This window comes from Mycobacterium sp. TKK-01-0059, assembly GCF_000709305.1.
Taxonomy (GTDB): Bacteria; Actinomycetota; Actinomycetes; order Mycobacteriales; family Mycobacteriaceae; genus Mycobacterium; species Mycobacterium intracellulare.
In genome coordinates, this window is record NZ_KL446993.1 from 2,863,524 (window position 1) to 2,921,194 (window position 57,671).

The following is a 57,671-nucleotide window of genomic DNA, read 5'->3' on the forward strand; positions in this document are numbered from 1 at the left end:
CCGATGAGCGACGGCGTCGAACTGCGCGCCGACATCCACTACCCGACGGTGCCCGAGACGGGGCAGGCCGCCGAAGGCCAGTTTCCCGTCTTGCTGTCGATCACGCCCTACGGCAAGAAAGCCCCGCCGCCGGCCGCACAAATCGGCGGCGGCGCGGCGCCCTACCTCATCAAGCGCGGCTACATCGAGGTGATGGTCGACGTCCGCGGCACCGGTTCGTCGGGCGGTTCGTTCGAGATGTGCGGCGACCGGCAGACGCAGGACGGCGTGGAGTTGGTGCAGTGGGCGACCACGCTGCCCAACGCCAACGGCCGCGTCGGCATGGTGGGGCTGTCCTACCTGGCGATCAACCAACTTTTCACCGCGGCCGCCGTCGGCCCGGACTCGCCCCTGAAGGCGATCTTCCCGGTGATGGCGGCCCGCGATTTCTATCGCGACGCCGCCACCATGGGCGGCGTGCCGCACCTGCACGCGGTCCGCGGATACGGGTCGGTCTACACGCTGCTCAACGTGGTCAATCCGACGCTGGAGTGGCTCGCCCGCGGCGGTCACGAGCGGCCGCGCTCGGGCGGTCTCGCCGCGGTTCGCCAGCGCGGACGCGATCAGCGGCGCTACTTCCGGCCACTGATCGCCGAGGTTGTCGCCGGCGGCGAGACCGCCTATGACGGCCCGTTTTGGGACGCGATGAGTCCGGGGCTGGTCCTGTCCAAGATCGCCGCCAACGGCGTCGCGACCTTCCTCGTCGGCGGATGGCACGACGCGTTTCAGCGCGGGGCGCCCCTGAACTACGCCGCGCTGCAGAACGCGGCCGCCGGCCGGCCCGACGACGCACCGATGGAACCCGGCCAACCCGTCTCGGACCGGATCCGATTGATGATGGGCCCGTGGTATCACGTGTCGGACCACGGCGGGCTGCACCTTCAGGCGCTGCAGTTGCGCTGGTTCGAGCACTGGCTCAAAGACGATGCGCGCGCGGCGATTGCGGGGAAGCCGCTGACGTTCCAGGCGATCGGAAGCTCGAACTGGTATCGCGCCGACGACTATCCGCTCGCCGAGGCGACGCCCACTCGTTTTTACCTGTCCGACGCGGGCCGGCTGAGTTCGGATGCCTCGCCCCACACCACTGTTGCGCCGCTGACCTATGTCCCGCGCGGACCCCTGTCGGGCCGCAGCCTGGAGCAGTGGTCGCTGGGGCTGAGCAGCTTTCTGTTCTCCCAACGCGGCCGCACCATCCGCTACGACCAGGACAACCGGCGCCTGCAGCGCGGCGCGCTGTCCTACACCACCGAGCCATTCGGGCAGGCGAAGCTGGTGGCCGGACCGATCGCGCTGACCATCCACGCGACGGCCACCACCACCGAGACGGTGTGGGTCGCCCACCTTGATGCCGTCGCCCCCGACGGTGCCAGCCGTCCGCTGACCCAGGGCGCGCTACTCGGTTCGCACCGGAAGCTGGATCCCGACCGCACCTGGTACCTGCCCGACGGCACCGTTCTGCGCCCGCAGCACCTCAGCACCCGAGCGGCCGCGCAGCCCGTCGTGCCCGGCGAGCTCACCCGCTACGACATCGAAATCTTTCCGACGGCCGCGCTGATCGCCGCGGGCCACCGGCTGCGCCTGACGATCACCACCTATGACTTTCCGCATCTGGTGCCCAGCAAGCCGGCTCGCCGAGCCTTGGCCGGCGGGCGCTACCAACTGCATCAGGGCGGGCCGACGCCGTCGCACCTCCTTGTTTCGTTGGCAGACCCGGACGCCGTGAGCTGAACCAGGCATCGAAACCCCTGACGGCGTTGGCGTAGCCGCAGGACATCGCGGGTACTGGTCCTCTGAACCCGATGACGGAAGAGGATCCCATGGCGCACCCCGACCGCGATGCCACCGACCACCTGCTGCAAGAACTCCTGTGGACCTATGGGCCGTGCGGACAGGAGGACGAGGTCCGCGCCGTCATCGCCCGCGAACTGCAACCCCTCGTCGACGACATGTGGACCGACGACGCCGGAAACCTGATCGGCTACGTCGCCGCCAACGCGTCGGCCAATAACACCGGGGCGCCCGACCACCGCCAGCGCACACGGGCCATCCCCGGCACCGCGACCCGGGTGATGGCACACATGGACGAGCTGTCGATGATCGTCAAACGCGTGGAATCCGACGGCACGCTGCATTTGACGCAGCTGGGAACGATGTACCCGGGCGACTTCGGACTCGGCCCGGTCGCGGTGCTCGGCGACAACGAAACCCTCACCGCCGTACTGGCTCTCGGCTCCGAGCACACCACCCAGGAAAGCTCGCGGATCTGGGAGACCAAGCCCGACAAGGGCGACCGCGCACTGGACTGGCATCACGTGTACGTCTTCACCGGCCGCAGCACCGAGGAGCTGGCCGCGGCGGGCGTGCACGCCGGCACCCGGGTGTGCGTCGACCGCAGCAAGCGATCCGTGGTCGAGATCGGAGACTACGTCGGCGCCTACTTCCTCGACGACCGCGCCGCGGTGACCGCGCTGCTGAACGCCGCCCGCCTGTTGCGCGAGCGCGACCAACGCCCGGCCGACGACGTCTACCTGGTCTTCACCACCAACGAGGAGATCGGCGGGGTGGGGGGCACCTACGCCAGCGCGACCCTGCCCGGCCACCTCACGCTCGCCCTGGAAGTCGGCCCCACCGAAGTCGAATACAACACCACGGTCAGCGGCGGGCCGATCATCGGCTACAGCGACGCGTTGTGCATTTACGACAAGGAGGTCGCCGACCGGCTGCTGAAAATCGCCACCGACCAGGGGTTGTCCCCACAGCCGGCCGCGCTGGGCGCATTCGAATCCGACGCGTCGCACGCCAAGGCCACCGGGCAGACTGCGCGCGCCGGCCTGCTGTGCCTGCCCACGCTGAGCACCCACGGCTATGAGGTCATCCCGCGCCGCGCCATCGACGATATGGCCGCCATCATCGTCGATTTCGTGCTGCAGCCAAGCCAGCAGATCGCCTGAGCCGGGCTTAGAGCAGTCGGGCGAAAACCCGACAATCGTGCTGGTCAGCCTGTTAGTCTGGCGGCGCTTCCGGACGCAGAACGATGGGGTTGGCACGTGGCACGCGTGGTCTCGCAGCTGGGCGATCCGCTCGACAGAGAATCCCCATGACGCGTCCACGAATCCGCGCGCGAGCGCCGTTGCGGATCTCGTTCGCCGGCGGCGGCACCGACGTGCCCCCGTTCCCGACGACCGAAGGCGGCTGCGTCCTGTCGGCGACCATCGACCGCTACGCCCAGGGATCCCTTACCCCGCGCACCGACCGCCGGGTCAGCATCGAGTCGGTGGACTTCAAGACCACGCACGAGATGACGCTCGACAGCGAGATTCTCTACGACGGCAGCCTCGATCTGATCAAGGCCGCGGTGCGCCGGTTCGGCCGCGACGGCACGGACGGCTATGACCTGGTACTGCGCTCCAGCGCCCCGCCGGGATCGGGGCTGGGCTCATCGTCGACGATGATGGTCACGCTCACCGGCCTGCTCGCCGAGCACTACCGGGTGCCCATGGGCGAATACGAGACGGCCCAACTGGCGTGTGCCATCGAACGCGACGACCTGGGCATCGCGGGCGGCATGCAGGACATGTACGCCGCGACGTTCGGCGGCTTCAACTTCATCGAGTTCACCGACCGCGTGATCGTCAATCCGCTGCGAATCCGCGACGAGACCGCCTTCGAGCTCGAGCTCAGCCTGCTGCTGTGCTACACGGGCATCACCCGCGACTCGGCGCGGGTGATCGAGGACCAAACTCGCCGCGCCACAACAGGTTCGGATGACACGCTGGAGGGCCTGCGGGCCCAGAAGGACTTGGCGGTCGCGATGAAAGCGGCGTTGCTGACAGGCAAGCTGAACGACTTCGGTGCACTGCTGGGCGAGGCGTGGACCCAGAAGAAGCGCATGTCGCCCTACATCACCAACGAGCGTATCGACGACCTCTACGAGCTGGCCCTGAAGAACGGGGCGCTGGGCGGCAAGCTCACCGGGGCCGGCGGTGGGGGATACATCCTGTTGTTCTGTGACTTCGCCAAGAAGCACCGGCTCATCGAAGCGCTCGAGGGCGCGGAGGCCAACGTCACCGAATTCGCGTTCGAGAGCAAGGGATTGACGACATGGCTGGCATGACCAGCTCGGACGCGGTCTCGCCGAGCGTGAGGCTGGTTCAGCAGCGCTTGGCCGACACGATCGCGGTCAAGCAACAGATGCAGCAGGGCGATGTCGCCGCGCAGACCGTCGAGGTCGCGCGCGCGATCATCGACTCGCTGCGCGCCGGGGGGAAGGTGATCTTCTTCGGCAACGGGGGATCGGCGCAAGACGCCGGGCACCTGGCGGCAGAACTCATGGGGCGCTACGCCTTTGACCGTCCCGGTCTGGCGGCGATCAGCCTGCCCGACGCGACGGCCGCGATCACGGCGATCTCCAACGACTACTCCTACGACGAGGTGTTCGCCCGCCAGGTTCTCGCCACCGGGCGCCCCGGGGACGTGGTGATCGGGCTGACCACGTCGGGCAACTCTCCCAACGTCGTTCGCGCGCTCGAGGTCGCCGGCCAGGCGGGAATGACGACCGTCACGCTCACGGGCGCACTCGGCGGCAAGGTGGCCGATGTGGCGAAAATCTGCATCCGGGTTCCCAGCGAGGACACGGCCCGGGTTCAGGAGGCATGCCTGCACCTGGGCCATTCCATTTGCGAAATGGTCGAGGCGGCACTGTTTCCCGGGCCGTCCTGACGTCGACGATGGCGGTAGCCGATCTGCGCAATGTGCGCACCGTCTTTCTGGACCGAGACGGCACCATCAACGTCAAGGCGGCCGAGGGTGAGTACATCCGGTCACCCGGGGACCTGGTGCTGCTGCCGGGCGCCGCCGCGGCGCTGGCCGCCCTGAACGCCGCGGGGCTGCGGACCGTGCTGGTGACCAACCAGCGGTGGCTCTCCGAACCCGCTTCCGTTCCAATACATTTCACTGCCGTCCAGAACCGTCTGCAACAACTGCTCGCGGACGAAGGCGCCCGGATCGACGCCGCCTATCATTGCCCGCACGCGGCGAACAGTTGCGACTGCCGCAAACCCGGCACCGGCATGTTGTTGCGCGCCGCGGCCGAACACGGCATCGATCTGACCGCATCGGTGATGATCGGCGACAGCGACATCGACATGAGGGCGGGCCGGGCGGCGGGAGCGGCGACCATCCTGCTTTGCTCCGGCGGCGTGGCGTCCCCTGACGCCGACATCGTGGTGGACGACCTCGCCGCCGCGGTCGAGCTCATCCTGGCCGCCCGGGCCGCGCACTAGTTTCGGCTCATAAGACGCCGGCATCCTTGCCGCGGCCGCAACCTGCTCATAACCTGGGCAACATCCGACCGCGTCCAGGAGGCTCGGGCCTGGCGCACCAGACGACGGCAAGCAGGCGGGGCAGGTCATGGCACCATCGCGACGCGCACAGCGGTGTCGCGATGCTGCGGGCGGCGGTCGGTAGCGGTGGCCGGACTGACCGGCGCCCGGGTGGACGAGCTGGCGACGATGGACATCTTCAAGGGATGTCCCCCCGAAGACCTTGCGCCGTTGGCGGGCCGCCTGCAGCCCCTGCGCGCCACGGCCGGCGAGGTGCTGATGCGCCAGGGGGAGCAAGCCGTGTCGTTCCTGCTGATCTCCTCGGGTACCGCCGAGATCAAACACGTCGGTGACGACGGCGTGGTGATCGTCGAGCATGCGTCCCCCGGCATGATCGTCGGCGAGATCGCCCTGCTGCGCGACATTCCCCGGACCGCGACGGTCAGCGCCGCCGAACCGCTGACCGGATGGGTCGGTGACACCAGATCCTTCGCCAGCATGGTGCACATCCCGGGCATCACGCCGCGGCTGTTGCGCACCGCGCGCCAGCGGCTCGCCGCATTCATCACGCCGATCCCGATTCGCGTGCGCGACGGCACGCTCCTGTTGCTGCGCCCGGTGCTGCCCGGCGACAGCGAGCGCACCGTGCACGGACACATCTACTTCTCCGGCGACACGCTGTATCGGCGCTTCATGACCCCGCGTCTTCCCACGCCTGCGTTGATGCACTACCTGTCGGAGGTCGACTACGTCGACCACTTCGTGTGGGTGGTCACCGACGGCAGCGACCCGGTGGCCGACGCGCGGTTCGTCCGCGACGAAAACGACCCGACGGTCGCCGAGATCGCGTTCACCGTCGCCGACGCCTATCAGGGCCGGGGCATCGGCACCTATTTGATCAGCGCACTGTCCATCGCCGCCGATGTCGACGGTGTCGAAAGGTTTTCCGCGCGAATGCTTTCCGACAATGGGCCGATGCGCGCGATCATGGACCGCTACGGCGCCGTGTGGCAGCGTGAAGACATCGGTGTGATCACCACCGTGATCGACGTGCCGCACCCGCGTCACCTGCCGTTCGGCCCCGACGAGGCCGAGCAGATCAGGCGCGTGGCCCGGCAGGTGATCGAGGCGGTCGGCTGAGACCGGCGCTGGCGTGGGGGCGCCGCTACGGCGGCGTCCTGTGCTATCAACGCCTCATGCGGCCGTTCGGGATTGGCCCGGCGCTGACTACCGCGCTCACGCTGGCCGTCGCCGGGTGCGCTCATCAACCCGCGCCCAAACCGCCGGCGGTTCCGGCGAAATCGCCGCCGAGCAACACCGCCGCCGTCAACCCCGCCAACATCAAACGGATCATTCGCGACATGCCGCCCGGTTACGAGGTGAGCACCGCAATCCCCAGCGCCGCCTCGCCGAGGGTGATCTGGGGCCTGGGCGACGACCCACACTCCAAGCCCGCCAAATGCGGGACGCTCGCCGACCCCGGTAACGGGCGCGACCAATCGGCGCAGGGCGTGTCGGGCTCGGGGAGCGGTGGCATCGTCAACGCGGTGGTGGTGGCTTTGCCGGGACCGGTGGAATTCCCGGAGGACCTGCTCACCGCGTGTGCCCACTGGTCGGAGACCGCCGGGAACACCGTGGCACACGTCCACCTCACCGATGCGCCGCACGTCGATGGTGTCCAGACCATCGGCATGGTCGCCGACGTCAGGTCATCGGTCGAGTCGGGCACCGAAATAGATTCCCGCGTCTACACATTCACCGCGTATCTGGGCGACTTTTACGCGTTCACCACGCTGACCACCGATCCAGGTTCAGCGCTTCCGGTCCTGCCACCGCGATTCGCCGCGGATCTGCTCGCCAAAACGGTGTCCACGTTGCGCAGCTGAACGATCCGCTTGGGTAGATTGGCCACGATGTCCAAGATGTTGCTCGCGCTCGCGGCCGCCTGCGTCCTGGCCGGGTGCTCATCGGCCACTCCCGTGGCGAAGGTCGACATCAACAAGGTCGCCGACGTCAAGTCCAGCTTCGGACCCGATTTCAAGGTCAGCGACATCAGCGAACGGGGAATCGATCCCAAGCTGCTCGCCGGCCGAAAACTGCCCGATGGATTGACGTTCGACCCGGCGACCTGCGCGAAAGTGGCGGCCGGGCCGGACATGCCGGCGGACCTGCAGGGCAACATGTCCGCGGTCACCGCCGAGGGCCGCGGCAACCGGTTCGTGGTGATCGCGCTGGAGACCTCAAAAGCGTTGCCCCTCAACGATCCCGGGAAAGACTGCCAAAAGGTGACCTTCGCCGGCCCGCAGCTGCGCGGGGGCGTCCAGGTGGTCGAGGCGCCGCAGATCGACAGCACCCGCACGCTGGGCGTGCATCGCGTCATGCAGGCGCTGACCCCGGGCGGGCCACGCACCGGCGAGTTGTTCGACTATTCGGCCTCATTCGGCGACTACCAGGTGATCGTCATCGCCAACCCGCTGGTGATTCCCGATCAGCCCGTCGCGCCGGTCGACACCCAACGCGCGCGCGACCTGCTCGTCAAAGCGGTGGCGTCGGTGCGTGCCTAACCTTCAACGCACGCCGCGCGGCCGGAACTGGATGCTGACCCGAGGACCGACCGGTGCCGCCGTCTTGGGCACGGCGTGCTCCCACGTCCGCTGGCATGACCCGCCCATCACCAGCAGATCCCCGTGCGCCTGCGGCAGCCGCAGCGACGGGCCCCCGCCGCGGCGCCGCATCGCGAACGCGCGGGTGGCGCCCAGGCTGACGATCGCCACCATGGTGTCCTCGGAACTGCTCCGGCCGATCGTGTCGCCGTGCCAGGCCACGCTGTCGGAGCCGTCGCGGTAGCAGCACAGCCCCACCGTGGTGAACGGCTCACCGAGCTCGCCGGCGTAGATGTCGTTGAGCCGCCGCCGCAGCCGCGTCAGCATCGGGTGCGGCGGATCGTCGACCGTGAGGTCGTGGAAGCTGACCAGCCGAGGGACGTCGACCACCCGGTCGTACATCTGGCGGCGTTCCTCGCGCCACGGCACCGTCGACAACAAGGCGTCCAGCAGGTCGTCCGCGTCGGTCAGCCAGCCGGCGCGGATTTCGATGAACGCGCCGTCACCGAGCTGTCGGCGCTCGGTGTGCTGGAACAGGGAGCCTTGAACCGCAACCTCCACGCGACCCAGTTTATCGCACATCCGTTCGATGGCGGGTGGGCCGCGCGACGGGCGTGTGACGCGCCCGTCCGGCTCCCGCCGCCGCTACGGTTGAGTCGTGGGTGAGGTTGAGCTGGGCACCAAGTCCGAGGTCGGCGCGCTGCGCACGGTCATCGTGCACCGCCCGGGCGCCGAGTTGCTCCGCCTCAACCCGCGCAACGTCGACCAGCTGCTGTTCGACGGCCTCCCGTGGGTCGCTCGCGCGCAGGACGAGCACGACCAGTTCGCCGAGGTGCTGCGTTCCCGCGGGGTCGAAGTGCTGTTGCTGTCGGACCTGCTCACCGAGGCGCTGACGCACAGCGGGGCCGCGCGGATGCAGGGCGTGGCGGCCGCCGTGGACGCGCGGAGGCTCGGAGTGCCACTGGCGCAAGAGCTTTCGGCGTACCTGCGGGGACTGGAGCCCGCCCGGCTGGCGCAGGTCCTGATGGCGGGCATGACGTTCAACGAGTTGCCCGCGGACACCCGCACCGACGTGTCGTTGGTGCTGCGCATGCACCACGGCGGCGATTTCGTCATCGAACCGCTGCCCAACCTGGTGTTCACCCGGGACTCGTCGATCTGGATCGGCCCGCGGGTGGTGATCCCGACGCTGGCGCTGCGGGCCCGGGTCCGCGAGGCGTCGTTGACCGATCTCATCTACGCCCATCACCCGCGGTTCACCGGGGTGCGGCGCGCCTACGAGTCGCGTACCGCGCCCGTCGAGGGTGGTGACGTGCTGCTGCTCGCGCCCGGCGTGGTCGCGGTCGGCGTGGGGGAGCGCACCACCCCCGCCGGCGCGGAAGCGTTGGCCCGCAGCCTGTTTGACGACGATCTCGCGCAGACGGTGCTCGCGGTGCCGATTGCGCAGCGGCGCGCGCAGATGCATCTGGACACGGTGTGCACGATGGTCGACACGGACACGGTGGTGATGTACGCCAACATCGTCGACACGTTGTCGGCGTTCACCATCCAGCGCACCCCCGACGGGGTCGCCATCAGCGACGAGGTCCCCTTCCTGGAAGGCGCGGCCAAGGCGATGGAGATCGACAAGCTGCGGGTGATCGACACCGGGCTCGACCCCGTCATCGCCGAACGCGAGCAGTGGGACGACGGCAACAACACGCTGGCGCTGGCACCCGGCGTCGTCGTCGCCTATGAACGCAACGCGCAGACCAACATTCGCCTGCAGGAGGCCGGCATCGAAGTGCTGACCATCGCGGGATCCGAATTGGGCACCGGCCGCGGCGGCCCCCGCTGCATGTCGTGCCCCGTCAGCCGCGACGCGGTCTGAAGCGCAACACCGCGAGCAGACACAAAAGCACCCGACACGCCAGAATTTTAGGTGCTTTTGCGTCTGCTCGCGGTACTAGCGCCAGCTGGGCAGCCAGATCTCCATGTTCCACGTCTGCTGCGAAATCGGCAGACCGGTGAGCACCGGGAACAGCCAGGCGAAATTGGTCACCACCAACGCCACATAGGCGCAGACGGCGATCAACCCCAGCGTGCGTCGCTCCGAGTTCACCCCGGGCCCCCGGGCGGGCGCCCCCGGGGTGTAGAGGATGTCGCCGCAAATCAGCGCGATGGCCATCACCAAAAACGGCGCCATCGTCGCCGCGTAGAAGAAGTACATCTGCCGATCGATGTTGGCGAACCACGGCAGCCAGCCCGCGCAATAGCCCACCAGCACAGCGGCGTAACGCCAATCGCGGCGTACCAGCATGCGCCACAGCGCGAAAATCAACACCGGCACCGCCACCCACCACAGCGCCGGCGTACCCACCAGCATCTCGGCCTTGACGCAGGACTGCGCGCCGCAGCCCGGCACGTTCTGCTCGTCGATCGCATAGAGCACCGGCCGCAACGACATTGGCCAGCTCCACGGTTTCGATTCCCACGGGTGATAGTTGCCCGCCGCATTCGTCAGGCTCGCGTGGAATTGAAAAGCCTTGGCCGAGTAGTGCCACAGCGACCGAATCGCATCGGGTAGCGGGATCAACGAATGCGGGCCGATCGTCTGGCCCACCTCGTGCCGATCGATGGCCGTCTCGGAGGCGAACCACGGGGCGTAGCTGGCCAGGTACACCAGCACCGGAATCAGGCCCAGCGCATAGCCGGTGGGGACGAGGTCGCGTCGCAGCGTCCCCATCCAGGGCCGGTCGACCTGATACTGGCGGCGCGCGGCCACGTCGAACGCCAGCGACATCACGCCGAAAAACACCACGAAGTACAGGCCCGACCACTTTGTGCCGCATGCCAATCCGAGCAGCACCCCGGCGCCGAAGCGCCACCACCGCACACCCAGGCGTGGGCCCCACACCGTGTCGGCATTGCGGCCCTGCAGCAGCGCGACGTGCATTCGTTGCCGCACCTCGTCGCGGTCGACGATCAACGCGCCGAACGCGGCGACCACGAAAAACGTCAGGATGCCGTCGAGCAGCGCGGTCCGCGAGGCGACGAAGCTGACGCCGTCGCAGATGACCAGCACCCCGGCGATCGCGCCGACCAGCGTCGACCGGCTGATCCGCCGGACGATCCGCATCACCAGCGCCACCATGACCACGCCGAGCAATGCGCCGGTGAACCGCCAGCCGACGCCGCTGTAGCCGAAGATCGCCTCGCCGATCGCGATGAGCTGCTTGCCCACCGGCGGGTGGACAACCAGACCGAACCCCGGATTGTCCTCCACCCCGTGGTTGTGCAGCGCCTGCCAAGCCTGCGGGGCGTAGTGCTTCTCGTCGAAGACCGGCGTGCCGGCATCGGTGGGCGAGCCCAGGTTCAGGAAGCGGGTCACCGCGGCCGCCACGGTGATCACGCCGGTCACCACCCAGCCGCGGACGTGATCGGTCGGACCGAAATCGGCCACCGGAACCCGCGGGCCCGGGCTGACGACCGGGACCACGCGCTCCTTTTCGACACCCTGGGTGTTCAAGGGGGATTCGCGGGGCGGGGCAGTCATCGGTGTCGATCGTAGGCTGTCGACCATGACCACCGGCCGCCTGTTGCTGGGCGCGACCCCCTTGGGCCAGCCCTCGGACGCCTCGCCCCGCCTCCTGGACGCGCTGGCCACGGCCGACGTGGTGGCCGCCGAGGACACCCGCAGGGTCCGGACGTTGGCCACCGCCCTCGAGGTGAAGATCACCGGCCGGGTGATCAGCATGTTCGACCGGGTCGAGGCCACCCGGGTGGACCCGGTGCTCGATGCGATCAGGGCCGGCGCGACCGTGCTGGTGGTCAGCGACGCCGGGATGCCGCTGATCAACGACCCCGGCTTCCGGCTGGTGACGGCGTGCGTGGAAGCCGGCCTGCCGGTGGGATGCCTGCCGGGACCCTCGGCGGTGACCACCGCGCTGGCCGTGTCCGGCCTGCCGGCGGACAAATTCTGCTTCGAGGGGTTCGCGCCGCGCAAGAAGGCGGCCCGACGCACCTGGCTGGATTCGCTGGCCGACGAGCGACGCACCTGCGTGTTCTTCGAGTCGCCGCGCCGGTTACCCGCCTGTTTGCAGGACGCGGTAGAGCGGCTCGGCGGCGCGCGGCGGGCCGCGGTCTGCCGGGAACTGACCAAAGTGCACGAAGAGGTGGTGCGCGGATCGCTCGACGAGCTGGCGCAGTGGGCGGCCGACGGTGTGCTCGGCGAGATCACCGTGGTGCTGGCCGGCGCGACGCCGCGCGCCGACCTGCCTTCGCTGGTCGTCGAGGTCGAGGAGCTGGTCGCGGGCGGTGCTCGCGTCAAGGACGCCTGCGGCGAGGTGGCGGCCGCGTATCCCGAGGTGCGGTCCCGCCAGCTCTACGACGCGGTGCTGCGGTCTCGCCGCGGGTCGCCACAATCGACATAGGCCGGGCGCAGCGGGCCGCCGCCGTCAGGACAAGCCGGCGGGGCTGGCGGCCGTGATCGACGGCAGGCCGACGATGGGCGAGGCCTTGTGCAGGCATTCGGCCCACTCGGCGTCGGGGTCGGAATCGGCGGTGATCCCGCCGCCCACACCCAGCACGGCCCCGCCCGCGGCGTCGAATTCGACGGTGCGGATCGCGACGTTGAGTTCGCAGCCGGCGACGGGGGAGGCCAACCCGATTGTCCCGCAATAGATTCCGCGGCGGTGCGGTTCCCATTGCGAGAGCAGTTGGCGGGCACGCTGTTTGGGTGTCCCGGTGACCGAGGCCGGTGGGAAGGTGGCGTCCAGCAGCGCCGACGTCGGCAACTCGACCGGAACCTGGGCGGCCACCGTGGACACCAGGTGCCACACGCCCGGCGCGCGGCGCACCACCAACAGCTCCGGCACCGTCACCGATCCGACGACCGCCACGCGGCCGAGATCGTTGCGGACCAGGTCGACGATCATGATGTTTTCGGCCACCTCCTTCGCCGAGGCGCGCAGCGCCGACGGCCAGGCGTCCAGCGGCAAGGTGCCCTTGATCGGGCTGGACATGACGGCCGTCCCGCGCCGGCGCAGGAAGAGCTCCGGCGACAGCGACGCCACCGCGCCCCACGCACCCGCGACGTAGGCCGCCCGGGCCGGGGAGGTGCGGGCGACGCCATCGACGAAGAAGTCCAGCGGGAAACCGGCGACCGTGCCGGTGAATTGGGTGCACACGCACGCCTGGTAGACCTCGCCGGCGCGGATGGCTTCCAGGCAGGCGAGCACCCCGTCGCGGTGCGCGGACCGGTCGGCGATGCCCCAGTCGATCCGGCTCTCGCGCGGCGGTGGCGCAGGTGCGGCCAGCGCGGCGGCGAGCCAGCCCGGCATCGGCGTGCCGGAGAGGCTTTCGTACCACCAGTGCCCGTCGCGGTCGCGGCGCAGCACGCAGTCCGTCCAACCACCCGCGGCCTCGGGGATCCGGTTCGGATGCGCGTCGGCGCCGGGGTCGGGGTACGACAAGTACCCGATCCACCCGCCGCCCACCGCGTGCGGCTCGGGAGTCCGCGGGGCCTCGACGGCGAACACGCCGTCGACAGCCACCGGCCCCACCGACACGCTCGGCGCGATCACCGCCAGGGCCCCGAACCACTCGCCGGTCAGCGCGGCCGGGGGCGGGAGACCCAACCGGGTCGTGGCGTCACCGAGGGCGCGCAGCACCTGGGGTGCGGCGCCGAGATCGCCGAGCCGGTCGATGCGCACCGACCCAGTGTGCCGCTCAGCCGCGGCTGATGTCGCGAGCGGTGGCCAGCGCCGCCAGTTTGCGCGGGTTGCGCATGACGTAGAAGTTGGTGATCTTGTCGTCGGCGATCTCCACCGTGATCACCCCTTCGAGCTGATCGCCCAGGTAGAGCAGCAGCGCCGGCGCGCCGTTGCAGGTCACCGTCTCCACCCGCAGCGCGGCCATCTCCGCGGCCCTGCGCATCAGGCCGGCTATCGCCCGGGCCACCTTGTCGGCGCCGACCACCGGCCGACGAGCGGCGCTCACCACGCCGCCGCTGTCGGCCGTCCAGGTGGCGTCCGGGGCCAGCATGGTCATCAGCGCTTCCACGTCGCCCCCCGCCGCCGCGGCCAGGAACTGCGCGGTGATCTCCGCGGTGCGCTCCGGGTCGGCCGCCTCGAACCGCTTGCGCCGGGCCCGCACGTGTTCACGGGCCCGGTGCGCCACCTGTCGCACCGTGGGCGCCGGCTTGCCCACCGCCTGGGCGATCTCGCCGTAGTCGAAGCCGAACACCTCGCGCAGCACGAACACGGCCCGCTCGTCGGGACTCAGCGTCTCCAACAGGACCAGCATCGCCATCGAAATCGACTCTGCGAGAACGACATCCGTGGACGGATCCTGGTCTTCGAGGAGCAGCGGCTCGGGCAGCCACGGGCCCACGTACTCCTCGCGCCGGCGGGCGTCGGCCCGCAGCGCGTTGAGCGCCTGCCGGGTGACCAGCTGGGCCAGGTAGGACTTGGTGTCGCGCACCGTGGCCAGGTCGACGGCCGACCACCGCAGATAACTGTCCTGCAGCACGTCGTCGGCCTCGGTCGCCGAGCCCAGCATCTCGTAGGCGATGGTGAACAGCAGCGGCCGCAGCAGGGTGAAGCGTTCGGCGTGCTCGCTGCCGGTCGGTGCGCGTGTCATCGCAGCGCGACCCGTTCGCCGGTCGGTGACTGCGCGGGCCGCTTGCCGCCCTTGAGCCAGAAATACGAACCGGGTTTGGCGGCCTCGCGGCGGATCGCCCACAGCGTGGCCTTGCAGATCGTCTCCTTGAGCGAAGCCGCGGCCCGGCCACCGAGGTACAGGTTCACCGGGGTGTCGTCGGTGCGCGCCAGCTGGAAGGTGGCGTGCGCGCGACCGAGGCTGATGCACTGTCCGACGAACGCCTGGTTCAGCGCCGCGGGCGCGTCCCCGGCGATGCGCCTGAGCACGGTGTTGGCGGCCTGGGCGCCCATGGGTCCGGCGGCCTGGCAACTCATCCGCAACGGCTGACCGGACGGCGCGGCTGCGTCACCGGCGGCGACGATGCGGTCGTCGTCGATGCTGGTCAGCGTTTCGTCGGTGAGCAGCCGGCCCATCGGGTCGGTGCGCAGCCCGCTGCGCGCGGCCAGATCGGGCACGGTGAATCCGGCCGTCCACACGGTGGCCGCGCTGGGCAACACGGTGCCGTCGTTGAGCACCACCTCATCCCAGCGCACCTCGGCCACGGCGACGGATTCCAGCACGGTGACACCGAGGCGGCGCAGCCGCTTGGCCACCGAGCGCCGGCCCCGCTTGCTCAGCGACGGGCCGAGAACGGGGTCGCAGACCAGGGTGACCGGGCGTCGTCGCTCGGCGAGCTCGGAGGCCATCTCGATGCCCGTGAGCCCACCGCCGACCACGGTGACGGGTGCGGGCAGCGGCAGGTCGGTGAGCGCGTAGTGCAGTCGCTGCGCGCTTTCCAGGTCGGCGACCGAGTGGGCGAACTCGGCGAAGCCCGGCACCGTCGAAGGCGTCGCGCCGGTGCTGCCGACGGCGTAGATCAGGTAGTCGTAGTCCAGCTCGAATCCCGAGCCCAGCAGCAGGCGCCGGCCCGGGGCGTCGATGCCGTCGACCGTGTCGACGATCAGCTCTATCCCGTCGCCGAGCAGCGTCGCGTAATCGGCGGTCGCGGCGCCGGTGTCGGCGACCAGCTGATGCAACCGGATGCGCTCCACGAAGACCGGCCGGGGGTTCACCAGCGTGATGTCGATGTCTGGGCGCTGCCGCAAATGGTTGGCCGCGAGCGTCCCGGCGTATCCGCCGCCGACGACGACGACATGAGTTCTCTGAGGCGCCACCTCGGTCATGGCAATCTCCTACCTGTTCGTGAGGACCTGTGCCCTTGAGACACCGCAGACCGGCCGAGCGTGACATCGACACCGCCATTGTGACCCGTCTCACTGCGCGCCGGCGGGCGGAAGGGCGCCGTCAACGGACCGCACCCCCGCTGAGCTGCGGCGGAGCGTCGCCGGAACGCGCGTGATACGCTGCGCTACGCCAATTCGTGGCCCGCCCCGGTCGGATACACGCACCAGACAAACCGCGAAATATGGGGCCACTTGCACGCGCCATCGGTGTGTATTGGGAGAAGCAACCTTGACGACGACCATCTGCGCGAGCGGCCGCGGGCCCTCGCCGTCGGACGTGTCGTCGGGTGCGATCTGACGCGGTGACGATGTTGTACTCATGGAGGACGCGCGCGCTTGCCGCTGTCGTGTGCGCGGCGCTGGTGTTGAGCGCGTGCGGCGGTAAAAGCGACCCCGGGCCGCTGTCCGCGATGGTCAGCCCGGCCATCCCACCCAGCGCGCAGGAGATCCCGAACCCGCTGCGCGGCCAGTACGAGGAAATGCTGAATCCGCTTTTCCCGCAAGGCAATTCGGCGCAGCAGCGGTACTCCTCCTGGCCCGCGTCGTACGACGCCAGCCTGCGTGTCTCGTGGCGGCAGTTGCAGCCGGTCGATCCGCGCACACTGCCCCCCGACGCGCCCGACGACCGCAAGTTCGATTTCAGCGCGATCGACGACGCGCTGAACAAGCTCGGGGCGCGGAACATGCGCCTGACCCTTGGCGTATTCGTCTACAAATCCTGTTGCAACGACACCTCTTCCGACAACACGAACATCGCGATCCCGGACTGGGTGCGGCCGTACGCCGCCAGTTATCCCGCGCCGGCGAAGAGTTCGGCCGCGGGGGTCACCCAGGTGGTGCCGAATTTCAACGACCCCGATTACCTCAACGGGATCAGTCAACTGCTGGCCGCCCTCGGCCGTCGCTATGACGGCGACGAGCGACTCAGCGTGTTCGAATTCTCCGGTTACGGCGACTTCGGCGAGAACCACGTCGCGTATCTGCGCGATTCGCTGAGCGCGCCTGGGCCCGCGCCGGACGACAGCGTGGCAAAGCTGGGCTATTACAGCCAGTTCCGCGACCAGAGCATCACCAAGGCCTCCATCGCGCAGTTGGTCGCGGCGAACACGAATGCCTTCCCGCACACGCAATTGGTGGTGGCCCCCCAGAATCCGGAGATCGTCCGCGAGTTGTTCGCCGACGATGTGACGAAGAGACTGGTCGCGCCCGTCGGCATCCGCGCGGACTGCCTAGGGGTGCAGGCGCCGTTGCCGGAATGGGCCGACGCCAGCGACTCGCACTACGTGCGCTCCAACGACGCCGTCGTCAACGCGATCAAGCAGCGGCTCACCTCGGCCCTGGTGATCAGCCAGTGGTGCCGGTTGCCCAGCGGCGCCGACCCCCGGTCGTACTACGAGAAGGGGCTGCACGACGTCATCAGGTACCACGTGTCGATGACCTCGAGTGCCGACTTCCCCGACCGGGATGCTGCCTCGGCTATGGATCCCAAGCTGTTTTTGCTGTGGGGCAAGGCCAATACCTCCGCGGGATACCGGTACTCGGTCGAGGCGCAGCCGGGATCGCAGTCGATCCAGGGCAAGGTGGCGACGATCTCGGTGGCCTGGACCAACTACGGTTCGGCGGCGGCCACCGAGCACTGGGAGCCCGGTTACAAGCTGGTCGACTTCTCGGGGGCGGTGGTTCGCAGCCTGCCGGCGACGGTGAACCTGGCGAAGCTGGTCCACGACGAGACCAGCCAATCGCGCGAGGAGCCGGTTCCCGAATCGTCGAGCGAGTCGGTCCGCGTCGACGTGACGGGCCTGGCGCCCGGCCACTACACGCTGCGGGCGTCCGTCGAATGGCGGCAACACAAGCCGGGCGCCTCGCACGTCGTCAATTACGCACCCATGGCTTTGGCCCGGGACGGCCGCGACGGCTCGGGGCTGTACCCGATTGCCACGCTTGACATCCCGAGCGACTCGGCCTCGGCAAACGGCCAGTGACATCGTCCGGCCGCGGCGCTGCTTCGTTGGCTGCGAGCTTTTCGTAACCCGGGATGGGCGGGGCCGTGCGTGATACCGTTCTCGGACATATTTTGACTTCGGGACCCAGACGGGATAGTGCCCCGTATCGGAGGATTCCGTGCCGCGCAGCCTGAACCTGGTGGTCACCTCCGTCGCCACCGCGCTGATGGAGGCCACGGCGCCCACCGCGACCTCGGTCAGCGAAAAGGTACTCGCGCGGCTCGTCGAGCAGTTCGATGTGGACGCCAGCTTCCTGCGCCACCACGACAACGATGCCGCGGCGTCGACGTTGGTCGCCGAATGGCCGCGACGAACCGACAGCCCGGATCCGGATCTGGTGGCGGCGTTGCAGTTGGACGGCGTCGAGTCGGTGCTCGCCCAGTGTGAGCGCGACCGCAAGCCGGTGGTGACCGGTCCGGATCGGTCCGCCGGGTGGGTCCGCCGCGCGCTGAGGCCGGGCAAGGCGACGGCGTCGCCATCGGTGGCGGCCGCGCCGCTGATGTCCAGCGACGCGTGCACCGGCGTGCTCGGCTTCGTGAAGTTCGGCGCCCGCAGGTGGAAGCAGGAGGAGATCAACACCCTGGAGGCGGTCGCCGCGCTGTTTGCCCAGCTTCAAGCGCGCATCGCCGCCGAAGAGCGGCTCCGCTACCTCGCCGAGCACGACGACCTGACCGGTGTGTACAACCGGCGGGCGCTGGTCGCGCACCTGTCCGGACGCCTCGCGCCCGGCAGCCCCGGACCCGTCGCGGTGTTCTACCTCGATCTCGACCGGCTCAAGCCGATCAACGACTACCTCGGCCACAGCGCGGGCGACTGGTTCATCCGGGTCTTCGCGCAGCGCATCGAGGAGTGCGCGGGAACGCCGAGCATGATCGCCCGGCTCGGCGGCGACGAGTTCGTCGTCATCCCGGACGAGCCGATGTCGCCGGAGGTCGCCGAGGCGTTCGCGCGTCGCCTGTCGACGATGCTGTGCGATCGCCTGACCATCGGTGGCCACGTGATCAGCAGGACCGTCAGCATCGGGTTGGCGGTGGGCACGCCCGGGGCGGACAACTGCGCAGATCTGCTCCGCCGGGCGGACGAGGCGGTGCTGACGGCCAAGCGTGCCGGCGGCAATCAGACGGCGGTGTCCACCGACGACATGTCGCTCAAGCGGGCGTTCCGCAACGACATCGAGTTGCACCTGCAGGGCGACATCGACAGCGAAGGTCTGCTCCTGCATTACCTGCCCGAGGTCGACTTGTGGACCGGGGCCATCGTGGGCGCGGAGGCGCTGGTGCGCTGGCGGCACCCGGTCTGGGGGCTGTTGCTGCCCGACTCGTTCATCGGGGTGGCCGAATCCACCAACCTCGCCGCGGAGCTGGGCGGGTGGGTGATGCGCAGCGCCTGCGCCGAGTTCAGCCAGTGGCGCGCCAATGGGGTCGGGCACGGCGCCATGCTGCGCATCAACGTGTCGCCCATCCAGCTGATCAGTCGTGGCTTCGTCGAAAGCGTCGCCGACACGATCGACGAGTTCCGAATCGATGCCGCATCGGTGTGCCTCGAGATCACCGAACGCGCCGTGGTGCACGACATCGACACCACGCGAAAAACCTTGTCGGAGCTCAAGGAAGTCGGCGTGCAGGTCGCCATCGACGACTTCGGCACCGGCTATGCCGTTCTGTCCCACCTGAAATCCCTGCCGGTCGACATGCTCAAGATCGACGCCGGGTTCGTGCGCGATGTCGGCACCGACGCCGGCGACCTGGCCATCGTCCGCGCCATCATCGGGCTCGCCGAGGCGTTCGGGCTGGAAGTGGTCGCCGAAGGCGTCGAAACCCCCGCTGCCGCACTGACTTTGATGCAACACGGCTGCCACCGCGCGCAAGGCTTCCTGCTGTCGCGTCCCCTGCCCGGCGACGCGATGGAAGCGCTGCTGTCCGCGCGCTGGATGCCGATGCCGTTTCTCGCCGATCGCGAGTCATCGTCGCTGGGCTCGACGTAGCGGCGACGATCGCGGAGGCGGTCAGCCTTCGGTGGGCAAGAAGACGAAGTTGTTGACGTAGGTGCCGTGGCCGGCCCAGCCGTCTTCCCGCCTGCCGACGTTGGCCGGGTCCTGGTGCTGAGTCGGATCGAACTCGGCGATGGGCCGACGAGCGCCACCGAGGTCGAAGTAACCCGCGTAACCGAGACCGGCCAGCAACGCCGTGATCTCGGCGACGGCGTCGGGGTGATGGCGTTCCTCGGCTTCCACCACAATCGCCGGTCGATTGCGGGTGAGCGTCTGCGTGGCGCCCCGTATCACTGCGAGTTCGTGGCCCTCGACGTCGATCTTGATCAGGCCGATGTCGTCAAGATGCAGGTCGTCGAGCCGCTTGACCGGCACGTCGATGCGGCGAATGTCATCCCCATTGACGTCGGTGAGTTCGTTGTCGGTGTCGATTGTGCTTCGGCCCGGCTCGGATTCGACCACCCGCATGGCGATCGTGCCGGGCCGGTCGGACAGCGCCACCGCCTCCACCCGGACGGGGGCGCCGACGGCGGCGAACATCGCTGCCAGATCGCGGGCCTGCGCCGGCCGGGGCTCGAACGCGGTCACCGAGCGCGACGACGCCGCCATCGCAATCGTGAATTCGCCGAGGTCCGCTCCGATGTCCAGGGAGATTCGGTTCGGATCGCACAATGACGCCACCAGCTGGATGTCCGCGCGGCTCTGCCCCAAGCGGTGCAGGATTCGAAACCTCCGCCGCCAGAACAGGCGCGGTGCGAGTTTTTTTGCCGCCGGCGCGAGCCACGTTTTGGCCGAGCGTGCGACCGACATCTGCTGTGACTCCTGTCCGATTTGCGGAGCCCCAGCTTAGTCGACGCGGCGATTTGACAATGGCCAAAGCGCGCCAGGAGGCCCCGCCAAGCCGGCGGGCTTTCACCGGGCGCCCCGATTTCAGCCATCTGTCACGGGCCCGGGCTGTACCCTGTTGTCACCCTTGATATCCCGCGCATGTGACTAGTCGCGACCGCCAGAGAGGTAGCAGTAGATGCATTTGTCGGACACGGTTTAGCGCGAGCAATCATGGTCCGGACAATTAGGAACATTCTCCTTGTCGTCACCGTGTGCGTGAGTTTGGTGCTCGACGGATGTGACGGCCGCAGCGACCTTGATCCCCTCGCCCTGATCAGCAGTCCGGCCATACCGTTGTCCGTGCAGGACGTGCCGAACCCGCTGCGCGGCCAGTACGAGGATCTCCTGCAACCGCTGTTCCCGCAGGGCAATCCGGCGCAGCGGCGCTACCCGGCGTGGCCGGCGTCCTACGACGCCAGTTTGCGTGTCCCCTGGCGCCAGTTGCAGCCCACCGATCCGAGCACACTGCCGCCGGACGCTCCCGACGATCGCAAATTCGATTTCAGCGTGATCGATGACGCGCTGACGAAATTGGCCGGTCGAAACATGCGCCTGACGCTTCGCGTGGTCGCCTACAACTCGTGTTGCGACACCGTCTATCCGAACAACACCAACATCGCGATGCCCGACTGGATGCGCGCCGCGGCCACCAACTACTCCGGTCCGCAACGATATTGGTGGATGCCCGGCGTCACGCAGGTCGTTCCGAACTGGAATGATCCGAACTACCTGAACGCATTCGGCCAGCTGTTGGCCGCGTTGGGCCGCCGTTACGACGGCGACGAGCGGCTGAGCGTCTTCGAATTCTCCGGCTACGGCGATTTCAGCGAGAACCACATCTCGTATCTGCGTGACACACTCGGCGCGCCGGGCCCCGCACCCGACGAGAGCGTCGCGAAGCTGGGGTATTACAGCCAGTTTCGTGACCAGAACATCACCGCCGAGTCCATTCGGCAGCTGGTCGCGGCGACCGTAAACGCTTTTCCCCACACGCAATTGGTGACAACCGCACTGAACCCGGAGATCGTGCGCCAGTTGATCGCCGACGACGTGACGAAGAAACTGTCCGCGCCGGTGGGCATCCGCGCGGACTGCCTGGGCGTACAGGATCCGCTGCCCGCGTGGGCGGAAAGGGATGGTTCCCACTATGTGCAGTCCAAGGACCCGCTGGTCGGAGCGCTGAGGAACCGGCTGGCGTCGGCGCCGATGATCACCGAATGGTGCCAGCTGCCCGAGAAAACCGATCCGCGGACCTACTACGAAAAAGGCCTGCAGGACGTCGTCAAGTACCACGTGTCGATGACATCGAGTTTCAACTTCCCGGCTGTGGATTCGTCGACACCGATGGACCCGGCGCTGTACTTGCTGTGGGCGCGGGCAAACGTCGTCGCAGGCTACCGGTATTCGGTGGAGGCGCGGCAGGAATCGCAATCGGTGAAAGACGGCAAGGCGACCCTGGCTGTCGCGTGGACCAATTACGGCGCGGCCGCCGCGACCGAAAACTGGGTCCCGGGCTACCGGCTCGTCGATTTCTCGGGGGCCGCGGTCCGCACGCTTCCCGCGACCGTGGCGCTGAAAACCCTGGTCCAAAGCCCATCCGGGGACGGCTCCAGCAAGGAGCCGTTGCCGGCGTCGACGACGGAGTCCATTCACATCGACTTGGCGGGCTTGGCGCCAGGGCACTACACGTTGTGTGCCTCGGTCGATTGGCAACAGCACAAGCCGGGCGCGAACCACGTGGTGAACTATCCGCCCATGCGGCTCGCGCGCGACGGGCGCGACGGCACCGGATGCTATCCGATCGCGACGTTGAATCTGTCCCGCGACGCGTTGACTCACGCCGCGTGACGATGACGGCGGGCGCCGCGTCGCCAATTACGCCGTAAATCAACCGGGGCAGCGGGACTGCGATTCCGCCAATGCCCGCCTGATGATGCTGCATAATCTGCAGTGGTATGCGCGGCTGGTAGGACGAAACCGCAGAGTTTTCTTCCCGCCGAAGGCTTTTAGAAAGGTTAATAGCCGATGGATTTCCGTACCTTCGTCCGGATTCTCGGCGCGCACTGGAAACTCGCCTTGACCGCGCTGCTGGCGTGTACCGTCGGCGCCGCGTTCGTGACCGCATTGCAGACCAAGCACTACCAGTCGTCGGCCACGGTCCTCATCTCGTTTACCGGTGCGACCGACCTCAACGAGGTGTACAGCGGCACGCAGGCCGCCCAGGAACGGCTGTCGTCGTACGCGCAAATCGCCGGCGGACACATCGTGGCCGAGCGCGCCATCCGCCAGCTCCAACTTCCCATGCGCGCCGATGATCTGCTGAGCCAAACCCAAGTGAAATACACCCCGAAATCGGTGCTGTTCACGATCAGCGTCAAAGACACCGACCCGGCGCGCGCCGCCGCGCTGGCGGGCGCCATGGCCGGTCAGTTCAGCGCGATGCTGCCGACGCTTGCCCCGAACCCGGCGTCGAACGGCGTGGCCACGCCGGTCACCGCGGGACCGCGACCCGAGGTGGTCGAGACGACGCCGCCGCCATCGGGTCAACCGTCCGACGTGCCGGCATCGGCGGGACCGACTGGCAAGCCGTGGCCCTTGGCGCGGGCGACGATGGTCGAGCCGCCCCGCGTTCCGAAGATTCCGGTGTCGCCGGTGCCGTTGCGAAACATGGCGATCGGCTTCATCGCCGGTGTGCTGTTGGCCATCGCGGTGGCGCTGACCCGCGAGGCCGGCGACCGCACCGTGCGCACCCGCGCCAAGCTCGAGGAACTCTCGGGCCTGCCGACCTTGGCGGAACTGCCGGGAAAGCGCGGCGGGACTCCGCGGTTCGGCACCGACACCGCATTCGACGACGCGGTGCGCGGCATGCGCACCCGGCTGCTCAGGGCGATGGGACCCAACGCCCGTCAGGTGTTGGTGGCGGGCCCGTTCGGTGGCGAGGGAACGACGACGACGGCGATGAACCTTGCGCTCGCGCTCGCCGAGATGGGCGAAGACGCGTTGCTGGTCGAGGGCGACAGCCGCCGGCACGTGATCGCCGGTCTGCTCAGGGTCGAATCGGGGGAGGGGCTGGCCAACGCGCTCGCCGACCCCGCCGCGGCCGCCCAGGTGGTGAAGCCGACGCCGATTTCGAAGCTGCACATCCTCGCGTCGCGGTCCGCCCGGCGCGAGAGTCTGCCCCCCAGCGCGTACCTGCCGGAAGTGATCGACCGGGTGGTGCAGGAATTGTCCTCACGGTTTGACCGCATTGTCATCGACGGTCCGCCGGTGCTGGCGACCGCCGACACCGGCCTGCTGGCCGGTGCCGTCCCCGCCACCGTGCTGGTGGTTCGGGCGAAGCGCACTACCGCGGACGAACTCAAGGACGCGTTGACCGCCCTGCGCGCGGCCGGCGCACAGGTGGTCGGCACGGTGCTGACCGACGCCCGCCAGTCGCTGCACATCAGGGCCGCCGACCGCGCCTACCGGTCAAAGGTCAGCAGGCCGGCGTGATCCCGTACCTGCGGGCCCGTCACCGCCTGGCCGTGGATGGAGCCCTGCTGGCGATCTTCGTGTTCGGATGCTTCGCGTTCGGCGTGCTGTCGGTGCGCCGGACCACCGAGGGTGTGCTGCTGACCGCCGCGTTGTTCTGCGTGGTCGTGTACTGGGTGAAACCCGAAGGGATGGTGGGGGTTACGCTGTTCGGTGCGTTCGCGGCACTGCCCGAAGGCTTACACGTGGGGAAAGTCTTTGGCCCGCTGACGATTTACGCGTACCACCTGGCGGCCATCCTCGCGATCTGCTACCTGATCCCCACCGCGAAACCGCGGTCGTCCGACTTCGTGCTGCCCGGGATCCTGGTGGCGGCGGTGCTGTGGTCCACGGTCACCGGCTTCGCCACGGGAAACCCCGACCTCACGGTGACCCGTGAAGCGACCACCATGATCGAGATGGCGATCGGCTTCGTCCTTGCGATGTTCGTCGTCTACAGCGGACACGTCCGATGGTCGATCCGGGTGATGATCGTGATCCTGTGGTTTTCGGCGGCGATGGCGATCATCAGCTCGCTGTACGCCATCCGGTTGGCCGGTCGGGCGGAAAGCCTGGAGGGGACGACGGGTGCCGGTCAGGCCGTGCGCATCATCCTGTCCACCCAGACGCCGGCCACCGCGGTGCTGAGCGCACTGGTCGCCGCCCCGATCGTGGGCCGGGTCCGACCGATGGCCTATCTCGCGTTGGGCGTTCCCGCGCTGAGCATTTCGCTGCTGTCCTTCTCCCGCAACACGCTGATCTCCATGGGGGTGGCGGCCGCGGTCGCGCTGCTGGGCAGCCTGAGTTGGGCGGCCGTGCGGCGGGCGGTCGTGGCCGCGACGGTCGGCCTGGCCGTCGTCGCGGTGGCGGTGCCCGGGTCGCTGTTTTTGCTGCAGCGTTCGAAGACCGGGGCGTGGCTGGCCGATCAGTACGTTGCGTTCAATCAGCGGGTGCTGGGCGGGGTTACGTCGAGCGCGCTCGCGGTCGACGATTCGGCGCTGGAACGACTGCGGGAAATCAACCTCCTCAAGGAGACCATCGCCCAGGCCCCGTTGTTTGGGCACGGCCTGGGCTACGTGTACCAGCCGCCGACCGGCGACGACGAATTCCATCGGTACCTCTATCCCGCCTACTCCCACAACTTCTACCTGTGGTGGCTGGCCAAGGCCGGGGCGGTGGGGATGGCCGCGTTCGTGCTGTTCGCGCTCACGCCGGTGATCCTCGCGCTGCGGTGCGCCCCGGCGCCCGCGAAAATCAGTGCGGCCGTCGCCGCGGGCCTGTTGGCGATATCCGCCGTGTGGCCGTTGCCGGAGATGCCGATGGACGCCTTGGGCTTGGGCATGGCGCTGGGGGCGGCGATGGGCTACGCCGGGTTGCGGCGCCGGGGCGCGGAGGGCAGCCGGACCGAGGACAATCCGGCGCCGGCCGCCACGCCCGACCCGCCCCTCGATGCCAGGGTCGGCGCGGTTACTTTCCCGTAGACGAGCCAGGCCGACATGATCTCAGTGACACACGTGGGGCCCGACATGTACAGCATCGGCGGGACCCAGTCCGTGATCCGGGTGTTGCGCGACAACAAGATCGGCGCCGACGACATCCGGGTCCTGTCGACGTGGAACGGGGACCGCCATCTGAGGAACCTGTTTCTCACGGCACGCGCGGGGATTTCACTGGCCCGGTCCCCTCGTGGCACCATCGTGCACTTCCATATCTCCAACGGCGGGGCCTGGCTGCGCGAAGGACCGTTGATCCGCTTGGCCAGGGCCAAGGGTTTCCGGGTGATCGTCACCCTCCATGGTCCCGACTTTCCCGAGTTCGCCAGGTCGCGCCCCCGCTTCGTGGGTGCGACGTTGAAGCGGGCGGACCATGTGATCCTGTTGTCGGAGGAAGCGCGCGCCGCGGTCGCCGAGGTGGCGCCGACGGTGCGGACCGCCGTGGTGCCGAACCCGATCGTGGTCGACCGTGATGCGCCCGGGGCGGCCTCCACGCCGCCCGTGGCGCTGTTCGCGGGCACCGTTGGGCTTCGAAAAGGTGTCGACAGACTTGTGGCGGCCTGGCGGCTTCTTCTCGCCGAGGGCATCGAAGGCCGTTGTCGGATAATCGGTCCCATCGACGACTATGCCCCGCCGGAGACGGAGCGGCTGACCGTCGAAGGTCCGATGCACCCCGACGCGGTCCGTGGGCTGCTCCGCTCGGTCCGGGTGGTGGTGCTCCCGTCGTTTGCGGAGGGCATGCCGATGATCCTGACCGAGGCCCTGGCCGGCGCGCGGCCGTTCGTGGCGACGCCCGTCGGTGGGACGGCGGAGATCGCCCCCGACCCGGGCATGCTGGTCCCGGTCGGCGATGTGCCCGCGTTGGCCAACGCGATCGGCCGGTACCTGCGCGACCCCGAGCTGGCCGAGCGTGACGGGCTGCGGGGTCAAGCGCACGTCGCGGCGACACGGAGCCCCGACGTCATCGATGCCGAACTCCGCCGCATCTACCTGGGCTGCGACATTGCGACGGGTTGAACTTCAGGGACCGCGATTGGCGGTCAGCGCAATCGGTTTCGGATGCGGCGCACTGATGCAGTCGCCGTCGAAGAAGGAACGGATGGCCGTGCTCGCCGGCGCCGTGGACAGCGGCATCACCCACTTCGACACCGCGCGGATGTACGGGCTGGGAATGGCGGAGGCGGAGCTCGGGGCCTTTTTGCGCACGGTCGACCGCGACAGCGTGACCATCGCCACCAAGTTCGGCATCGATGTCGGCGGCGCGGCGCGGCGGCTCGGCCGATTCCAGGCCCCGGCCCGGGCGCTGCTGAAAAAGGCTCCCGCGCTGCGCCGTATCGTCAAGCGGCAGCAGGCGCCGTCGGCGGGCGGCCGGGTGTACGACGCGGCCGTCGCGAGACGCAGCCTCGACGAGAGCCTGGCGGCGCTCGGCGTCGACCATGTCGACATCCTCTTCGTCCACGCGCCGAGGCCTCAGGACACCGTTGCGGGCGACGAACTTCGCGAATTCTTTGAGCGGGCGCGCCAACAGGGAAAGATTCGCGCCTGGGGCGTCTCGCAGGACGAGGGGCTCGAGCTGGACTTCGTCCGCGCATTCGGGCCGCGGGCAGTCAGCCAACTCCGCAGCGACTTGCTCGATCCTTCGCCGAGACCCGCCGATATCGCATTCGGCGTACTCGAGCGGCCGCACCGCAAGCTCTCGGGCGCCTTGCTTGCCGACCCCGGAATGGCAAGCCGCTGGCGCGAAGCCCTGCAGGCCGACCCGCTGGCCCCCGGAGTGCTGGCCCGGCTGATCCTCGCCTCGTCAATCACCGCAACGGGCTGCCGCGCAATCCTTTACAGCACCACCAGGCCGCAGCGGGTCACCGAAGCCGCCGACGCGGTCTCGGCGCCGCCCGACGCCGAGACCGTGGCGCGGTTCCTCGCTCTCGTCAAGGAGTTCCGAGAGGGTGGGGCCGCGTGATTCGCGACATGGAGGACTTCGCCCACGGCATGACGATCGAAACGGATGTGGTGGTCGTCGGGGCCGGCCCGATCGGCATCGCGACTGCGCTGGAACTCGCCGGGGCGGGCGTGCAGGTGGTCCTCGTCGAAAGCGGCCTCGAACGCAACGACCGTGCGGCCCAAGCGCTGTCGAGGTTCGATTCGCGGCACGACGACTACTTCCATTCGCGTAGCGAGCTGACGGTCCGCCGGCAGGTCGGTGGAACCTCGGCGCTCTGGGGGGGACGCTGTCTCGAGTTCGACCCCATCGATTTCGAGGACCGGCCCATCACGGCGCAGGCGCCGTGGCCCATCGGATACGACGACGTCGAGCCCTACCTTCAACGCGCCTGCGACTGGGCGGTATGCGGCCGGGCGGCGTTCAATGCGCGCGAGATCCCCGAGATCGCGGAGCGCGACTTGGTCGCGGGGCTCCCCGACGGCGACGTGCGCACGACCGACCTCGAGCGCTGGGCGCTACCAACCCGTTTCGGGCGCCGCTACCGGGCGGCGTTGCGAGACTCGCCCCATCTCACGCTGTGGACCGGCCTCACCTGCACCGAGATCGTGGCGACGGCGGCCGGCGACACCGTCGACCACCTGGTCGTCAAGTCCTTGAACGGCGGTGCGGGGCGAGTGGTTGCGACGGACTACGTCATCGCGACCGGCGGTTTGGAGGCCACCCGCCTGCTGCTGGCGTCGGATCGCCATCACCCCGGGGGGCTGGGGAACGCGGGCGGGCACCTGGGGCGCTGGTACATGGCGCACGTCGAGGCCCGGGTCGCGCGCGTGCAATTCACCACCGATGAGGTCATCCACGGATACGAGCGGGACGGGGAGGGGGTGTATGTTCGCCGGCGCTTCACCTTCGACCCGCAGCTGCTGCGCCAGAACGAAATGCCAAACGCCGCAATATTCTTGGTGAATCCGCCGATCAGCGACCCGAGTCACGGAAGCGGGATCCTGTCCGGGGTGTACCTGACACTGATCTCGCCGATCGGACGATTCCTGCTCGCCGAGGCGATCCGTGAGGCCCACACCAAGACCAACGGTTCGCCACGAATCCTTGCGCATCTGGGCAACGTCGCGCGAGACCTGTTCGGTTCCCTCCGGTTCGCCGTCGCCTTCTGCTACGCACGGTTCCTCCGCCGGGGCCGCAAGGCGCCCGGCTTCTTCGTGAAGAGCGCCGACAATCGCTACCTGCTGCAGTACCACGGCGAGCACCTTCCGCACTGGGAGAGCCGGGTCGAGCTGACCGACGAACGAGACGCCCTCGGCATGAGGAGGATTCGCACCAGCATGCACTTCTCCGACGCCGATTACGCAAGCGTGCGCAAGGCCATCGCCGCCATCGATGACCACCTTCGCCGCCACGGCGTGGGATACGTGGAGTGGCTGACCGACGATGTCGAGGCCGCGGTCCGTGCGTACATGAAGAAGCGGACCGGTTACCACCAGGCGGGAACCACCCGGATGTCGACATCGCCGGAAGGCGGCGTCGTAGATCCACAACTGCAAGTCCATGGGGTTCGCGGACTCTACGTCGCGAGCACCTCGGTGTTGCCGACATCGAGCCAGGCCAACCCGACGCTTCTCGGGATCGCGCTGGGCGTGCGGCTCGCGGAGCGTCTGGCGAAAGCCCGAATCACCTGCTCGTCAACGGATTCGAGCTAACCGGGGTCCGGGGATCACGTCGGGACCTGCCACAGCTCGTCGATCAGCGACTTCGTCTGCCGAATGTTCGCACGGCTGGATGCGCCGAAGACGATCGAATGGATCTGCGGCTGACCGCAGACGTAATCGATGGCCTCGCGGGGCGGGATCGCGCCCGAGGCGAGCACCGACATCGCGATCAGACGGCAGCGGCGCTCGCGGATTGTCCTCTCGTAGAGCTCGATTCCGCCACACATCCGGAAGCCGATCTTGTTGAAATTGGCGCACACGATGGGATTCTCGATTCCCTGGCCGTCGAGGGCGTCGAGGAGGCGCGGGAGATTCATGGTGATGAAGCCCGGCTCGGCGCCATACCTGAGCCTGACGTGGTCGTAGAAAAACCGGAACCCCTCGTCCATGCCCAGGCCGAGAAGCAAGTCGGTGACGACGTTTTGAATGAAGATGACGGGCGTGGACAGTCCGGCGAACATCTTCATCTCCGCGTCGACCAATAGCTGCATGATCGGCTCGATGTCCTTGCCCGCGAGGGCGACACCGCCCTTGAACATCGACTTGACGGCCCCATCGTCGGGCAGGAACCTGCGCAGCGCCTCCAGCATCCCGAACTCGGTCACGGCGTTGGCGTACTTGTGCGCGTACGGCATGCACGGGTAGAAGACGTAGTCGGGGTATCGGGTCCGGTTGGCGCGGAAATGATCGCAGATTTCGCCGACCCGGTCGTGCGTCGTGCACACGAACGTACGGATGCCTTCCTGGTACGCGGCGTCCAGCGTCGCCAGCACGGGCGGCAGGTGCTGAAAGCGTATCGCCTGGGCCCGCGCTTTCTCCTCGGACATGTGGTTGACGCCGAAGAACTGGTTGTCGCCGAACAGCACACGGTCCATGGTCATGATGCCCTCGGCGACGTGAGTTTTCTGATGCGCGCGACGATCTCGCGGCGCCGCGAGCCGCGCGGGGAGCCATTCGCGGCCGCCTGGGGCAGGGGGGCCGCGCCGGCTCCGGCGCCGGTGATCATGTCGACCACACGATCGACGTCGAGCGCCGAGCGAAAAGTGTTCTCGCCGTTCAACCGGTTGTTCTTGATGCTCTGCGCGAAATAGTCGATCTGCGCCGAATACTCTTCACCCCGAAGGTAATACCAGACCTCGTCGGTGAGATCGGTCGTGTACCGGATCGTCCATCCCGCCCCCAGGTCGGGGACCTCGGGGTGCGTCTCGCGGAGATAGATCTGGCATTCCTGCCGATCGGCGACGACGCGGCCGTTGGTTCCCCACACCGAAACCTTCGTCGACATCTTGCGAAAGCTCTCGTCGCTCCAGTTCACGCACAGTTGGCCGCTGGCGCCGTTGCCGTAGCGCATCGTGCAGTAGACCTCGTCGTCGACGTCGCGCGAGAAAACGCTGTGGCGGACGACTCCGTCGACCGCTAGGGGCACGCCGGCGATGAAGTTCATCAAATCGATGGCGTGGCAGGCGTAGTCGTAGAGGGCGCCACCGCCTTCGGCTTTGACGCCGCGCCACGTGCTTCCCTTCTGTCGAAGGACGACGGGGCCGTATGCCTCGGCACGCACGTGGTGTACCTGCCCGAGAGCCCCCGCCGCGACGATTCGTGCCGCCTCTTGGAAGGCGCCGATGAAGCGGCAGTGATAGCCGACCTGCGTGACGAGCCGATTGCTCTCGGCGAGCGCCACCAGGCGCTCGCCGTCGCGGACATCGAGGACGAACGGTTTCTCGCAGAAGACGTGTGTGCCTCGGGCAAGGGCCTTTTCGACCATCGGCGCGTGCAGCCGCGACGGAACGGCGACGACAACGGCGTCCGCCTTCGTCTGCGCCAGCATCCGATCGAAATCGTCGTAGCAGTCCAGACCGGTGTATTTGGCCAGGATGTCGCGCAGATAGCCGGCGGAGTCACACACGCCGACCACGTCGAGGTCCGGGTGCGTGCGAAGGATCGCGAGGTGCGAAAGACCCATCTTGCCCAGGCCGACTATGGCCGTTCGAATCATGGTCCGCGCCTCTACTCACTCCGAGTGCCGCATCGGCAACGTGTACGGCCCGCCAACAAGGTGGACGTTAGCACCCGGTCAACGCATCATCGCGAAATCCGCTCGATCTGTTTGCCGTCGCAACCCGGCCGCGGCCACGACGGGAGTTAGTCTTTGACATCGGGATCGCCGCGCCGCCGCCAGAAGATCGGTGCGCCTCAACCGAGGGGAGACATGGGTCGGCTGCTCCTCATCGCGTCCTCCGGTGGGCACATCTACGAGATGTTCTGCCTGCGCGAGTTCTGGCAGGACAAGGATCGGTTTTGGGTGAGTTTCGGGACCGCCGACGCCCGTTACCTGTTGCGCGACGAGCGCGAGGTGTACTGGGCCGCGCACCCGACGGTCCGTAACGTGCCCAACCTGCTGCGCAATCTGGTGCTGGCCCTACGCCTTTTGATCCGCCACCGCCCCGCCATGATCTTGACGACCGGATCGGGCGTGGCCGCACCCTTCCTGTGGCTGGCCTGGCTGCTGCGGATTCCCACCGTGTTCGTCGAATCCATCACCCGCATCACCGAACTCTCGCTCACCGCCCGCATGGTGAAGCCGTTCGCCTCCCGCTTTCTGGTGCAGTGGCCCGAGTTGGCCGACCGGATTCCCCGCACCGAGTATCACGGGAGGATCGTGTGATCTTCGTGATCATGGGGATGGAGGTCCATCCCTTCGACCGGCTGGCGCGCGCGGTGGACGAGCTGGCGCGCACCGACGCGGTGGGGGAGGACTTTTTCATACAGCTCGGAACCTGCAAATTCGAGCCGCGCCACGCCGCGTTCGAGCGCTTCCTGTCCTTCGGGGACGTCTGCACGCACATCCGGCGGGCCTCCGTCGCCGTGACCCACGCGGGCGCCGGATCGACGCTGCTGTGCGTCGAGCAAGGGAAACATCCCGTGCTGGTGCCGCGTCGCTCTTCGCGCGGGGAGCACGTCGATGAGCACCAGCTGCCGTTCGCCGAGAAGATGGCGGGTGCCGGGCTGGCGACCGTGGTCCGGGAAACAGAGGAGCTCCCGGCGGCCATCGCGGCGACGCGGTCCCGATCGGCGCCGCCCGATGCGCTGGGCCGGGCCCGCGAACTCACCGGGTGGCTGGAGACGTTCTGGCGGGGCCTGGCCTGAGCCTCCCGTCACCGCCGGCGATCCAGCACCTGGGCGATGACGTCCAAAATGCGCACGGCGACAAGGTCAACCGCGCATCGGTGCGCGTAGTGGCGCGCCGCGTCGGCCCCCAGGCGGGCCGCGGTCACCGGATCGGCCAGGAGGTCGAAAGCGGCGGCGAGCCCGGCGACGTCGTCGACCCCGATCGGGGCCAAACCCGGCGGCTGGTATTCGGGCAACGCGCCGGCGGTCGACACGATCGGCATGACACCCAGCTGCATCGAGAGCGACTGCACGCCACTCTGTGAGGCGCGCCGATAGTGGGCGAGCGACCCTTTGGCGGCGGCCAGCGTGGGGATGACATCGGCGTAGCGGAAGCTGCCGTTGCGCCAGAGCGTGTGTTTGGGCAGCGCTTCGGCGTCCAGCGGCCCGTCGCCGACGAGCACCAGGTTGTCGCCTCGCCAGCCGCCGCCGACCACATGCCGCTGCCAGGCCGCCAGCACGACATCGACGTTCTTGTAGGGGTTGAGCCGGCCGAACATGACGAAATCGCGGCGCCGTTCGGGCCCCACGAACGACGGAACGCGGTCGAGATCGAGGTCGCTGGCCAACGGCACGACATGCACCGGCGTACCGGCGACATCGCGGCGCGCTGTGACCGCGGCCGCGACATAGTCGCTGTAGGTGATGGTGGCTGCTGAGCGCGCGGCCCAGCGGTCGAACACGGCGCGCTCGTAGGCCGGCGTCAGTTCGTCGGGGTCGTGCGGCCGATCGTCGTGCACCACCTGAATGCGCGGGGCTCGCCCGGCCAACGCGATCCAGCGCGGATCCCGCACCAGTTCGGCGATCACGATGTCGGGCCGGAAGCGGCGGACGCGGCGCCAGGCTTTCAGGGTCGGCAGCCAGGTCGCGGCCGTGCGAAAGCGCGGATCGAGCACCAACTCGTAATCGCGCGCGGCGTCCGACTCCGGATGCTGATCGGAGGTGACCAACAACACGTCGGCACCGTGGCGCAGCAGCGCCTCGGCTTGCACCCGAACCGCCGGTCGCGTCCACGGCGAAAGCCACAGCACCCGAGGCGAATTCACAGCACAGCCCCGATCGCTCCCAGGTACGCGTCGGCCATCGCCTCCACCGTGTAATGCTTGCGCATGCGCTCATAGCCGCATCGTCCGACCGACGGCAGCGCGTCGGGCTCCGCCATGATCCGGGCCAAGTGTTCTCGCCACCCCGACGCGGAGACGGGCTCGACCAGGAACCCCGCCCCTCCGAAATCCAACATTTCCGGGACAGCGCAAACCGCCGACGCCGCGACCGGCACCGCCCTGGCCATCGCCTCGAGGATCACCACCGGGAAGGCCTCGGAGCGGCTGGGAACACACAGCAGGTCCGCGTCGGCCAGCGCGGGGCCCGGCCCGGCCGACCATCCCCGCCACTGGACGCGATCGCCCAACCCGGCGGGTGTGCGTGCCTGCAGCCACTCTCGATCGGGCCCGTCGCCGAAAATCGACAATCGCCAGGGCATCTCAGCGAGACCGCTCAGCGCCTCGATCAGCAGATGCGGGTTCTTGTGCTCGACGATGCGCGAGAGCATGACCAGGTGTAGCGGTCGGCCGGCGCCGCGCTGCCGGGGGCTCGGCTCCCCGAGGTCGGCGACGCCGTTGGGCGCGACGAAGTACCGTCCCCGGAGCCGATGCTGCTTGGTCAGCATGTCCCAATGGCGTTGTGCCAAAACGATGAATCCGTCCGCGCGGCGCATCGCCGCGGTCAGTGGCCGCGAGTAGATCGGCCGGTCCTCCTCGGGAGGGACGTGCGGTGCGACCAGCCATCGACGGCTCCGGCCGGCCGCGCGCCACAACGTGCCGAATCCCACCTCGGTATTGGTGTCGCCGGTGATCAGCACCGCCGGGCCCTCGGCCATGTCGACCATCGGCGCCCACCACGGCTGGCGGATCACCCGCACCGTGTCCGGAATTTCGGCGATCAGCGGGCCGAACCGCTGCACGCAGACGACAGTGACCGCGTAGCCGCGGCGGTCCAATTCCGTTGCCAAGAGCGCCTTTTGCCGCTCGGCGCCCCCGTAGACCAGGCGGTTGGTGGCGATGACTATCGACGGCAGGCCGGTTTGCCGGCGCGCGCGTTTGCCCCGCCGTAACCGCTGCAGGGCGGCTGTGCCGGCCAGGTATACGTCCGCGTGGTGAACGCTGTTGTGATGTTCGAGCAACAGCGCGGTGTTGGTTCGCGCCAGGTCCCGATCGCGGCGCTGTCGGGGGCCCTCGTCGACCTCGTCGCTCACCCGGTCGCGGCGCTCGACGCCGAGCTCGTCGGCGAGCAGGATGCGCCAGCCGGCGGCGCGGGCCCGGGCCTGCCAGTCGGCCGCCTCGCCGTAGCCGAAGTACTCCTCGTCGAAGGGGCCGACGGTGTTCCAGGCCGCTCTGCTGATCGCCAGGCAGACCGGAGCCAAATCGCCGTCGATGCTTCGCGATTCGGGAGGCTGGCGAGAGTACCGCCGTGCGGGCGCCGTGCGACGGTGCGGGCCGGGACGCCCGCCCGCCGCGCGCAGCTCGCGCCTGACGGTGTGGCGGCGGGCGGCGACGTCCCACGGCGCCCGGTCCGGCGCGGCGGCGTCGCGTGCGAGCGGCGAAACCGCCGCCACCCTGGGCCGACGAAGTAACTCCCGGGTCCGATTCAGCGGCCCCAGCAGGCGGGCATGGGGGTCCAGCAGCAGGAGGTCTGTATCGGCGGGCATGTGCTCCACCAGCGTGTTGCAGGCCGCGGCGAAACCGACGTTCGCCTGGCCCGAAAACCACCGGACCGCAGGGTATTTCGCGGCGAGTTCCGCATGACCCGAGCCGCTGCGGTCGTAGACGTGAACCGGCAGCTCGGGTAGATGCTCGGCGACGCTGTCGAGGCAGACCTCGAGCGGCTGCCGGCCGGATTCGCTCACGATCAGCACGGTCAGCGAGCGCGTGGGCGGCAGGCCGGCGGTGTTGCCGACTGGGCGCTTCAGATATGCCCGGTCCGTTTCACGGGTCATGCCGTCGGCTGCTCCTCGCGCAGCGTGGCCCGCAGAGAGGTCAGGGTCGACCAGGTGATCGGGCCGAAGGTCGCGCTGGTGGCCAGGTAGGCGGCGGCTGCGGCGGTCAGTACCAGGATTACGTGGTGACCCGAAAGCAGCAGTGTCACAACCACGCTCGTCCCCGTCGGGATCAGCAAGCGCAGCACGAACGTCACGGGGGTGCGGTAGCCGCAGCGTCGGCGCAGCCACCAGCTGGAGATCGTCATGTTGAACAGTTCCGTGCACACCAGCGCCACGCCGGGTCCGACGGCGCCGAAGCGCCCCGCCAGGGCGAGGTTGAGCGCGACGTTGAGCGCGAGGGTCGCCACCGTCAGCCACAGCAGGACGTGTTGATGATGGGAAGCCACCAACCCCTGGCCCAGGGTGCCCCCGACGAACCGCAGGGCCGCGGCGACGAACAGCAACGCCAGTGTGGGCGTCCCGCGTTCGATGAACGCGCTTTTGCCGAACAACCCGATCAGCGGCCCGGCCAGCAGCACGCCCACAACGGCGATCGGAACCGCCACGAAGTACATCAATTCGACGCTGCGGCGCAGAAATCGGGCGAACGCCGCCACGTCGCGCGAGAACAGCTCGGTGGCCGTCGCCAGCGTCGACTTGTGGAAGATCAGCGAGACCACGATCGTGTTGAACGAGATCGTCAGGGCCAGCCCGTACACGCCCACCTCGGAGTGGGTGCTCAGCAGGGACAGGATCACGCCATCGGCGCGGCAGTACAGGAGCCCGACGATCATAAATCCGATCAGCGGCAAGCTTTCCCGTAACAGGTCGGCGGCTTCCCGCGGGGCGAACAGTGGCCGTACCGAGATGTGCCGCATCGCGGCGGCCCCCTGGATCAGTAGCTGCACGGCCGGTGGGATCAGCTGTGCGACCGCGAACCAGATGACGTCGGAGCGCGCCGCGACCAGCCAGGCGACCATGGCCAGCGTGCTCACCCGGGCGGCGACGTCGGAGATGGCCACCGCGGAGAACCGGACGGTGGCAAGGAATACCGGTTCGAACCGTGTCGTCATGGTCTGCAGCAGCAGCCCGCCCGCCAGCACGACGAGCATCACCCGCACCTGGGTGTCGTGATAGATGAGCAGCCCCGACCCGGCCGCCAGCACCGCGAGGGGACCGCAGTAGAGAAGGGCCAGGCCGCTGTTGATGCGCACCAGGCGTTCGAGTTCGCCACGCCCGGAGGTCACCCGCCGCACGATGACGGTGGCGATGCCCAGATCGGCGAAGCTGGTCCACATCGCGACGAACGCCACCGCGATGGTGAGCTGGCCGTAGCGTCCGGGACCCAGATAGCGGGCGGTCATCGCCACCGAAACCACGGACGCGAGCATCCCCAGCGCCCGGCAGATCAGTTGGATCGAGAACGCGTGAGCCATCCGCGCGAGCGGCACCGTGGGCACCACCGCGGCGGGTGCCGTTGGCTCGGTCATGGCTCGCGAGCCTAGTAGGCTCCGTGGCTTGTCAGGACCGCTTTCACCGTCTTGGCGACGATCATCAGATCACCCGACATCGACCAGTTGTCGACGTAGGACAGATCCAGGCGCACCGACTCTTCCCAGGACAGGTCCGACCGGCCGCTCACCTGCCACAGCCCGCTGACGCCCGGCTTCACCAGCAAGCGCCTCTTGACCTCGCCGTCGTAGTTGTCGACTTCGCGGCGCAACGGGGGCCGGGGCCCGACGACGCTCATGTCCCCCTTGAGGACGTTGATGAATTGCGGGAGCTCATCGATGCTGTACCGGCGGAGGATTCTGCCAATGGGGGTGACCCGGGGGTCCTGGCGCATCTTGAACAGCATGCCGCCGGCGCCCTCGTTGACGGCCAGCAGGTGCTCGAGCTGAGTGTCCGCACCGTCGACCATCGTGCGGAACTTCAGCATCGTAAAGGGCTTTCCGTCGGTGCCGATGCGTTCCGACGGGTAGAAGACGGGGCCCTTGCTGGTCAGTTTGATGGCGATGGCAGCGGCGACGAGCACCGGTGCTGTGGCGACCAGCGCCGCCAGCGAGAACACGAAGTCGAAGGCCTGCTTCTGAAAGCGGTGCGCCCCTTCGTATTGCGGCTTGTCGACGTGCAGCAGCGGCAGCCCGCCGGTCAGGCGCAGGGTCAACCGCGCCTCGGTGACGTCCATGACGCCGGGCGACACCACCAGGTCGACGTCGCGGGTCTCCAGCTGCCACAGCAGTTCCCTGATCCCGTGCATCCCAAAGTGATCCGTTTGGGTCACCGCGACGGTGTCCGCGCCGCAGCTGCCGATCGCCGTCGCCACCTGGGTTTGGTCGCCCAGGATCGGGACCTGGCGGCCGCCGATCGTCAGGGTGTTGCCGCGCGCCGGCCCGTAACCGGGGATGCAGACGCCGACCACGACGCACCCGGCCACCGGGTTACGGTCCAGTTCGTGTGCGAGGTGCGTGACCGATTGCCGGTCTCCGATCGCCAAGACGCGGGTCTGGCACTCGCCCTGGACGCGCTTGTGGCAGATGTGCTTTCGCCACACGCTGCGGCTGGCCAGCAATCCCACGGTGCCGACGGGAAGCGCGATCGCCAGATAGCCGCGGGCCAGATCGACCTTGGCGAGCAACGTCACCATGGCGATGATCCCGAACGTCCAGAAGGATGCGGTGCCGATCCGGCGGTACTCCTCGATCCCCGCGCCGATGATTCGCGTTGAGCGCGTTTGGAATATCGCGAGGGCCGACAGCCACAGCGCCGCGAACAGGAAGGAGAACAGCGTCATGGTCGGGTCCGAGTAACCCGAGGTGTTCGCGATCTCCCCGAAGCGGACGTACTGGGCGAGCAGCACCGACGCGAAGACGATCACCGAGTCACTGATGCGCAGACCCTGCGAGTAGCGGTCCTGCCAGCGCTGTGCGGTATTCGCAGCAGCCGGAGCCGCGGCGGGGGCGATCACGGGCGGACCCGCGGCCTCGCCGAGGTGCGACGCCGTCGTGCCCGCCGGCCAGGCCTTGAGCTGCCGCCAGCTGGGCGCCACGACATCCACCGTGTTGGGAACGATCACCGACTGACGCATGATGCCACCTGTTCGATTGGTGCCAATCTGGATTTGCGCGAGGGCCAGCTCGCGTCTTGCTCGGAGATGACGGTGACCGGTATCGGCCACGAGATTCCGAATTCGGGGTCGTCCCAGCGGATCCCCTGCTCGTCGGCCATCGCGTACTGACCGCTGACGTGAAAGGTGACCTCGGTGTCGTCGACCTGCGTCTGGAAGCCATAAGCGACATACGGGGGCAAGAACAGCGTGCGTTGGTCGTCGGCGCTCAACTGCACCATCACGTGGTCGCCGTAGGTCAGCGAGTCGGGGCGGACGTCGACCGCGACGGCGGCGATGGCACCGCGTGCAACGGACCAGTTGCGCCTCGGCGTGCGGCGGCACCCGGCGGTACAGGCCACGCACGGTGCCGCGGGTGTAGTTGAAGTAGATATTCGTCTGCGCGACTTCGAAATCCAGCCCATGGTTGGCGAAGTCGCGGGCGGAGAACGAACGTGAGGAGAACCCGCGATGGTCGTGGTTGAGTTCGAAGTCGATGATTGTCACCCCGGCGACCTTGGTGGGCGTGTACTTCACTTACCGCTCCTTCTCCTGCACCGGGCCTTCAAAAAAACCTGTCCGCTCATGACATTGCCTACGCGTATCCGGCGGACAGCGGGCGGGTCATCACGGTCGGGATCACGCCGTATCGGGGCCCGAGGTTCTTGCCCGAGGCGGCCGCGAGGCGGGGCAGCGAGCCCATGACGCTGGGCGGCACGTTGGCGCCGGCGAGGTTGATCGCGGGTAGCGCCGACACGGCGCTGTGGGCGGCGGGAATCACGCTGGTCCAGCTCGCCGGCACCGCCAACGGACCCAGCATGGCCGCCTTGCCGAGGCTGCCGAAGATGCCGGATCCGAGCGATCCGATCGATCCGAGCGCTCCGGCACCCGAACTGGCCGCACTCGCCGCTCCCGAGGCAGCGGCCATGACGCCGTCGCCGGCGGCTTTTGCCAAGCCCTGCGCGGTTTGGGCGATGCCGAGGATGGAGGACATGCCGTACAGGGGGGTCGCCGCCGCCGAGAATGCGCTGGGGATGGCGCCGGGGATGCCCGACGCGAGGCCCGTCATGATCGACGAATTGGCCGCGTCGCCCGCGCCGGCCCCAGCGCCGGTGATGGCATCCCCGGCGCCAGAACTGGTATCGGTGACGACGTCGCTGAGGAGGGTGGTCCCGGTTTTCATCGGCGAGGACAGCTGGTGCAGCGAGTTGGGCACCTTGGACACCACATTCGCCAGGTTCGCCTGCTCCGTCTCCGAGGTGGCCTTCCCGACCGCGGCGGCCTGCTGGGCCACCCCACTCTCGTTGGTCACGTTCGGCGCCGGGGTGAACGGTGTCACCTCGCACGCGGCCGCCGAACCCGCGGCGTACGCATACATCGCCGCGGCGTCCTGCGCCCACATCTCGCCGTATTCGGCCTCGGTGGCCGCGATGGCGGCGGTGTTCTGCCCGAAGAAGTTGGTCGCGACAAGCGTCGCGAGCTGCGCCCGGTTGGCCGCGACCGCGGGCGGCGGGACGGTCATCGCGAAGGCGGCCTCGAAAACCTCCACGGCGAGCCTGGCTTGACCGGCCGTCTCCGCGGCTCGCGCTCCGGCGCCGGCCATCCACGCCATGTATGGCGCGTACGCCGACGCCATGGTCAGCGACGACGGGCCCAGCCAGCGTCCGGTGGTCAACCCGGCGATCACCGAGCGGTAGCAACTCGCCGCGGCGTGCAGTTCGGCGGCCAAAGCGTCCCAGGCCACCGCCGCGGCCATCAGCGAGAAGGGGCCGGGACCGGCGTACATCCGCGCGGAGTTGACCTCCGGGGGAAGCGCTCCGAAATCGATCACTTGACGGCCCTCCCGTCAGCGGATCGCGTCGCGGATCCGGCGAAAGCGCTCACGTCGCATGCTCCGAGACCACTAAAGCCGCCAAATTCATACCTCAAGTATGGAAATAGCCCAGTTCGAGGGCTATGGGTCATTGGTCCCTCGCTAAAGGCCGTAAGTCCCCGGTCGCGCACGCTTTTGGGGCGCAGGGCCGACGAGGGCGTGGGCGCGGCGTCCATGCCCCCTCCCACCACGCGGCCCGAATAAGGCGTGGTGAGAGGGGGCATGTGCGTTCTCCTTCGTGCGATACGGACGGTCGAGACGGTCCGCAGGTCAAATCAGACTGACGTACGCACAATAGCGTATAAAACATACTATAGGTTTGACAACACGCTGTGACATAAACCTCAAGTATTTACAGGAGCGTCAACCGGGACAGCCGTATGACTGCTAACCTCAGAAGTGGGCTAGAAATCTTGAGCGACGCGGGCGCGTGTTGGCTCCCAATCTGTGAAGAACCGAGGTGTGTGTGCCCTGCTTGAGCAAGGCGTCGGTCGACGCAAGGGCGGGCGATGCCGCCCGCGGCGTCAGCCTCGGTGCCACGGCTTGCCGCGCGATCCTGGCCTCGAAGAACTGATTTCTCGATTGCGATGACGACACATTCGACTGACGGACGCGCCGACGCGACCCGGCAACAGATTCTGCGGGCCGCGTCGCACCAGTTCGCCCGTAGGCCCTACCACGACGTCGGGCTCGACGACATTCTCGCCGAGGCCGAACTGACCAAGGGCGCAATGTATTTCCACTTCAAGTCGAAGCACGCGTTGGCGGTCGCCATCATCGAAAGCCAGGTCGAGGACGGCGCGGCCGGCGTGCGTGACCTGCTGACGCGCGGGCTCTCGGGCCTCGAGACGCTCATCGACTTCTCGTATCTGATCGCCGTCCGCGACATCAAGATGGACCTCGTCAGGTCGGGACTGAACCTGATGGAGTCGGTCGGCCTGCCCGACGGGATGCAGGAAAAGCTGTTCGACCGCTGGATCAGAAACCTGGGCAAAGTCGCCGAACAGGCCATGGCCGAGGGCGACATCCATGAACATTGCGACCCGCAGGACATCGGCCGCATGATGGTGTCCCTGCACATGGGACTGCGAAAGACCAGCAACCTGGACGACCCGGAACGGTTCCTGGGCGACTTGGAAAAGTGCTGGTCCTTGCTGCTCACCGGGATACTTCAACCGGACCGAATCGATTACTTCCGCCAATTCCTCAGGCGGCGTGCGACGCTCGCCATCAACACCAGTTCCACCGATGACGACGCGCAGTAAAAACGACGGCGAGCGATCTGCGGATCCGGCGAGACTGCGGAGGTGCAGCGGCGATGCCGCGCCAGGTTCGGTCTGAAGCCACTCGGCAAAAAATCCTCGACGCCGCGATCGAAGTGTTCGGCGAGGTCGGGTATGCGGCCGCCGGATGGAGCACGATCATCGAGCGGACGGGCATGACCAAAGGCGCCCTCTATCACCACTTTGATTCGAAAGAATCGTTGGCGTCGAACATCATCGAGGAAGGGTCCGACGCGATCCTCAGCGCGTACCGAAATGTCTGCAAGTCGTCGTCGCCGGGGCTGGAAAACATTGTGCACGGCTCATTCACGATCGTCGACGTGTTGGGCTCCGACAAAATGGCCCGGGCGGCCGCGCAATTGGCCACGGCGTTAAGCGGATTCAACGGGGCCGCCTCGCGCTTCTACGCCAACTTGGTGCTGGAGACGGCCCAGGAGGCGCGCCGCGCGGCCAAGGAAGGCGACCTTCGGAGCGACATCGACCCCGACGTGCTCAGCGCGTCGATCGTGGGCGCCATATCCGGGACGCGGTTGATCGCGACCGCGATATCCAGCCACGGCAGGATCGGGGACGTCACCGGTGACCCCTTCGCGCGGTTGCATCAGCTCTGGGAACTCTTACTGCCCGGCGTTGTCGCGGACGCGTCGCTGCCCTACTTCCAGCAATTTCTGCGCCGCGAAGTGATGCGCCACACCGCCGCCGGCGCTTCGGACGACGACGCCGCCGGGGCAACCGAAGCCGATTAGCTTTCGGTGAGAGCCGTTGCGGGACATGTTTTCGCGTTCGCCGCAACGGCGTTTCCGTTATTGGGGTTGAAGCGCTTTCAACAATGCATACTGTTCCGGTGATGTTCCGGAAAGCTCTCGGCCGTGCAATTGCGCTCGCCGGTGTCGTCGGTTTCCTGGTGATAAATGCTCCGGCGGCGTCGTGGGGTACACCCGCCGATCCGGTCACCGCCACGGACTCGACGACGACGCTGACGCTGGCGGACCTTGGGTCTTCCTCCACCCTGGAGTTCTGGGGCCTGACCAACAACGTGCCGCTGACTCTGCCGGTGCTGCACGGGCTGACCCCGACAGCTCTGAACGCGACCGTCGAACTGCCGATCAACCTGCGGTCGGGGTTGATCACCGTGACGCAAGGCGATCGCACCATCGCTCGGGTGAACCTACCGACCACCGATCAAGCCCCGATCGTCATTCCGCTCACCGGGGCGGAGGTCATCGACAACTTTCTGAGCGTGACGGTGCGTACGTACCTGGTGCCGCTGGACGGATTTTGCTTGTACCCGGAGAGCCCGCTTCGGCTCGCCAACGGAACGGTCACCTACACCGGGGCCGAGCTGCCGCCCACCACCGTGGCTCATTTCTTGCCGCCGGTGCTGCGAAAGCTGACCATCTATCTGCCGCAATCGCCGTCAACTGCCGAGTCCGACACGGCAATCCGACTGGCCACCTCCACGGCATCGCATTACGGCAAACAGGCTCCCGAGATCGTCGTGATCCCGCTACAGGAAGGACAGGCGGCTCCGCCGACGCCGCCGGCACCGCTGGAACGCCAGGTCGTCGTCAAAGAGGGCCCGGATAACGGCCTTTCGCTGCAGGGCGCGACCGGTGTGCCGTGGCTTCTCGTCTCCGGGCCGCTGGGCCAAACGGACGAATCGAACACGGCCGTGCTGTTCAGCGACCTGTCGGAGCTGGCGTTTTCCTCCAGGGCCGCGGTGGAATCGCTGAAGCCCAAGGTGCAACTACCCGCGGACACCGCCACGCTCCGCGAACTGGGGCGCCCCTTCATCAACGCGACTTCCCTGCAGCCGCGGGTGTCGATCGGAGTGGACCAGACCCGATTTGGCAGGTCGATCCGCGGGGTGCGCGTGCATCTGCTGGGTTCCTATACGCCGACGCCGAACAACATCGCCGGCCGGATTGCCGTCACGATCGGTCCCGAGACCATCGATCACTGGCCCACCGATGGGCAGGGCAGCATCGACCGCTGGATCGACGTGCCGGATCGGCTGCTGCAGCGCTACACCAACATCGAATTGGTGCTCGACGTCGCGAGCAACGTCGGGCATTGCGGCGACTTTTACACCGCCGGGCCGGGCAACCAGTTATTGACGTTGAACATCAACGGCGACAGCACCATTCAGAGCAGTGGCGCCGCGCCGCCGACCCCGGACGGCCTTCAGTCGGTGCCGCAGACACTGATGCCCCGCGTGCAGGTGGGCATCGCGGAGCACTCGTTGATCGACACGGTGCGCGCGCTCGACATCCTGGTGGGTCTGCAGCGAATGAGCGCGTTACCGATCGACACCACCGTCACCGGCGTCAAGCAAGCGGTGGATTCCTCGAATCCCGCCTTGCTGATTTCCGCCGACGGCTGGAATCAGTCCGACGTGACGCTCCCCGTGGCCGCCGGGCCCAGCGGGCCGATCACCGTCAACGCGGTCGGGTCCGGCGACAAGCCCACCAAGCTCACGCTGGACCCAATGCTGCGATTCGCCTCTCTCCAAACGGTTTTCAACCGCGGGCGCACACTGCTGATCGCGACGTCCAACGGGGCGCCCGGACAGCTTGACGAGCTGATCCGGTGGCTCAAGGGCGATGACAACAAGCACTGGCAGCGACTCAAAGGCGTTGCAGTGGTGTCGGTACCCGGACAAGACCCGGTGACCGTCGATCATCCGCCATTGCCCGCCGGCGCGGCCGCCGCGGGATCCGGAAGCCATTCGGATCTCGACTGGCTATGGTGGTTCGGCGCGGGTTGGGTCGCCGTGGCCATCGTCGGGGCAGGGGTGATCCTGTGGCGCGTCAGGCGCGAATCATGGCGGCGCCGATAGCGTTTGACTCTGCCGCGCCGATAGCGATTGACTCCGCTTCGCGCCGCTGAGGGCACCCGCTAGCGCGCTTCCTCCCAGAGCTGCTCGGTGAGGTCCTGGAACGCGGCGAGGGCGAACTGGTCATCCACCCGTCGCACCGCGGACTTGCTCATCATGGCGCGCACGACCGAGCCGTCCTTGTGTGCCAGCTCGACGACCATGTTCGCGAGAGCATGGACGGTCGCCAGCAGCGATTCCGACGCCGGGGCCTGATGGAAGATCTGTTCGAACCGCAGCGACAGCGTTTCCTCCGGCTCGTAACCCATCATGTCGGCAAACGCGGTGTTGGCGAACAAGATACTGCCGTCATCGCCGATGGCCAGCACCGGAACCGGGATCCGCTCCAGCACCACCAGTGCGGGCAGCTCCTTCAAGGTCGTCATCGGCGATTGGCTCTGTTGCCGGTTCTGGCGTCGTTCCACAGCCCGATTATGGGCTATAGCAGAGGATATGTTGGGGGCTTTCCCCGAAAGGGATTCGGCGGCGTGGTTGAAGTCGCTTGATCCGCAACCGAATTGTTCGGCTCTTTGAACGCTCACGTCGCCGGGGCGGCGGCGTCGCAGAACCCGCTGATCAGGATCTCGAGTCGGGCGCCGTGGTGGTTCGGACGTAACCGGCCGCTGCGGTCGAGGGTGACCAGCCCGTGCAGGGCCGCCCACAGCACCTCCGTCAGCGTGTCGGCGTCCCGCGTGCCCGCGACCATGTCCACCGCGGTGCGCAGCTCGGCGAAGGCCGCCGTCAGCTCGGCGGGCGTTTCCGCGGCGGCGAACGGCAGCGTCGTCGCGCGGGTGAACATCGCATCGAAGAGCGCGGGGTTGTCACGCGCGAACGCGACGAAGGCCTGGGCGACCCGCGCCAGGGCGTCCCGGCCGTCGGTGGCGCCGCGGCGCGCGGTGCGCAGCGCGTCCGCGAGTTCGCCGAAACCCTCGACCGCGACCGATGCGGTGATGTCCTCCATGCCCGAGAAGTGTTTGTAGAGCACCGGCTGGCTGTATTCGATCTCGGCGGACAGCCGCCGGGTGGTGACGGCGTCCCAACCCTCTTCCTCGGCCAGCTTGCGCGCGGTAGCGGTGATCAGCCGGCGCCGGGCGGCGCGTTCGCGTGCCCGGCGGTCTTCGATGGCCATCCACTAATGCTAGCGCCGATATGGAAGCTAGCGCCGCTATTGACACGATCGGCTCATAGGGTTAGCATCGCTAACACCTGCAGACGAGGAGTGCGCATCATGATCGCCACGCTGTTCGCGGTCATCGCGGTGCTGGGTACCGCGGTGGTCTACGGCACCGACGTGTTCTGCGCGGTGGTGCAGCGGCCCGCGCTGGCCCGCGTCGACGACGGAGCCATGCTCGCGGTGATGGGCAACATCCATCGCTATGGAGACCGCCGGATGCCGGTGCCCGGGGTCCTCGGCATGGTGGCCGCGGCGCTCAGTGCGGTATTCGCCGCGGTGTCCGGCCACTGGACGCAAGCCGGTGCCGCCGGCGCCTCCGTCGGCATGCTGCTGGTGTGGCTGTTGCTCTACCTACGAGTGAGCGCGCCGATCAACCACCAACTCATCGCCGCGGTGGATTGGCCCGAGCTGTCGACGAATGTTCGAGCGCTGCAACGTAACTGGGACAAGGTGATCACTACCAGGGCCACCCTGCAGGGCCTGGCGGTCGCCGGATTGTGCCTGGCGCTAGTGATCTGAACTCCGAAGGGATATCGAGACAATGACGGTGGGCAAGAACATCGGACGGCTGTTGATGCGCGCGGCACCAGTGTTGAACAAACCGGTCGCGGCCATGGCGGCCTCGCCGCGCTTCGGCGCCGGCCTCAGGCGCAGCATCACGCTCGTCACCTACACGGGTCGACGTTCCGGGCGCACGTTTTCGATTCCGGTGGCCTACCGCCGCCGCGGCGACGATATCGAGATCGCCGCCAACATGCCCGAAGCCAAGACGTGGTGGCGCAACTTCGTCGGCGACGGCGCCCCGATGTCGCTGACGCTCGACGGCGCCGAACGGACCGGACATGCGATCGCACACCGTGACGCCAAGGGGCGCGTCACCGTCCGCGTTCGCCTCGCCTAGTCGTTCTGGTAGCGGGGGAACACGCCCGTCGGGGGCGGCAGCACCGTGCCGGGAGTCAGCCGCGCGCCGAGGGCGGCAAACGTTCGCTGGTCTTGCGCCTGCCCCAGCAGATCCAGCAGCGTGCCGGCCGATTCGGGCATGACGGGCTGAACCAGCAGCGCCGCGATGCGAACCGCCTCGCAGGTGACGTACAAGACCGTGCGGAACCGCTGCTGATCGGCCTCCGACTCGCTCTTGCGCAAGACCCACGGCTGCTGCGCCGAAAAGTATCTGTTGGCCTCGCCGAGCATCAGCCAGATCGCTTCCAGCGCCAGGTGCATCGCCTGCGATTCGAAGCTGGCCCGCAGCCGCTCCAACAGGCCGTCGGCCGTCGCCAGCAGTTCGGTGTCGGCGGCGGTGAACTCACCGGGTTCGGGCAGCACGCCGCCCAGGTTCTTGGCGATCATCGACAGCGACCGCTGGGCCAGGTTGCCCAGTTCGTTGGCCAGGTCGGTGTTGATCCGGGTGATGATGGCCTCTTCGCTGAAGCTGCCGTCCTGGCCGAACGGAACCTCCCGCAACAGGAAATAGCGCACCTGGTCCACGCCGAACTCCTCGATCAGGGCGACCGGGTCGACGACGTTGCCCACCGACTTGCTCATCTTCTCGCCGCGGTTGAGCAGGAAGCCGTGCGCGAAAACCCTTCGCGGCAACTCGATTCCGGCCGACATCAGAAACGCCGGCCAGTACACGGTGTGAAACCGGATGATGTCCTTGCCGATCATGTGCAGGTCGGCCGGCCAGTAGCGGCGGAACATCTCCGAGTCGGTGTCCGGGTAGCCCACCCCGGTCAGGTAGTTGGTCAGCGCGTCGACCCAGACGTACATCACGTGGTCGGGATGCTCGGGCACCTGCACGCCCCAGTCGAACGAGGTGCGCGAGATGGACAGGTCACGCAAGCCGCCCGCCACGAAACTGACGACCTCGTTGCGGCGCACCTCGGGCGCGACGAAGTCCGGGTTCGCCTCGTAGTGCGCCAACAGCTTGTCGGCATACGCCGAGAGCCGGAAGAAGTAGGTCTGTTCCTCGGTCCAGGTCACCGGGGCGCCGGTTTCCACCGCCACCCGGGTCCCCTCGTCGAGGAGTCTCGTTTCCGATTCGACGAAAAACCGCTCGTCGCGCACCGAGTACCAGCCCGAGTAGGTGTCCAGGTAGATGTCGCCGGCGGCGGCCATCCGCCGCCAGATCTCTTTGGACGCCTCGTGGTGGTCGGGGTCGGTGGTCCGAATGAAGCGGTCGAAGGAGATGTTCAACCGCTCCTGCAGGCGCTGGAACACATCCGAGTTGCGGCGGGCCAGCTCCGCCGTGCCGATGCCCTCGGCGGCCGCCGTCTCCACCATCTTGAGGCCGTGCTCGTCGGTGCCGGTCAGAAACCGCACGTCGAACCCGTCGAGCCGCTTGAACCGGGCGATCGCGTCGGTCGCGACGTATTCGTACGCGTGCCCGATGTGCGGATCGCCGTTCGGATAGGTGATTGCGGTGGTGACGTAATACGGCCTCATCGCAGTTCACCCTATTGTGTGCGCGTGAGTTCCAAACGCCAGCCGCCCCCGGCTCCCGAGCCCTTGAGCCCGCTCGTGGATGCGCACACCCACCTCGACGCGTGCGGCGCCACCGACGCCGAAGGGGTACGGGCCATCGTCGACCGCGCGGCGGCGGTCGGGGTCGGTGCGGTCGTCACCATCGCCGACGACCTGGAGTCGGCGCGCTGGGTCACCCGCGCCGCCGAATGGGACCGGCGCGTTTATGCCGCAACGGCGTTGCACCCGACCCGCGCCGACGCGCTCACCGAGGCCGCCCGCGCCGAGATCGAGCACCTGGTGGCCCACCCCCGGGTGGTGGCGGTCGGCGAGACCGGCATGGACATGTATTGGCCCGGGCGGCTGGACGGCTGTGCCGAGCCCGCCGTGCAGCGGGAGGCCTTCGCCTGGCACATCGATCTGGCGAAGCGGTGCGGCAAACCGCTGATGATCCACAATCGGGAGGCCGACGCCGAGGTGCTCGACGTGCTCGCCGCCGAGGGCGCCCCGGACGTCGTGATCTTCCACTGCTTTTCCTCGGACGCCGCCATGGCGCGGCGCTGCGTGGACGCCGGATGGCTGCTGAGTCTGTCCGGCACCGCCAGCTTCCGCAACGCGCGCGCCCTGCGCGAAGCCGTCCCGTTGATACCGCCGAAGCAGCTGCTGGTGGAAACCGATGCCCCCTTTTTGACACCGCATCCTTACCGAGGGGCGGCCAATGAGCCGTATTGCCTTCCTTATACTGTTCGGGCGATCGCCGAACTGGTGGATCGTCGCCCCGAAGAGCTGGCTCACGTCACGACGAGTAACGCTCGACGGGTGTACGGATTGGCCGCCGATTGAGGCGACTGACCTGGCGATTCTGTTGACACCGCCGTGTCGCAGCCGCGCCAGAGTTGCCCAACATTGGCCAGTTCGTTACCGTCTTGTGATCGAACGGTATGGGCCTGCGGGCCCTTAATTTATGACCTGCTGCTAAATGAGTGGTTGCTGAGGGTTGGGTAGCGCGCGTTGAGTGTATTGACAAAACTTCATCAGAATCCTTCGCCGATGTTGCGTCTCGTGGTCGGAGGGCTGCTGGTAGTCCTGGCATTCGCGGGCGGATATGCGATCTCGGTGTGCAAGACGGTGACGTTGACCGTCGACGGTGTCGCCATGCAGGTGAAGACCATGAAGTCGCGGGTCATCGACGTCGTCGAGGAGAACGGCTTCGTCATCGACGACCGTGACGATTTGTACCCCGCCGCCGATGTCGCGATCCACGACGCCGGCAAGATCGTGCTCCGGCGCAGCCGCCCGTTGCAGATCTCGCTGGACGGCCATGACACCAAGCAGGTGTGGACCACGGCGTCCACCGTCGACGAGGCGCTGGCCCAGCTGGCGATGACCGACACGGCCCCCGCCGCGGCCAACCGCGGTAGCCGCGTCCCGCTGGCCGGGATGGCGCTGCCCGTCGTCAGTGCGAAGACGGTCCGCATCAACGACGGCGGCGCCGTGCGCACGGTACATCTGGCGGCCCCGAACGTCGCCGGTCTGCTCAGCGCCGCCGGCGCGCCGCTGCTCGAGAGCGACCAGGTGGTGCCCGCCGCGACGACGCCGATCGTCGACGGAATGGAAGTCCAGGTGACCCGCAACCGGATCCAGCAGGTCACCGAGCGGATCCCGTTGCCGCCCAACGCGCGCCGGATCGAAGATCCGGAAATGAACATGAGCCGCCAGGTGGTCGAGGACCCGGGCAGCCCCGGCACGCAGGACGTCACCTTCTCGGTGGCCACCGTCAACGGGGTCGAGACCGGCCGCCTGCCGATCGCCAACACGGTGATCACGCCCGCCCGCGAATCGGTGGTGCGAGTCGGCACCAAGCCCGGCACCGAGGTGCCGCCGATCAGCGACGGCTCCATCTGGGATGCGATCGCCGGTTGTGAGGCCGGCGGAAACTGGGCGATCAACACCGGCAACGGGTATTACGGCGGTGTGCAGTTCGACCAGGGCACGTGGGAGCGCAACGGCGGGTTGCGGTTCGCCGCCCGCGCCGACCTCGCCACCCGCGAGGAGCAGATCACCGTCGCCGAGGTGACCCGAGAGCGCCAGGGTTGGGGTGCGTGGCCAGTGTGCAGCGGAAGAGCTGGTGCGCGCTGACCATCCGGCTACTCGGGCGCACGGAGATCAGGCGGCTGGCCAAAGAACTTGAGTTTCGGCCACGGAAATCGCTCGGCCAGAATTTCGTCCACGACGCCAACACGGTGCGCCGAGTGGTATCGACCTCCGGGATCGGTCGGTCCGACCACGTCCTGGAAGTGGGCCCCGGCCTCGGTTCGTTGACGCTCGCACTGCTGGACCGGGGCGCCCCCGTCACCGCCGTCGAAATCGATCCGGTGCTGGCCGAACGATTGCCGGACACCGTCGCCGAACACTCGCACAGCGAAATCCAGCGCCTGAGCGTGCTCAACCGCGATGTCTTGACCCTTCGCCGTGACGAACTGGACGTCCAGCCGACCGCCGTGGTCGCGAACCTGCCCTACAACGTCGCGGTCCCGGCGCTGTTGCACCTGCTCGCCGAGTTCCCGTCCATTCGGGTCGTAACGGTCATGGTGCAGGCCGAGGTCGCCGAACGCCTTGCCGCCGAACCCGGCGGCAAGGAGTACGGCGTGCCCAGCGTGAAGGTTCGCTTCTTCGGCACGGTTCGCCGTTGCGGCACGGTCTCGCCGACCGTGTTCTGGCCGATTCCCCGCGTCTACTCCGGACTGGTTCGCATCGACCGGTACGCGACCTCGCCGTGGCCCACCGCCGACGCGTTCCGGCGTCAGGTGTTCGAGCTGGTGGACATCGCCTTCGCTCAGCGCCGCAAGACCTGTCGCAACGCGTTCCTGGACTGGGCCGGCTCGGGCAACGAGTCGGCGGATCGGTTGCTGGCCGCCAGCATCGATCCCGCGCGCCGCGGCGAGACGCTCTCCATCGACGACTTCGTGCGGTTGTTGCAGCGCTCCGCCGATCGCTCCCACAGCGCCGCCGCGACGAGCCCCCACACCACCTCGGCCGGCTGAACGCCGAAAGTCCGGGCGCCGCTACGTGGTCGGCCGGTCGCAGCGATAGTCTGCTGCGGTGTCCGCGTCTGACGGCAATACCGCTGCGGCTTGGGTACCCACCGGGTCGGTCACCGTTCGGGTGCCCGGAAAAGTCAACCTCTACCTGGCGGTCGGTGACCGCCGCGAGGACGGCTATCACGAGCTGACGACGATATTCCAGGCCGTCTCGCTGCTCGACGAGGTGACCGTGCGCAATGCCGATGTGCTCTCACTCCAGATCGTCGGCGAGGGCGCCGACAAACTACCCACCGATGAATGCAACCTCGCCTGGCAGGCGGCGGAACTGATGGCCGAACACGTCGGCCGGGCACCGGACGTGTCGATCATGATCGACAAGTCGATACCGGTGGCCGGCGGCATGGCCGGCGGCAGCGCCGACGCGGCGGCGGTGCTGGTCGCCATGAACTCCCTGTGGGAACTCAACGTGCCCCGCCGCGACCTGCGCATGCTCGCCGCGCGGCTGGGCAGCGACGTGCCGTTCGCGCTGCACGGCGGCACCGCGTTGGGCACCGGGAGGGGTGAGGAGCTGGCGACGGTGTTGTCGCGCAACACCTTCCACTGGGTTTTGGCGTTCGCCGACAGCGAGCTGCTCACGCCGGCGGTCTTCACCGAACTGGACCGGCTCCGGGAGGCGGGGGATCCGCCGCGGCTGCCCGCGCCCGGGCCGGTGCTGGCCGCCCTGGCCGCCGGCGATGCCGAGCAGCTCGCCCCGCTGCTGGGCAACGAGATGCAGGCGGCCGCGGTGAGCCTGAATCCTGGTCTGCGGCGCACGTTGCGGGCCGGCGTGGACGCCGGCGCGCTGGCGGGCATCGTCTCCGGCTCGGGCCCGACGTGTGCCTTCTTGTGCCCCTCGGCCGCCGCGGCGGTCGATGTCGGCACCGAGGTGTCCGGAGCGGGGGTGTGCCGCACGGTGCGGGTCGCCAGCGGGCCGGTGGTCGGGGCGCGGGTGGTCCCCGCGCCCACCGAGGTGTGAATATTTTCCCATTTTGCGCATTGGTTTTGCGCTTCCCTAAGAGGAGCTTAAGATAATGCGCGGTGACGGGAAGCGTTGAGCAAGATCACTTAATTCCATCGTCCGCCGGGCGCGCCGGCGGGCGATTAATGCATACGGCCCGACAAGGTTTGTCGGGCCTGTTTCACGCTTGCCGGGCGACCGCCCGTCGCCCTGGTGCGGCGGGCGGGGCCGCATCACCGATCCGAGACCTAACCGCCGCCCAACCGTGTTTGCGTGCTTGCGGCGAAGTGTTACCCAGCGGGCGGAATATGAGATTTCGGGCGTTGGGACGAGGGCTGGAACCGAGGAGGTTTTTGTGAGCAGGTTTACCGAGAAGATGTACCGCAATGCCCGGTCCGTGACGACGGGCATGGTTACCGGTGAACCTCACGAACCGGTCCGCCACACCTGGGGCGAGGTCCACGAGCGCGCGCGTCGTATCGCGGGCGGCCTGGCCGCCGCGGGCATCGGGCCCGGCGACGCGGTCGGCGTGCTCGCCGGCTTCCCGGTGGAGATCGCGCCGACGGCTCAGGGCCTGTGGATGCGCGGCGCCAGCCTGACCATGCTGCACCAGCCCACACCGCGCACCGACCTGGCCGTGTGGGCTGAGGACACCATGAACGTCATCGGCATGATCGAGGCGAAGGCCGTCGTCGTGTCGGAGCCGTTCCTGGTGGCCATCCCGGTGCTCGAGGAGAAGGGCATCAAGGTCGTCACGGTGGCCGACCTGCTCACCGCGGAGCCGATCGACCCCGTCGAGGTCGGCGAGGACGCGCTGGCGCTGATGCAGCTGACGTCCGGCTCGACCGGTTCCCCCAAGGCGGTGCAGATCACCCACCGCAACATCTACTCCAACGCCGAGGCGATGTTCATCGGCGCCCAGTACGACGTCGACAAGGACGTCATGGTGAGCTGGCTGCCCTGCTTCCACGACATGGGCATGGTCGGCTTCCTCACCATCCCGATGTACTTCGGCGCCGAGCTGGTCAAGGTCACCCCGATGGACTTCCTGCGCGACACGCTGCTGTGGGCCAAGCTCATCGACAAGTACAAGGGCACCATGACCGCGGCGCCCAACTTCGCCTACGCGCTGCTGGCCAAGCGGCTGCGCCGGCAGGCCAAGCCCGGCGATTTCGACCTGTCGACGCTGCGCTTCGCGCTGTCCGGCGCCGAGCCCGTCGAACCCGCCGACGTCGAGGACCTGCTCGATGCCGGCAAGCCGTTCGGCCTGAATGCGTCGGCGATCCTGCCGGCCTACGGCATGGCCGAAACCACGCTGGCCGTGTCGTTCTCGGAGTGCAACGCCGGTCTGGTCGTCGACGAGGTCGACGCCGACCTGCTGGCCGCCCTGCGTCGTGCCGTGCCCGCCACCAAGGGCAACACCCGCAGGCTGGCCACGCTCGGCCCGCTGCTGCAGGATCTCGAGGCGCGCATCATCGACGAGAACGGCGATGTGATGCCGCCCCGCGGGGTCGGCGTGATCGAGCTGCGCGGCGAGTCGCTGACGCCCGGCTACCTGACCATGGGCGGCTTCATCTCGGCCCAGGACGAGAACGGCTGGTATGACACCGGCGACCTCGGCTACCTGACCGAGGAGGGCCACGTGGTGGTGTGCGGCCGCGTCAAGGATGTCATCATCATGGCCGGCCGCAACATCTATCCGACCGACATCGAGCGCGCCGCCTGCCGCGTCGAGGGGGTGCGGCCCGGCTGCGCCGTCGCGGTGCGCCTGGACGCCGGCCACTCCCGCGAGACGTTCGCCGTGGCCGTGGAGTCCAACGCTTTTCAGGACCAGGCCGAGGTGCGTCGCATCGAGCACCAGGTCGCCCGCGAGGTGGTGGCGGAGGTCGACGTGCGGCCGCGCAACGTGGTGGTGCTCGGTCCCGGGACCATTCCGAAGACGCCGTCGGGCAAGTTGCGCCGATCCAACTCGGTCACCCTGGTCACCTAGGGTTTTGCCCTTACCAGGCGTGGACGCGGTTCTGCGCGGGCTCTAACCCCAGTTCGATCAGCAATTCGGTTGCGTCCGCGGCCTGTTCGCAGATCGTGGGGACTTCGGTGCGCTCGGCGGCATTGAAGTTTTCCAGCACGAACGCCGCCGGGTCTTTGCGTCCCGGCGGACGGCCGATGCCGATGCGGACCCGTTGAAAGCCCTTGCTGCCCAGGGCGTTAGCCAACGAACGCAGCCCGTTGTGGCCGCCTTCGCCGCCGCCGATCTTGAGCCGGATGCGGCCAAAGTCCAAGTCGAGATCGTCGTGGATGACGATGATGTCGCCCGGCGTCACCGAGTAGAACTTCGCCAGCGGGCCGACCTGGCGGCCGGATTCGTTCATGTAGCAGCGCGGCTTGGCCACGACCACCGAGTGCCCGACGAGGCGGCCGCTGACGATTTCGGCGCCGGAACGCTTGTGCGCCTTGAACTTCGAACCCATCCGCGCCGCGAGCAGGTCGGCAACCATGAACCCGACATTGTGTCGGGTACGGGCGTAGTTGTCTCCGGGATTGCCCAGGCCGACGACCAGCAACGGCTCGGCCATGTTGCGATCCGCCTACTCGGACTCGGCTTCGGAGGCCTCTTCTTCGCCGGCCTCTTCGGCTTCGCCCTCGGCCGGCGCGGCCTCCTCGGTGACCTCGCCCGCGCCCTCTTCGGCCAGCTCCTCGGCCGTCGGCGCGTTAACCACGTTGACCACAAGCATTTCCGGGTCGGAGATCAGGTTGACACCCTTGGGCAGGGAGATCTGTCCGGCGGTGAACTGGGTGCCGGGCTCGGTGTCCTCGACCGACACCGTCAGCTGCTCCGGGATCGACATGGCGTCGGCCTCGACCTCGATGGTGCTGGTTTCCTGGGTCACCAGCGTGCCGGGCGCGGCGTCGCCCTCGATGACGACGCGGACCTCGACGACGACCTTCTCGCCGCGTCGCACGACCAGCAGGTCGGCGTGCTGAATGGTGCGGCGGATGGGGTGAATGTCGAGCGACTTGGTCAGCGCCAGCTGCTCCTTGCCCTCGATGTCGAGGGTCAGCACCGCGTTCGTGCCGGCGTGCCGCAACACGGCCGCAAAGTCATGGCCGGGCAGTTCGAGGTGCTGAGGGTCGGCGCCGTGGCCGTAGAGGACGGCCGGGATCTTGCCGTCGCGGCGTGCTCGCCGGGACGCACCCTTGCCGGTCTCGGCGCGCACCGTGACCTTGAGCTGGTTGAGGGTTTTGGCAGCCATCGTGTCGCTCCTGTGTGTGCTCTGTGGTTCGGGGCACGGCCAGGGTCGCGACAGATCGTCGGTCTCCGTCGATAACGGTGCTGGCCAGCCAGCCACCCTCGCCGTGACGCCCGGTCAGGTTAGCGCATGTGCACCTCAGAGGGGAAATTCGGCGCCGGGCGTGGTCTCGGCGCCCGGCGCGGAGCGCGTGGTCGGGCCGCGGACGCCACGCTTGTCACTTCTGTCACTCCCGTCGCTCTTCCGGGAGATGTTGCAAGTGCCCACCTCCGAGCGACAAAGGGGCGCCGCGCGGAAAGCGAGGCGCGGTTCGGACGGCGACGCGCGGTGCGGACGGCGAGGCGCGGTTCGGACGGCGCCGCGCGGTGCGGACGGCGAGGCGCCGTGCCGCCAGGGTTGCGCGCCGGCCGACGCCGAGGTTGCGCGCCCGGGTGCGGTAAGGGTTGCGCACCGGGCAAGGCGGGGGTTGCGCGCCGGGCACGGCGGGGGTTGCGCGCCGGGCGCCCGCGGTTGTCGCTCGGAGGTGGGCAAAAGGCCCACCCCCTCGGCCAGGGACACCTGGGGCCAGCGTGGCCCATGTGACTGCAGGGGGGGACTTCAGAGGGGGAACTGCGTCTTCGTGAGCTGCTCGGACAGCGCCCACAGTTCGGCGGCGGTGGCCGCGTCCTTGGCCCGCCGGCTACGCCCCACCGGTTGGGTGCGGCCCAGATAGCCGAATCGCGGGCCGACGAAGGTGTCACCGGGCAAATCCTGTGACGCCGCGTACAGCGTTTGCCGCGCGCCAAAATCGGCGTCGGTGGCGACCACCCGGGTCGCGGCCGACATCAGCGCGTCACCCAACTTGCGGCCGGAGGCGCCCTGCAGGTTGGTGTGCGAGTAGCCGGGATGGACCGCGATCGCGCGCAGCGGGGATCCGGCCGCGGCCAGGCGTCGCTGCAACTCGGTGGTGAACAGCAGGTTGGCGAGCTTGGACTGGCTGTAGGCCAGCCACGGCGAGTACCGGCGCGCCTGCCAGTTCAGGTCGTCGAGCCTGATGCGTCCCGGCCAGTGCGCCATCGACGACACGGTCACCACCCGGTCGCTCAGCTTGGGCAGCAGCAGGTTCGTGAGTGCGAAATGGCCCAGGTGATTGGTGCCGATCTGGCTCTCGAAGCCGTCGACGGTCAAGGAGAACGGGGCCGCCATGATGCCGGCGTTGTTGATCAGCACGTCGGCCGTGCCCACCCCGTCGGCGAACCGGCGCACCGACGACAGGTCCTGCAGGTCGAGCTCACGCACCTCGACCTGGCCGGCCATGGTCCGCGCGGCGGTCTCGCCCTTGCGGAGGTCGCGCACGGCCATGACGATCGTGGCCCCGCGGCGCGCCAGTTCGCGTGCGGTCACGGCGCCCAACCCGCTGTTGGCGCCGGTGATGATGACGGTTCGTTCGGCGAACGACGGAAGGTCTGCGGCGGTCCAGTTCGTCATGGCTGAACAGTACCGACATCAAACGCCAGCGGCAGGGTCGTCGGTCCGGTGATGCCGCTGATGGCTTTCCACGGTGCCGGTCCGGTGCGGCGGGGGTTGGGCATGCGTTGGGTGATCACCCGCAGCGCCTCGGTCAATTCGAGGCGCGCGAGGTGCACGCCGAGGCAAAAGTGCACGCCGCCGCCGAAGGTGAGCATCGCCGGCGGGTCTTCACGCGTGATGTCGACGCGGTCGGGCCGGTCGTACACGCTCGCGTCGCGATTGGCCGCGGCGGTGTTGGCGAGCACCAGGGTGCCGGCGGGAATGCACACCCCGGCCAGCTCGACGTCTTCGACGGCTTCCCGGATGGTGCCGAAAACGATTGGGTAGTAACGCATCAGCTCGTGAACCGCGTTGGCGGCCAGCTCGGGGTGCTGGGCGAGCAGCGCCCACTGGTCGGGCTGGTCGGCCAACACCTGCACCGCCGCGGCGAGCTGGTTGCGGGTGGTGTCGGTACCGGCGCCGAGCAGCGTCGCGCACAGCATGAGCAGTTCGTCGTGGGTGAGCCGGTCTCCATCGTCTTCGGTCCGGATGAGCTCCGAGATCAGGTCATCGGACAGCGACGCGCGCCGCCGCGCGATC

The 57,671-nt window shown here is 68.1% G+C and carries 50 protein-coding genes and 1 pseudogene (2 of these 51 cut by a window edge); 30 read left to right on the forward strand and 21 right to left on the reverse strand.

Annotated elements, in window-relative coordinates; all coding sequences use genetic code 11:
• The 8 genes from K883_RS13930 to K883_RS13965 all read left to right on the forward strand — a co-directional run.
• A protein-coding gene (locus K883_RS13930; RefSeq protein ID WP_020821740.1) for a CocE/NonD family hydrolase crosses the window boundary here: on the forward strand, positions 1-1,767 show its 3' portion. Its footprint begins 27 nt before the window's first position; 1,767 of the gene's 1,794 nt are visible here — the last part of the coding sequence; its start codon lies beyond the left edge, outside the window; the stop codon is at positions 1,765-1,767.
• Positions 1,768-1,856: 89 nt separating this feature from the next.
• Positions 1,857-2,990: a M42 family metallopeptidase gene (locus K883_RS13935; RefSeq protein WP_036455508.1), complete on the forward strand. Its 1,134-nt coding sequence runs from the start codon at positions 1,857-1,859 to the stop codon at positions 2,988-2,990.
• A gap of 146 nt (positions 2,991-3,136) precedes the next feature.
• Positions 3,137-4,153: a GHMP family kinase ATP-binding protein gene (locus K883_RS13940; protein ID WP_020821742.1), complete on the forward strand. Its 1,017-nt coding sequence runs from the start codon at positions 3,137-3,139 to the stop codon at positions 4,151-4,153.
• Positions 4,141-4,758, forward strand: coding sequence for a D-sedoheptulose-7-phosphate isomerase (locus tag K883_RS13945; RefSeq protein WP_179945067.1), 618 nt, complete (start codon positions 4,141-4,143; stop codon positions 4,756-4,758). The genes K883_RS13940 and K883_RS13945 overlap by 13 nt, the downstream gene beginning before the upstream one ends.
• Positions 4,759-4,766: 8 nt before the next feature.
• The gene (locus K883_RS13950) at positions 4,767-5,321 is read left to right on the forward strand and encodes an HAD-IIIA family hydrolase (protein WP_020821744.1); all 555 of its coding nucleotides are present in this window, start codon (positions 4,767-4,769) and stop codon (positions 5,319-5,321) included.
• 228 nt (positions 5,322-5,549) lie between these two features.
• A complete protein-coding gene (locus tag K883_RS13955; protein WP_086427176.1) occupies positions 5,550-6,500 on the forward strand; it encodes a GNAT family N-acetyltransferase in 951 nt (316 codons plus the stop codon).
• A 56-nt stretch (positions 6,501-6,556) separates the two neighbouring features.
• Positions 6,557-7,246: a DUF5642 family protein gene (locus K883_RS13960; RefSeq protein ID WP_020821746.1), complete on the forward strand. Its 690-nt coding sequence runs from the start codon at positions 6,557-6,559 to the stop codon at positions 7,244-7,246.
• 27 nt (positions 7,247-7,273) lie between these two features.
• The gene (locus tag K883_RS13965; protein ID WP_020821747.1) at positions 7,274-7,924 is read left to right on the forward strand and encodes a DUF5642 family protein; all 651 of its coding nucleotides are present in this window, start codon (positions 7,274-7,276) and stop codon (positions 7,922-7,924) included.
• Positions 7,925-7,927: 3 nt separating this feature from the next.
• Here the strand turns inward: K883_RS13965 and K883_RS13970 are convergent, their stop codons facing one another.
• Positions 7,928-8,524, reverse strand: a complete 597-nt coding sequence (locus tag K883_RS13970) for an alpha-ketoglutarate-dependent dioxygenase AlkB (RefSeq protein ID WP_009954975.1) — start codon at positions 8,522-8,524, stop codon at positions 7,928-7,930.
• Between the two features lie 97 nt (positions 8,525-8,621).
• On the opposite strand from K883_RS13970, the gene arcA reads away from it, so the two are divergent.
• Complete coding sequence (gene arcA / locus K883_RS13975; RefSeq protein ID WP_020821748.1) at positions 8,622-9,833, forward strand: arginine deiminase; 1,212 nt, start codon at positions 8,622-8,624, stop codon at positions 9,831-9,833.
• A gap of 75 nt (positions 9,834-9,908) precedes the next feature.
• Here the strand turns inward: arcA and K883_RS13980 are convergent, their stop codons facing one another.
• Positions 9,909-11,441 carry a dolichyl-phosphate-mannose--protein mannosyltransferase gene (locus K883_RS13980; protein ID WP_161807784.1) on the reverse strand — a complete coding sequence of 511 codons (1,533 nt, stop codon included), beginning with the start codon at positions 11,439-11,441 and terminating at the stop codon, positions 9,909-9,911.
• Between the two features lie 82 nt (positions 11,442-11,523).
• Between K883_RS13980 and rsmI the strand changes: the two genes are divergently transcribed.
• Positions 11,524-12,375: a 16S rRNA (cytidine(1402)-2'-O)-methyltransferase gene (gene rsmI / locus K883_RS13985; protein ID WP_036454736.1), complete on the forward strand. Its 852-nt coding sequence runs from the start codon at positions 11,524-11,526 to the stop codon at positions 12,373-12,375.
• Between the two features lie 24 nt (positions 12,376-12,399).
• Here rsmI and K883_RS13990 read toward each other — a convergent pair whose 3' ends face one another.
• From K883_RS13990 to K883_RS14000, 3 genes are read right to left on the reverse strand one after another with little or no spacing between them, the layout of a single operon-like run.
• A complete protein-coding gene (locus K883_RS13990; protein ID WP_036454738.1) occupies positions 12,400-13,656 on the reverse strand; it encodes an aminodeoxychorismate synthase component I in 1,257 nt (418 codons plus the stop codon).
• A gap of 16 nt (positions 13,657-13,672) precedes the next feature.
• Entirely contained in the window at positions 13,673-14,584 is a 912-nt protein-coding gene (locus K883_RS13995; RefSeq protein WP_036454740.1) for an RNA polymerase sigma-70 factor, read from the reverse strand.
• Positions 14,581-15,768: an NAD(P)/FAD-dependent oxidoreductase gene (locus K883_RS14000; protein WP_036454742.1), complete on the reverse strand. Its 1,188-nt coding sequence runs from the start codon at positions 15,766-15,768 to the stop codon at positions 14,581-14,583. The genes K883_RS13995 and K883_RS14000 overlap by 4 nt, the downstream gene beginning before the upstream one ends.
• A gap of 368 nt (positions 15,769-16,136) precedes the next feature.
• Between K883_RS14000 and K883_RS14005 the strand changes: the two genes are divergently transcribed.
• Positions 16,137-17,810: a hypothetical protein gene (locus tag K883_RS14005; protein ID WP_051197798.1), complete on the forward strand. Its 1,674-nt coding sequence runs from the start codon at positions 16,137-16,139 to the stop codon at positions 17,808-17,810.
• A gap of 139 nt (positions 17,811-17,949) precedes the next feature.
• Positions 17,950-19,815: a putative bifunctional diguanylate cyclase/phosphodiesterase gene (locus K883_RS14010; RefSeq protein ID WP_020821754.1), complete on the forward strand. Its 1,866-nt coding sequence runs from the start codon at positions 17,950-17,952 to the stop codon at positions 19,813-19,815.
• 21 nt (positions 19,816-19,836) lie between these two features.
• Here K883_RS14010 and K883_RS14015 read toward each other — a convergent pair whose 3' ends face one another.
• On the reverse strand, positions 19,837-20,631 hold the full coding sequence (locus K883_RS14015) for an FkbM family methyltransferase (RefSeq protein ID WP_020821755.1): 795 nt from the start codon (positions 20,629-20,631) through the stop codon (positions 19,837-19,839).
• A 249-nt stretch (positions 20,632-20,880) separates the two neighbouring features.
• Between K883_RS14015 and K883_RS14020 the strand changes: the two genes are divergently transcribed.
• The 6 genes from K883_RS14020 to K883_RS14045 all read left to right on the forward strand — a co-directional run bounded on the left by K883_RS14020 (position 20,881) and on the right by K883_RS14045 (position 29,366).
• A complete protein-coding gene (locus tag K883_RS14020) occupies positions 20,881-22,557 on the forward strand; it encodes a hypothetical protein (protein ID WP_051197701.1) in 1,677 nt (558 codons plus the stop codon).
• A gap of 177 nt (positions 22,558-22,734) precedes the next feature.
• Positions 22,735-24,201, forward strand: coding sequence for a tyrosine-protein kinase domain-containing protein (locus K883_RS14025; RefSeq protein WP_020821757.1), 1,467 nt, complete (start codon positions 22,735-22,737; stop codon positions 24,199-24,201).
• Positions 24,198-25,700 carry an O-antigen ligase family protein gene (locus K883_RS14030; protein WP_020821758.1) on the forward strand — a complete coding sequence of 501 codons (1,503 nt, stop codon included), beginning with the start codon at positions 24,198-24,200 and terminating at the stop codon, positions 25,698-25,700. The genes K883_RS14025 and K883_RS14030 overlap by 4 nt, the downstream gene beginning before the upstream one ends.
• Before the next feature lie 15 nt (positions 25,701-25,715).
• Positions 25,716-26,729 (forward strand): glycosyltransferase family 4 protein, encoded by a 1,014-nt coding sequence (locus K883_RS14035; RefSeq protein ID WP_036454745.1) that lies wholly within the window; start codon positions 25,716-25,718, stop codon positions 26,727-26,729.
• A gap of 16 nt (positions 26,730-26,745) precedes the next feature.
• Positions 26,746-27,672, forward strand: coding sequence for an aldo/keto reductase (locus K883_RS14040; protein WP_020821760.1), 927 nt, complete (start codon positions 26,746-26,748; stop codon positions 27,670-27,672).
• 8 nt (positions 27,673-27,680) lie between these two features.
• Positions 27,681-29,366, forward strand: coding sequence for a GMC oxidoreductase (locus K883_RS14045; RefSeq protein WP_369798909.1), 1,686 nt, complete (start codon positions 27,681-27,683; stop codon positions 29,364-29,366).
• A 14-nt stretch (positions 29,367-29,380) separates the two neighbouring features.
• Here K883_RS14045 and K883_RS14050 read toward each other — a convergent pair whose 3' ends face one another.
• The gene (locus K883_RS14050) at positions 29,381-30,256 is read right to left on the reverse strand and encodes a hypothetical protein (protein WP_020821762.1); all 876 of its coding nucleotides are present in this window, start codon (positions 30,254-30,256) and stop codon (positions 29,381-29,383) included.
• Complete coding sequence (locus tag K883_RS14055; protein WP_008254151.1) at positions 30,253-31,371, reverse strand: Gfo/Idh/MocA family protein; 1,119 nt, start codon at positions 31,369-31,371, stop codon at positions 30,253-30,255. The genes K883_RS14050 and K883_RS14055 overlap by 4 nt, the downstream gene beginning before the upstream one ends.
• 213 nt (positions 31,372-31,584) lie before the next feature.
• Between K883_RS14055 and K883_RS14060 the strand changes: the two genes are divergently transcribed.
• On the forward strand, positions 31,585-32,040 hold the full coding sequence (locus tag K883_RS14060; protein WP_008254160.1) for a glycosyltransferase family protein: 456 nt from the start codon (positions 31,585-31,587) through the stop codon (positions 32,038-32,040).
• Entirely contained in the window at positions 32,037-32,522 is a 486-nt protein-coding gene (locus K883_RS14065; RefSeq protein ID WP_020821763.1) for a glycosyltransferase, read from the forward strand. Before K883_RS14060 ends, K883_RS14065 begins: the two co-directional genes overlap by 4 nt.
• Positions 32,523-32,530: 8 nt before the next feature.
• On the opposite strand, the gene K883_RS14070 is transcribed toward K883_RS14065, so the two are convergent.
• From K883_RS14070 to K883_RS14095, 6 genes and pseudogenes are all read right to left on the reverse strand, one after another.
• The gene (locus K883_RS14070) at positions 32,531-33,574 is read right to left on the reverse strand and encodes a glycosyltransferase family 4 protein (RefSeq protein WP_036455510.1); all 1,044 of its coding nucleotides are present in this window, start codon (positions 33,572-33,574) and stop codon (positions 32,531-32,533) included.
• A gap of 11 nt (positions 33,575-33,585) precedes the next feature.
• A complete protein-coding gene (locus K883_RS14075) occupies positions 33,586-35,538 on the reverse strand; it encodes a glycosyltransferase (protein WP_036454749.1) in 1,953 nt (650 codons plus the stop codon).
• Positions 35,535-37,010 carry a flippase gene (locus tag K883_RS14080; RefSeq protein WP_020821766.1) on the reverse strand — a complete coding sequence of 492 codons (1,476 nt, stop codon included), beginning with the start codon at positions 37,008-37,010 and terminating at the stop codon, positions 35,535-35,537. The genes K883_RS14075 and K883_RS14080 overlap by 4 nt, the downstream gene beginning before the upstream one ends.
• An 11-nt stretch (positions 37,011-37,021) precedes the next feature.
• A complete protein-coding gene (locus K883_RS14085; RefSeq protein WP_020821767.1) occupies positions 37,022-38,608 on the reverse strand; it encodes a sugar transferase in 1,587 nt (528 codons plus the stop codon).
• Positions 38,593-39,163 (reverse strand): annotated as a pseudogene (locus K883_RS14090) (dTDP-4-dehydrorhamnose 3,5-epimerase family protein). The gene K883_RS14085 and the pseudogene K883_RS14090 overlap by 16 nt, the downstream one beginning before the upstream one ends.
• A 58-nt stretch (positions 39,164-39,221) precedes the next feature.
• Complete coding sequence (locus K883_RS14095) at positions 39,222-40,457, reverse strand: PPE family protein (protein WP_014379319.1); 1,236 nt, start codon at positions 40,455-40,457, stop codon at positions 39,222-39,224.
• Between the two features lie 629 nt (positions 40,458-41,086).
• On the opposite strand from K883_RS14095, the gene K883_RS14100 reads away from it, so the two are divergent.
• From K883_RS14100 to K883_RS14110, 3 genes are all read left to right on the forward strand, one after another.
• Entirely contained in the window at positions 41,087-41,764 is a 678-nt protein-coding gene (locus K883_RS14100; RefSeq protein ID WP_008254172.1) for a TetR/AcrR family transcriptional regulator, read from the forward strand.
• 53 nt (positions 41,765-41,817) lie between these two features.
• Positions 41,818-42,528: a TetR/AcrR family transcriptional regulator gene (locus tag K883_RS14105; RefSeq protein WP_008254173.1), complete on the forward strand. Its 711-nt coding sequence runs from the start codon at positions 41,818-41,820 to the stop codon at positions 42,526-42,528.
• Between the two features lie 83 nt (positions 42,529-42,611).
• Positions 42,612-44,621, forward strand: coding sequence for a hypothetical protein (locus tag K883_RS14110; protein WP_020821774.1), 2,010 nt, complete (start codon positions 42,612-42,614; stop codon positions 44,619-44,621).
• 59 nt (positions 44,622-44,680) lie between these two features.
• Here the strand turns inward: K883_RS14110 and K883_RS14115 are convergent, their stop codons facing one another.
• Both K883_RS14115 and K883_RS14120 read right to left on the reverse strand, forming a co-directional pair.
• Positions 44,681-45,043: a PAS domain S-box protein gene (locus K883_RS14115; RefSeq protein ID WP_008254177.1), complete on the reverse strand. Its 363-nt coding sequence runs from the start codon at positions 45,041-45,043 to the stop codon at positions 44,681-44,683.
• 152 nt (positions 45,044-45,195) lie between these two features.
• Positions 45,196-45,786, reverse strand: a complete 591-nt coding sequence (locus K883_RS14120) for a TetR/AcrR family transcriptional regulator (RefSeq protein WP_020821775.1) — start codon at positions 45,784-45,786, stop codon at positions 45,196-45,198.
• A gap of 90 nt (positions 45,787-45,876) precedes the next feature.
• Between K883_RS14120 and K883_RS14125 the strand changes: the two genes are divergently transcribed.
• Together K883_RS14125 and K883_RS14130 are read left to right on the forward strand one after the other, a co-directional pair.
• The gene (locus tag K883_RS14125) at positions 45,877-46,350 is read left to right on the forward strand and encodes a DUF1772 domain-containing protein (protein WP_020821776.1); all 474 of its coding nucleotides are present in this window, start codon (positions 45,877-45,879) and stop codon (positions 46,348-46,350) included.
• 22 nt (positions 46,351-46,372) lie between these two features.
• Complete coding sequence (locus tag K883_RS14130) at positions 46,373-46,732, forward strand: nitroreductase/quinone reductase family protein (RefSeq protein ID WP_020821777.1); 360 nt, start codon at positions 46,373-46,375, stop codon at positions 46,730-46,732.
• On the opposite strand, the gene metG is transcribed toward K883_RS14130, so the two are convergent.
• Positions 46,729-48,273, reverse strand: coding sequence for a methionine--tRNA ligase (gene metG / locus K883_RS14135; RefSeq protein WP_020821778.1), 1,545 nt, complete (start codon positions 48,271-48,273; stop codon positions 46,729-46,731). The genes K883_RS14130 and metG overlap by 4 nt on opposite strands.
• An 18-nt stretch (positions 48,274-48,291) precedes the next feature.
• Here metG and K883_RS14140 point away from each other — a divergent pair, with 18 nt between their 5' ends.
• From K883_RS14140 to K883_RS14160, 5 genes are all read left to right on the forward strand, one after another.
• On the forward strand, positions 48,292-49,134 hold the full coding sequence (locus K883_RS14140) for a TatD family hydrolase (protein WP_081656315.1): 843 nt from the start codon (positions 48,292-48,294) through the stop codon (positions 49,132-49,134).
• Positions 49,135-49,302: 168 nt separating this feature from the next.
• Entirely contained in the window at positions 49,303-50,430 is a 1,128-nt protein-coding gene (locus K883_RS14145) for a resuscitation-promoting factor (protein WP_197095507.1), read from the forward strand.
• Positions 50,394-51,335 (forward strand): 16S rRNA (adenine(1518)-N(6)/adenine(1519)-N(6))-dimethyltransferase RsmA, encoded by a 942-nt coding sequence (rsmA, locus tag K883_RS14150; RefSeq protein WP_020821781.1) that lies wholly within the window; start codon positions 50,394-50,396, stop codon positions 51,333-51,335. The genes K883_RS14145 and rsmA overlap by 37 nt, the downstream gene beginning before the upstream one ends.
• A 58-nt stretch (positions 51,336-51,393) precedes the next feature.
• Positions 51,394-52,350 (forward strand): 4-(cytidine 5'-diphospho)-2-C-methyl-D-erythritol kinase, encoded by a 957-nt coding sequence (locus tag K883_RS14155; RefSeq protein ID WP_036454752.1) that lies wholly within the window; start codon positions 51,394-51,396, stop codon positions 52,348-52,350.
• A gap of 337 nt (positions 52,351-52,687) precedes the next feature.
• A complete protein-coding gene (locus tag K883_RS14160; RefSeq protein WP_008254197.1) occupies positions 52,688-54,322 on the forward strand; it encodes a fatty acyl-AMP ligase in 1,635 nt (544 codons plus the stop codon).
• A 10-nt stretch (positions 54,323-54,332) separates the two neighbouring features.
• Here K883_RS14160 and pth read toward each other — a convergent pair whose 3' ends face one another.
• From pth to K883_RS14180, 4 genes are all read right to left on the reverse strand, one after another.
• Entirely contained in the window at positions 54,333-54,908 is a 576-nt protein-coding gene (pth, locus tag K883_RS14165; protein WP_020821784.1) for an aminoacyl-tRNA hydrolase, read from the reverse strand.
• A gap of 12 nt (positions 54,909-54,920) precedes the next feature.
• On the reverse strand, positions 54,921-55,586 hold the full coding sequence (locus tag K883_RS14170; protein WP_008254200.1) for a 50S ribosomal protein L25/general stress protein Ctc: 666 nt from the start codon (positions 55,584-55,586) through the stop codon (positions 54,921-54,923).
• Between the two features lie 594 nt (positions 55,587-56,180).
• Positions 56,181-57,050: an oxidoreductase gene (locus K883_RS14175; RefSeq protein WP_020821785.1), complete on the reverse strand. Its 870-nt coding sequence runs from the start codon at positions 57,048-57,050 to the stop codon at positions 56,181-56,183.
• Positions 57,047-57,671: the 3' portion of a cytochrome P450 gene (locus tag K883_RS14180; protein ID WP_020821786.1), read on the reverse strand. Its footprint extends 617 nt past the window's final position; 625 of the gene's 1,242 nt are visible here — the last part of the coding sequence; its start codon lies beyond the right edge, outside the window; it ends in the stop codon at positions 57,047-57,049. The genes K883_RS14175 and K883_RS14180 overlap by 4 nt, the downstream gene beginning before the upstream one ends.

Coding starts and splice junctions, on each gene's coding strand:
- K883_RS13935 (WP_036455508.1), top strand. CDS start 1,857: ATGGCGCACCCCGACCGCGATGCCACCGACCACCTGCTGCAAGAACTC.
- K883_RS13940 (WP_020821742.1), top strand. CDS start 3,137: ATGACGCGTCCACGAATCCGCGCGCGAGCGCCGTTGCGGATCTCGTTC.
- K883_RS13945 (WP_179945067.1), top strand. CDS start 4,141: ATGGCTGGCATGACCAGCTCGGACGCGGTCTCGCCGAGCGTGAGGCTG.
- K883_RS13950 (WP_020821744.1), top strand. CDS start 4,767: ATGGCGGTAGCCGATCTGCGCAATGTGCGCACCGTCTTTCTGGACCGA.
- K883_RS13955 (WP_086427176.1), top strand. CDS start 5,550: ATGGACATCTTCAAGGGATGTCCCCCCGAAGACCTTGCGCCGTTGGCG.
- K883_RS13960 (WP_020821746.1), top strand. CDS start 6,557: ATGCGGCCGTTCGGGATTGGCCCGGCGCTGACTACCGCGCTCACGCTG.
- K883_RS13965 (WP_020821747.1), top strand. CDS start 7,274: ATGTCCAAGATGTTGCTCGCGCTCGCGGCCGCCTGCGTCCTGGCCGGG.
- rsmI (WP_036454736.1), top strand. CDS start 11,524: ATGACCACCGGCCGCCTGTTGCTGGGCGCGACCCCCTTGGGCCAGCCC.
- K883_RS13995 (WP_036454740.1), bottom strand. CDS start 14,584: ATGACACGCGCACCGACCGGCAGCGAGCACGCCGAACGCTTCACCCTG.
- K883_RS14000 (WP_036454742.1), bottom strand. CDS start 15,768: ATGACCGAGGTGGCGCCTCAGAGAACTCATGTCGTCGTCGTCGGCGGC.
- K883_RS14005 (WP_051197798.1), top strand. CDS start 16,137: ATGTTGTACTCATGGAGGACGCGCGCGCTTGCCGCTGTCGTGTGCGCG.
- K883_RS14015 (WP_020821755.1), bottom strand. CDS start 20,631: ATGTCGGTCGCACGCTCGGCCAAAACGTGGCTCGCGCCGGCGGCAAAA.
- K883_RS14020 (WP_051197701.1), top strand. CDS start 20,881: ATGGTCCGGACAATTAGGAACATTCTCCTTGTCGTCACCGTGTGCGTG.
- K883_RS14025 (WP_020821757.1), top strand. CDS start 22,735: ATGGATTTCCGTACCTTCGTCCGGATTCTCGGCGCGCACTGGAAACTC.
- K883_RS14035 (WP_036454745.1), top strand. CDS start 25,716: ATGATCTCAGTGACACACGTGGGGCCCGACATGTACAGCATCGGCGGG.
- K883_RS14045 (WP_369798909.1), top strand. CDS start 27,681: ATGGAGGACTTCGCCCACGGCATGACGATCGAAACGGATGTGGTGGTC.
- K883_RS14050 (WP_020821762.1), bottom strand. CDS start 30,256: ATGACCATGGACCGTGTGCTGTTCGGCGACAACCAGTTCTTCGGCGTC.
- K883_RS14055 (WP_008254151.1), bottom strand. CDS start 31,371: ATGATTCGAACGGCCATAGTCGGCCTGGGCAAGATGGGTCTTTCGCAC.
- K883_RS14060 (WP_008254160.1), top strand. CDS start 31,585: ATGGGTCGGCTGCTCCTCATCGCGTCCTCCGGTGGGCACATCTACGAG.
- K883_RS14075 (WP_036454749.1), bottom strand. CDS start 35,538: ATGACCCGTGAAACGGACCGGGCATATCTGAAGCGCCCAGTCGGCAAC.
- K883_RS14080 (WP_020821766.1), bottom strand. CDS start 37,010: ATGACCGAGCCAACGGCACCCGCCGCGGTGGTGCCCACGGTGCCGCTC.
- K883_RS14085 (WP_020821767.1), bottom strand. CDS start 38,608: ATGCGTCAGTCGGTGATCGTTCCCAACACGGTGGATGTCGTGGCGCCC.
- K883_RS14100 (WP_008254172.1), top strand. CDS start 41,087: ATGACGACACATTCGACTGACGGACGCGCCGACGCGACCCGGCAACAG.
- K883_RS14105 (WP_008254173.1), top strand. CDS start 41,818: ATGCCGCGCCAGGTTCGGTCTGAAGCCACTCGGCAAAAAATCCTCGAC.
- K883_RS14110 (WP_020821774.1), top strand. CDS start 42,612: ATGCATACTGTTCCGGTGATGTTCCGGAAAGCTCTCGGCCGTGCAATT.
- K883_RS14115 (WP_008254177.1), bottom strand. CDS start 45,043: ATGACGACCTTGAAGGAGCTGCCCGCACTGGTGGTGCTGGAGCGGATC.
- K883_RS14120 (WP_020821775.1), bottom strand. CDS start 45,786: ATGGCCATCGAAGACCGCCGGGCACGCGAACGCGCCGCCCGGCGCCGG.
- K883_RS14130 (WP_020821777.1), top strand. CDS start 46,373: ATGACGGTGGGCAAGAACATCGGACGGCTGTTGATGCGCGCGGCACCA.
- metG (WP_020821778.1), bottom strand. CDS start 48,273: ATGAGGCCGTATTACGTCACCACCGCAATCACCTATCCGAACGGCGAT.
- pth (WP_020821784.1), bottom strand. CDS start 54,908: ATGGCCGAGCCGTTGCTGGTCGTCGGCCTGGGCAATCCCGGAGACAAC.
- K883_RS14170 (WP_008254200.1), bottom strand. CDS start 55,586: ATGGCTGCCAAAACCCTCAACCAGCTCAAGGTCACGGTGCGCGCCGAG.
- K883_RS14175 (WP_020821785.1), bottom strand. CDS start 57,050: ATGACGAACTGGACCGCCGCAGACCTTCCGTCGTTCGCCGAACGAACC.